Consider the following 44,560-nt stretch of genomic DNA (forward strand, 5'->3'; position numbering starts at 1 on the left):
AACCGCCGTGAAGAAAGTGCTTTTGCGCGCAGAAAGCCGACTGCCCCGTGGCGGTTTTTTCTTTTCTGCCGCCGGACAGATCATGGAGAATATAAAAACAGAGCCGATAACTTACGAGGTTTTACCTCAGCGTTATCGGCTCTGCGTCTTAGCGTCTGGCTCTTTAATAACTGAAATATTTTGTTGTCGTACGCTGATTAGCGTTTCCTGTTTACATTTCGGACAATACAGCGGAAACCGTTCAAGCACCGTGTCATATCGAATACGCAGTCGTGTTTTACTGCCGCACACGGGACACATAATCCATTGAGTTTCACCCATGCCAACCCCTCAAAACAAATCCATACTTGAAAAGATTTTCTTGGATACAAACATCGAGAAAAGCCAAAGTGCGCCCCCTATTACCCAGAGCACGATATACATTACACCAGGAACGGCAGAGAACGATTGGGTAACTGTGGCCGGTACTACGACAGAATTAGCCACGCTCATAAGTACAGGACCAGCAACAACCAGCAGCATCGCTAACAGTTTTGTTTTTTCATATCCGAATCGGTATTGAATGGGAAGAAATATGCCCATACAAATAACCTGAATCCAAAAAACAATGACAGCAGAGCGCACGAAATCGACAGCAGCCAGCTGGGGAATCACTTGCATTTCGATCCGGAATACCACACAGCAATAAAGGTAAATTAAAAAGTAGAGCAGATACTTTTCCTCTACAAGTTTTTCTCTGTTATAAGGGGTGGCACAAAGCAGCGCCGTTGCTTTAGGGTATATATTTTCCTTTTCGGAAACCGCAAGATTGAACGCAACAGAAGAGATAAAGACAGCTCCCGGAAGTGCAAATGCTTCAAGCATTTGAGGTTGTTTCCAGACCAAGAGCACCGGCAGGCCCACCCCAATGAGAATAACCGCAGCCACATAGTTCTTTGCAATAATGCAATCCTTCTTCAACAGTTGTAAAATCATGCGGGTTCACCCTCCTTCATGTGGGAAAGCATGATGTCCTCGACCGTCACTCGTTCAAATACAGCATCCGGGAATATCCTCCTTGCTTCTTCCACTTGGTTGGTAACTCCCGTAAAACCGTATTTCGTTTGCTCCACTTTCAAGAACAGCTTTTCGGTTTCGGCGGGCAACAGGCCCTTTCCTTTTACAAGCCGATGGGTTTCCAACAGCATATCTTTATCTTCTTCGAACAGAATTTTGCCGTTGTCGATCATCACCAGCATATCCGCAGCTTTATCCACATCAGAAGTGTTGTGCGTGGAATAGAATACAGCCTTTCCGCCCTGATCCATGAATTCTTTCAAGATTTCAATGAATTGCTTTCTCACCAGAGGGTCAAGGCCACTTGTGGGTTCGTCCATAATCAGCAGCTCTGCATGGTGGGACAGCGCCAATGCCAATGAGAACTTCATTTTCATGCCACGAGAGAGAGAAGAAATGGTCTGATCGGGCCTAAGAGAAAAAGCATCTAAGTAATGCGTATATGCCCCGTTGTCCCAATGGGAGTAGGAAGAAGCAATCAAGTTCTTCATCTGGGTCAAGGTTAATTCATCATAGAAGAATCCCTCATCAAAGACGACTCCAATAGAATCTTTGAAAGATTTTTCTGTTTTCGATATGTCTTTACCCTTAAATTTTATGGTGCCAGCCTCATGTGAGATTAGGTGAAGAATGGAGCGTATGGTAGTAGTTTTTCCAGCGCCGTTTGCACCGATAAAACCTGTGATACAATCTTCATAAATTGAAAAGGACACTCCATTCAACTGAAAACCGGGATATGTCTTTTTAAGACCTTCCACCTCTAAAAGCGGCTGCATATTAGACCTCCTCATACAAAATATCCATCATCATGTTCAGTTCTTCTTTTGTGATTTTAAGTGATTTCGCTGTTTGAATCATATCCTGCATCTTCTGTTCCACGAGTCGGCGTTTGGAATCCCGCAACAACTCAAGATTGCTTGTTGATATGAAGGTTCCTATACCAACTTGGCTGGTTACAAATCCCTCTTGCTCCAGTTCTTCGTAAACCCGTCGTATTGTTAGAACGCTTACAGACAGGTCATTCGCAAAGGTGCGGATGGACGGAAGAGGATCACCTTCTACCAGTTCCTCTTTCAAAATAGCATCTTTAATCTGATCTTTGATTTGCTGGTATAGGGGGGTATCAGAAGTATTTGAGATTACGATCTTCACAGGACTATCACCTCCTGTTCTTATGTGCTGTTCTATAATACACACTATACACTATCATCACAATAAAGTCAATGCCTCGCCTGCTTCTCTTGCGGCCAAAATAACGAATTATAAAATGTAGAATTATAGCATATAGCAACATTCCACGGACAAAATATGAACTATACAATGTAAGTGGGTGATGCAATATGGCGAATATCAAAGATTGCCCTGGTTTTGAAACTTTCGGTGCCGATGTAAAAGCTGCACGGAGCGCAAAGCATCTATCGCGCAGGACATTGGCGGAGATCGTCAACATCGACTCCCGGTATCTTGCAAATATCGAGAACGAAGGTACGATTCCCAGCTTGCCGGTTATTATACAGCTTATCAAAGTGTGTGGACTTCCCGTGGAACGGTACTTCAATCCCGAGATTTTGCGGGAGGAAAGCGCACAGCGGCAGCGTATCAGCCACAAACTGAAACTCTGTCCGGAGCAGTATTTGACCGTCATCGAGGGTGCGCTTGACGGGGCGCTGAAAACTAAAGAATCAGCGGATGAAACGGAGGGTGTATGAAAATATTCTCTGTTCTCACAATGAAAACCGCCGCAGGTATATACCTGCGGCGGTTTATCACTCAAAATTTTCGTTGAGGATCTGTTTGATTGTACCATTTAGTATGTTGACTTCTACTCCCCAGATTGCATTATTAGTGGCGGTTGGCACAACTCTGAACACTTTTTCGCAACACGAATTATAATATTGTAGCGCCTCATCTCGTGGTAAGTCACTACTACGTTTTGCTGTTGTGACTGCTATGTCAGTTAACCAATCATCACTAAAAAGGTTTATGATGTCTGTTGAATCTTTAGAGCCATGGTGAGGGATTTTCAAAATATTGGGGGTTGGAATCGACATAGACAATTCTTCTAACATAAAACTAACCATTCTGTTTTGAATATCACCTGTAAGAAAAGCAGAAAAATCTCCAACGATTAATTCTAGCACAACAGAATAATCATTTAATGTTGAGTAATTTCCATCAACAGCATTTTTTCGAACTTTTCCACTACAAGGTGCTACTGCAAAAAGTTGAAATGGAACAGTGTATTGCCCTACATAAAGGTATTCATTATATAAGTACATATTTGCTGCCAAACCTTGTACTCGTGGCTGATTTTTACATCGACGGTCATATCCCTTATACTTGTTGATATGTTCTAATACGCTTGCTGATAGACTCCGATTATTTTCAGGTAATCTCTGTAATTCAATAGGGATATAAATGCTCTGAGGAGTAAAGGTCTCAATTAATTCCACCAAGCCATTAGAATGATCGTCGTGGGGATGTGTCCAAAACAAGTCGGTTATTTTATCTACGCCTAAACCATATAATAAATCTTTAGGAACAACTCTATCATTTTGAACAAACGAATCTACTACACATGAATATATAATTCGTTCATCTCCATAAAGAACAAATACGATGCTTTCACCTTGAGATGGATGTCCTAAAATAAAGATTTTGCAAGTCAATTGTTGGTAATATTGATTAAACAATGGATTATTTATCATTGTACTTATATTTTCTTCGGGCATCCATGCAAATAAATACCGAAGTCCCTCTGTGTTTCTCTGTGGTGAAAAATTGACTCTTGGTACTGCCGGACATCCTCTCTTGTGCAACTTTCTGTTTAGATTGCCGTGGTGTAAAAACAGAAAAATAATCCCCATGAGAAGTATATTTTTGCTTTATCATTTAATTCACCTCGGATTAAAAGGGAATAATATTATAGTCTTTTAGTAAATCGCCTGTGTTAATTCTCTCAACGATGTCGGGTTTAAGAGTTTTAATGAAAAATTCACAAATCAAATGGTTCATTTTCTCTAAACCGATTTTTGCATCTTTAGCAAATTCATTTAATTCGTCTAAATCAGTAGTAAACAGGTCGAAGTCAAAAGCAATTAAATGTGCGAGGCGATTTACAATATCTAAACTCTCATTGTTCAGATTGCCACTTGAATAGTTTTTTGGAATTGTAAAGTATACGGTAGATTATTATATATCTGCATTTCCTGAAAACTATCCAAATCAAAGCCTTCACTATCTGTTTGTGACAAATATTGAATGGTAAACAAATCGTTTACTACATCTTTGTGCTCATCTAAAAGGAAGAAAGAATTGAACTTTCTTAACCCGATGCGTGACAATCTAAACATACGATTCTCAAAAAGATGATTAACTATTGCCGACATCCATTCATAATATGGAATTTTCATCGACTGTAGGGTCAGCGTCAACTCTAAAAACAAAAATGTTCTCCCTATTTTTAATTGTCGCCCATCACAATCCGGAGTTTGCGGGCAAGAAAAAACAAAAACAGGTTGAGCTTTCTGATTTAGTCTAGATTGTTCAATTTGGTTAGGGTTTATCTCAATTCCAATAGAATTTTCCATTTCTTGGTCATGGGAGGAAAAAATTCTCCAAATTGTTGCCCAACTAATTCAAATAGATCTTCTTGCATTTTTTCAGTTATTAATTGAAAGTCAATCCGGTATAAAACTTTTCATAGAAACACTCTCTTGGGTGCATTGCCGTCTGCCATTGTGTATCACCTCTAAGCACATTATAACATTTTAAGGAAACTTGTACTACCACGAAAATAATTTATATTCCATATAAGCGCACAAAAATATAATTTGTCGATAATTACAACCAAATATTTTAGATTTATTGAAAGCAATAGATCTTCAAAATATAGACCGACATAGATTATTATACTATGCCGGTCCATTAGTTCTTATTCCGTTCCTTCCTCCAGCCCCTCCGCCTTCAGCCAATCCTCAAAAGACTTCCTGGAGATTCGGATCATGTTGCCGATGCGGATTGTTTTGAATGCTCCAGAGTTGGCGAGTTTATAGGCCGTAGCGCGGCCGATACCGAGAATGGCTGCGATGTCATTCACGGTGTATGTTCTGCTTTGTGGCATCCCTTTTTCATTGGTGCTCATAAAATGATCCTCCCTTGCTAATAGCATTTTGAAATGGCCCCTGGAAGCCCTCTGTCACAAGGGGTTCCTGCTAATACCTTGCTAATACGACATTTGAAAAGCCGTTGTAAGGCAGCATATTTCAGGGGAATTTGTGCAAATTGACCTGCCTCCAGGCAGCACAATTTGTGAAGAAACAACACGGGAAGATATGATATGAACAATTTACGAAATGGTACGCCGTACTCCTAAACGGCAGAACTATTGGGCACTGCCAATCCGTTCCGAGCAATAAATCAGTTCTTTTGGCTCATATCATGCAGAACGCCGGTTCGGAAAAATTTCCGAACCGGCGTTCTGACCCATTCTGCTCCTGTAAGAAACAGAATTATTTCTTTGCTTTATTCTGAATATACGTATCAATCGAGGCTGCAGCTTCTTTGCCTCCGCCCATAGCCAAGATGACCGTTGCGGCACCGCTGACCGCGTCACCAGCCGCATAGACGCCCTCGCGTGTCGTCGCCTTGGTTGCATCATCCACGATGATACATCCCTTCTGGTTGGCTTCCAATCCCTCCGTTGTCGAACGGATCAATGGATTCGGGCTATTGCCGATAGCCATGATAACACAGTCGACCGGCAGCTCAAAGTTGGAGCCTTCCTTCGGCACCGGCTTCCGGCGCCCAGACGCATCCGGCTCACCTAGCTCCATCTCTATACATTCGATGGCGCGCACTTTTCCGTCGTCATCGCCATGGATCGCCACCGGATTGCAAAGTAGACGGAAAAGAATCCCTTCTTCCTTCGCGTGGTGAATTTCTTCTTTTCTCGCCGGCATCTGTTCTTCTGCGCGGCGATATACAATATATACATTTTCCGCGCCCAGACGTTTTGCGGTACGCGCGGCGTCCATCGCCACGTTTCCGCCACCCACGACCGCCACATTCTTCGGCCGGATGATCGGCGTGTCATATTCCGGTTTATACGCCTTCATCAGATTTACACGGGTAAGAAATTCGTTGGCAGAGTATGTACCAACGAGGCTTTCACCCGGAATATTCATGAAGCTCGGCAGCCCTGCTCCGGTACCGATAAATACCGCCTCATACCCCATTTCAAAGAGCTCGTCCACGGAGAGAACTTTTCCCATCACCATATCGGTTTTGATTTCCACACCGCGCTCTTCCAAGCCAGAAATCTCCTTCTGAACAATTTCTTTGGGCAGACGGAACTGTGGAATTCCATACATTAAGACACCACCAGCTGTGTGCAACGCTTCAAAGACCGTCACTTCATAGCCTTTTGCGTTCAAATCACCTGCACAGGTCAGTCCAGCCGGGCCAGCGCCCACCACCGCAACCTTGTGCCCATTCGAGGGGACCTTCTTCACCTGTTCCTTGCTGTGGCGCATATGCCAGTCTGCGACATAGCGCTCCAAACGGCCGATGCCAACCGGCTCGCCCTTGATGCCGCGCACACAGTTGTGCTCGCACTGATTCTCCTGCGGGCAAACACGTCCACAGATAGCTGGGAGGGAATTCATCGTCTTTATGGTTTGATACGCTTCCTCCAGTTCCCCTTTAGCCACATGAGCGATGAAATCTGGAATCGGCACGCCTACAGGGCACCCGTTTACACAGGGCTTGTGCTTACAATTAAGGCAGCGCTGTGCCTCTTCTATAGCCATCTCGTCGGTATATCCCAACGCAACTTCTTCGAAATTCTTATTCCGGACATCCGGCGCCTGTTCTGGCATCGGCGTCTTTTTTGGTGTCATATTAGGCATTTTTTGCACCCTCCATCAAACGGCAATTGAACTCGCGCGTGGCTTCCTGCTCCTGTTCCCGATAGGTGCGCAGACGCTTCATTGCCTCATCAAAATCAACCTCGTGGCCATTGAAGTCCGGGCCATCCACACATGCAAATTTAGTCTTTCCACCTACGGTCAAACGGCAACCGCCGCACATTCCTGTACCGTCGATCATGATCGGGTTCATGCTAATCATCGTTTCAATGTTATATTCCTTAGTCAGATTGCATACAGCGCGCATCATCGGCAGAGGCCCAATGGCAACTACGAAGTCATAATTCGCGCCATTCTTGATATTATCTTCCAATGCAGCGGTCACAAATCCCTTGTGCCCATTGGAGCCATCATCCGTCATCAGATAGAGTTGGTCACACACGGCGCGCATCTCATCCTCTAAAATGATGATGTCCTTGTTGCGGAAGCCTGCAATGACATCCACCTGGGCTCCCATGTTGTGCAACGCTTTTGCCTGCGGATAGGCAATTGCACAGCCTGCACCTCCGCCGACAACCGCCACCTTCTTGTGGCCTTCCAGCTCGGAGGCTTTCCCCAAAGGTCCAATAAAGTCAAGAATCGCATCGCCCACTTCGAGCGTATCCAACAGCAAAGTGGTCTTGCCCACCTTCTGATAAATGATGGTAACGGTTCCCTTTTCGCGGTCATAATCCGCAATCGTCAGAGGGATTCGTTCCCCATATTCGTTTACACGCAAAATGATAAACTGACCCGCCTGCGCCTTTTTCGCGATAAAGGGCGCCTCCACAGACATTAGGGTCATGGAGTCGTTCAGCCTGCGCTTTTCTACAATCGAAAACATGTTACTTCCCTACTTCCTATACAAAGCAATAAATCTACAGGTACATGCACCATTATATCGAATGTATCTCCATTTTTCAAGATTTTTTGCAGTAAAGCGCGAAACAGAACGCAGAAAAAACAGTCCCAGAAATAAAAATTTTATGCAGCCTATCCATGTTTTTCCTGCAAGACCACCTTTTCCCACTGGAAAAGCGCATAGCCGCCGCAGAACGCGAAGTGCCCATGCCCTCCACCTTTTCTGCGGCGGCCCCCGTTGCAGGCCGCGCCACATATTTAAAGAATAATGCAAATCAGCCCATTGCAACCTTCGTTGATGATCCGCTCAATCGTCTCCCGTACCTTGTCACGCGCATCTCCAGGCATCCGATAGAGCTTGTTGTGCAAGCCTTCGTTGACCAGCTCGTGCAGGCTCTTGCCAAAGATGTTTGACTCCCAGATCTTTCCCGGGTTTTCCTGGAACTCTTTGAGTAGATACATCACCAATTCTTGCGACTGCTGCTCCGAACCGACTATCGGCGTCACTTCCGTGGTGATACGCGTCTTCATCATATGAATGGATGGTGCAGCAGCTTTCAAGCGGATACCATACTTACCTCCCTGCTTGATAATCTCCGGTTCCTCCAAAGAAAGTTCTTCGATGCCGGGCATCACGATCCCATACCCGGTACTCTGCACTTCCTCGTAGGCATCCTTGATCTTATCATATTTTTTCTGCATTTCTGCAAAGCGCATCATGCAGTCGAGAAGAGCCCCTTCATCCTCAATGGACAGGCCGGTCTTTTCTCCCAACACTTTATAGAACAAATTGGCCTGCAACCCCACCGTGATACGCGCGTGGCCCGTGCCGAGATCCACCGTGGAGGTCTTTGCAAAAGCCACATATTCGCAGGAGGTTACCTCTTTCACTACATTCTCAATCTCGCGGATTCGTGTGATCTTTCCCGCCGCCTGCTGAATGGTCGTATAAAGCGAAGTGCGTAGCCAGTGATCCTTTTCCAGTGAGGAAACCCAATGCGGCATATCCACCTTGATTTCCTTCACAGGGAACTCAAAGAGAATCTTTGAGAGGATGGTGCGGATCTCCTCCTCCTCCAATTCCAGGCAGTTGACCGGCAGAACTGGCACCTCATATTTCTTCTGCATAGAACGGGCAAGCGAAAGTGTCTCCTCCGAGCTCGGATAGGTGCTGTTCAACAATACAATGAACGGTTTGTTGATCTCCTTGAGTTCAGAGATCACCCGCTCTTCCGCTTCCTCGTATTCCGCACGGGGAATGTCACTGATGCTGCCATCGGTCGTCACCACCAGCCCGATGGTGGAATGCTCCGTGATGACCTTCTTGGTGCCAATCTCCGCCGCCATATTGAACGGAATAGGTTCATCATACCACGGCGTCATCACCATCCGGGGCATGTCGTCCTCCACATACCCCAGCGCGCTCGGCACAATGTATCCCACGCAGTCGATCATGCGGACAGCAAAACTGGCGTTCCCCTCAATGTTGACTGTGACCGCCTGTTCCGGCACGAATTTCGGCTCGGTGGTCATGATGGTGCGCCCCGCAGCAGACTGCGGCATCTCATCGATGGCACGGTCCCGGCGGTAGTTCCCATCTATGTTCGGTATGACAATGGTGTCCATGAAGCGCTTGATAAAGGTGGATTTACCGGTTCTGACCGGACCGACAACCCCAATATAAATATCGCCATTGGTGCGCTCCGAAATGTCATGGTAAATATTGCGTTCTTCCATTTTACCTCCCCCTCAGGCAGAGAATTTGTGGGTTTACTCCGTTGCGGAATCCGGCGGTCACATGGGGATCAACAGCATCCCCCTGCTCTCCACGAACTCCCCGGCGAGATTGTTTTCCTGCCGGATGGCGTCCACAGAGGTGCAGTACGCCCGCGCGATGTCCCACAGGCTCTCGCCCGGGTCTGCGTAATAGATGCTGAGCGCGGCAGAGGTATCCCTAGCGCGCGGCCGGTCTTCGTCCGCGCGAATCTCCGAAATAATCTTCAGACTGCTCTGTGTGATGACCTGGGCCTCTAGGCGCAGTTCGGCCTTGATTTCGATGCCATCTCCGGTGATGCGGTAACTGATCCCCGCCACATAGAGCCATGACGTACATTTGACTCCTTTGGGTTTCTCCGCCCCCCACGGATGGGCGTATTCAAAGTCGATCATGCGCTCGGTGTAAAACGGACGATTCTCCTTATTGGCCGCCAGGATGCACACATTGAATTTTCCTTTGTAAACGATCTGGCCATCCTGCTCTGCAGCGGTTACCGCGGAAAGTTCGTTCCAAACGTCAAATACCTTGGAAATTCCAGCGCCTTCCAGTGCAATACTGCTCTTCTGAATGGCCGAGTCGTTCAACAATTCGACAACCTGTTCCAAGGTCTTTTGCTGATAACCGATCTCCAATTCATAGGCTTTCGAATATGCGTCCGTTACCACCGTGATCTCAGCCGGTTGGAAAGCTACCGCCTCCGCATAGAGGTTCATCTGTACATCAAAAAAAGTCTTATCACCGGAGTAATCGTTCTTCACCTGAATGGTCAGGCCCGCAATCTGAAGCCTTACTTCGCACAGGCAGTCGTCTGTAAAATCACTTCCGTCCAGCATCTGGCTGAATGGAATCGCATATTCCATTGTTTCCAGCATGGTCTCATCAAGGACGGAAGTGTACAAGATTTTCAGCGTGACCTCGCCCTTCACCATCAGTTTACCCGCCACCGTCTTGCTATCCTGAAGGCTGGCAAAGGCGGTGGTCCGTAAGATATTGTCCGCCCCCGGTTTCGACGCCGGCAGCTCCAAAACTTCCTCTAACGGAAACTGCTGACCACAGAATCCAGCCAAGCGGCTGTATGGCATAACCTGCCGTTTTTGCTCGATCTCCTCCCCCTCAATACCGCACACAACTTCACTGTCCGTGCGCCCCACAACCTTTGCGCACACCGAAAACGCCCCATGAATGTCCAGGCGCCTCGGGCTAGTAGCCCGGCAGTTGATGTACTCCACTCGAGTAAACGCAGACACATGTGCACCATCGGCCGGTTGCTTCAATGTAATTGCGGCAAAGAAGGAGCTGCTGTTCTCACAGCAGCGCAACGCCGTTCCGCCCGCGTCCAGGTAAAAGACTTTGACACTGTACGTTCCTTCCAGTTCCAAGCGATCCCCCATGATGTTCCGTCCCGTAATACGGGGATAGACTTGGCATTTCAGGATACGCTGTATGTCCGGGCAGTAATCCGGCAGGCTAATGTCCAGGTCCACCGGCTGTTCCTGGCACCCGTCATAGAGCACCTCGCCGGCGGCCAGCGCCTCGCGGTTAAGCATATAATCCATTCAGGCTCTCTCCTTTTCCTGTTTCTATCCCATAGGTATGAGGTTCCTGTCCATTTTATGCTTGTGCTGAAAGAAACAGGAGAAAAACCTCTGCATGTCTTCCAAGGTTGCCAACAAGCAATCCCTTTTCAGCAAAAAAGCCAGCGGGAATCCCCCGCTGGCTTTTTCTGATAAGTTGCTCAAAATTGCCTGTCACGCTTCTTTTTTGATATGGAACATCTTGCGCAGGACAAAGCCCCAGAATTTCGAACCCTTTACAACGACGACTTTCATAACGAAAACCTCCCAGTTATGTTCCGCTCCGTAGGAGCGCGATTCCCAGTACGACCAGTATGACCGCCACCACAAACATGATTAAACCGACCGGGCAGAAGCAAGAGCAAACAAGGCCCAGGCCAAATGTGACGGCATATTGCCCCACCCGACAGCAGAATTCACCTTTACAGCAGTTTCCTCTGCAACGCATGTTCCATCGCCTCGTTTCCCCTATGTGTTCCAACAGAAACCTTTTGGATTCCCGCTGTAGTACCAGTATATACGGGAAGGGGCGTTTTGGTTCCGGGAAAAATACGACCCAACCACGGTAGAAATAAAACAAAACGTCCCTAAACCGGGTTTCCATTACCACGGTTTAGGGACACAGCGATCAGATATTTAGACCAGCTACAAGTCAGCACACGGTTGGTACAATACACCGAGCATTTCGCCCGTGTGAACCGTCACCGATGCTGTTTCGGTCACAATGCGGTTGCTCACGCCGAGTGGGAAATCCGAACGAAGCGGATACTCCTTTAAGGGATATTGCATCCCTGTATAGCTCACTGTACAGCTTGGGCAACCAAATGGGAATGCAGAAAACATTGCACCGCACATTTGAAGAAGCGGTTGCGTCTCTCCCGCTTGCAGAAGAAACACCCGCGTGCCCTTTTCTGCCATGACCGCACGGCATCCTTCGCGCGCCAAAAATTGCAGCACACAAAGATTGGCATAGGAGTGCTCAAACCGCTCCCCCCCAAGTGCTCCAAGCAAAATAAATTCCCGACACCCGCGGCGAAGGCCTTCTCGAGCAGCGGCCAGCAGATCCGTGTCGTCCTTTTCCGGCTTCAAGCGGATCGTTTCGATGCCTTCCGGCAACTCCCCCTGTACCGAGTCAAAGTCTCCAATTAGCAAGTCCGGTAAGATGCCGTATTTTCGTGCGGTATCCAGACCGCCATCCGCGCAGATCCGATACGCATTCTTCGCGTCAAAAGCATTGAAAACAGCGCCATCCTCTACCGGAGCAGATCCCAACAGGATACAACGCTTTATTTCATTTCCCATTCTTTCAGGTCCTTTACTTCGTTGTACATGGCGACGTAACTGGTATGGCGGGATAAATGAATTTGCCCTTCCTGCACTGCTTGTAACACGGCACAGCCCTTTTCGCATGTGTGCGAGCAGGAGGGAAATTTACACTGATTCCGGTACGGCTCAAATTCCCGGAAACAGAACTGTAGGTTTTCTTTTCGAACTAAGTCGCACTGCTCCAGGGAGATCGAAGAAAACCCCGGAGTATCCGCCACATAGGTATCGTTTCCCAGCTTTAACAACTCCACCTTTCGGGTGGTATGCCTTCCCCGGCCGAGCTTCTGGCTGATCTCTCCCGTTTCCAGTGCCAGACGCGGATCAATGCGGTTCAACAGGGAGGACTTCCCCACACCGGAATTTCCGGTAAACGCGGTAACCTTCCCTTTCAGAAGCGACTTGACCGCCTCTATCCCTTCGTCTGTCACCGAAGACACGGCAAAAAAGGGGATGCCGGCCTTTTCATAAATATCCCGCAACCATTCGCCGCTTTCCAAATCTGTCTTGGATACCACCACTACCGGCTCGATCTCCTTATCCTCGGCCGCTGCAATTGCTTCATCAATCAACAAGGTGTTTGGGGATGGGTCACATACTGACGTAACCACAATCAATTGATCGATGTTTGCCACCGGCGGGCGGGTCAAAAAGTTCTTACGAGGGAGGATTTCCTCCACATATCCAGTCCCATCCTCTCCGAGGCGAATCTCCACCAGATCACCCGCAAGGGGCGTGATCCCCTTTTTGCGGAACACGCCCCTCGCTTTACAGGAATATAACTGTTCTTCTGTCTCTACGTAGTAGAAACCGCCAATCCCCTTGATAATTCGTCCGTTTCGTATCTCTTTCATATGCTCATTCCGTCGGGGTAATGGGAAGATCCGTCGGAATATCTCCCCAAGTTTCCTCTGTGTCGGTCCCGGAAGGTTCCGAAGTCGTCCCTGGGTCGACATACGGATAACTTTCCACCTGGCTCGGCTTCCCAGTGTCAAAGTCCATAATGAACACCGCGTACTTGCTGCCGTCCAACTCAATGACCAGTGTCTTCTGGCCTGAGGTCCCCGTGACTTTGATGGTGCAAAGGTTGTTATACGCCGGATTCACAGTCCGAACACCGTCCTCCATGACCGTGCCATCCAAGTATGCCTTGAGTTGAATATCGTGTGAGACGTTCAGCGGCAGATGGATATTGGCTTCCAGGGTCTTTTCGGACTGTTTTCCAGAGCTGACCACAATATTAACCTTGCTGTCCTTATCTACCGGCACGCCCGGCAACGGATTTGTCTCTATGACGGTGTTTTCCGGCTTGTCGCTATCATCCTGAAGCGTGACATCGCCTACCTGGAGCCCCGCAGCCACAAGCTCGGATTTCGCTGCTTCAATATTCTTGTCAATGACGTTCGGCACTGGGATCTGCTCGTTTTCCGGACCAGTGCTGACCAAGATCTTGATCGTACTGCCCTGCGGTGCGGTTGCATTCCCCTTGGGCTCTGTGCTGGTGACATAACCAGCGGCAATCTCATCATCGGGAATCTCGATCACGGTGGTCTCAAAGCCTGCATTTTTCAGCGTCTGCTCTGCATCCGCTTGGAGATAATTGGTCACATCGGGCACCGTTATCGCCTGTGCGCCGCTGTTAACCACCAACAACACCTCACCGTCCTTCTTAACCGGCATACCAGCGGTTGGTTTCTGATCCAGGATCATACCCGTCTCCTTCGTGGAATCCTCTTTTGTCTCCACGGAGAATTTAAATTCGTATTCCTCGTTGTTTTGGACATCGGTGTACAATTGTCCAACCAAGTTCGGCATATCGATGGTATCATCCGGTTGTGCATTGCAACTGCGGAAAATGGCCGCAATTCCGATGCTCAATGCAACGATCAAAAAGGCCGCCAAAATTCCCAGAACCACCATCATGGTTTTTTTGTTGTTTCCTCCTCCGCCATTCTGACGGCGGCGCGGAGGCTCCTCTTCGTAATCGTCGTAGTCGTATCCATCGTTATAAGACGGGGCACGGCCGTTTCGCACAGCACTGATTGCATTTACGTATTTGGTTGGCTTTTCATCGATAAAATATTTATACTGGAAACTGATGCTGGGATTGCGTTGAAACGCCTCAATATCTTCCAGCATTTCCGCCGCGGATTGATACCGCTGGTCCGGGTTCTTTTGCATGGCCCGCATCGTGATCTCTTCCAATCCCTCAGGAATGGCAGGGTTGATGTCGCGCGGCGGCTTGGGATCTGCCTGCAACTGCATAATGGCTACAGAAACCGCATTGTCCGCTTCAAAAGGCAGCGCACCGGTCAGCATCTCGTACAACATTACGCCCACAGAATAAATGTCTGCACGCTCGTCGGCTACCTCGCCGCGCGCCTGCTCCGGAGCAATATAGTGTACAGAACCGATCGCCTTATCGGTCATTGTGCGCGTTTCACTGCGGGAGAAACGGGCAATGCCGAAATCCGTCACCTTAATCGTGCCATCCTGCAACAGCATGATATTTTGCGGCTTAATATCCCGGTGAACAATACCTTTGCTATGGGCATGGTGCAGCGCACGCAGAATTTGCAGGGTAAAATGAACGGCTTCTTTCCATTTGAGTTCGCGTTGCTGGTCCAGATATTCCTTCAAGGTGATACCGTCGATGTATTCTTCCACAATGTACTGGATGCGGTCGCCAAAACTAACATCGTATACCTTCACAATATTGGGATGGGAAAGGACCGCAATGGCCTTGGACTCGTTCTTAAAGCGGCGGATAAAGTCCTGATTCCCCAGAAATTCATCCTTGAGTATTTTGATCGCTACCGTTCGGTCATCGATAATGTCGTAAGCGCGGTACACATACGCCATGCCTCCCACGCCGATCAGCTCGTGAATCTCATAGCGCCCGTCAAGCCGTTTTCCTGTATACTTATCCATGAAACATCAACTCCAATACCGTTAGTGTCTGATAACAGCGACTGTGACATTGTCCCCGCCGCCACCGCTTTTTGCCAAAGCGATCAGCCGGTCCGGCAAAAGCCGGACTTCCAGTTCCCGGGCGAGCCGCTCAATCTGTTCTTCTTCCACATAGTTGGTTAGACCATCCGTGCAGAGAAGCAACAGGTCATCGCCGGAAAATTTACATTCGCAGTAGTCGATCTCGATGCCGGATTCCACGCCCAGCGCGCGGGTGATGATATTCTTTTGCGGATGGCGCCTGGCCTGCTGTGAGGTCAGGTCCCCGCTGTTTACCAGTTCCTGCACCATCGAATGGTCTGTCGTGATCTGCCGCAGTCCATCCCGCGTAAGTAGATAGGCGCGGCTGTCCCCTGCATGGGCAATATGTGCGACCCCACCGGAAACAATCGCCGCCACCACCGTCGTCCCCATCCCCGTTAGAGATTCATCCGCAACCGCGCGGTCATAGATCGCCACATTGGCGTTGTAGATTGCAGAAATCATCAAGTTCTTGATGGATTGGTCCGTGATGTGCTCGCTTCCAGAGCTGAGAATCTGCTCCGAGATCAAGTCAACCGCCAACGCACTGGCGATGTTTCCACCGTTTGCGCCGCCCATTCCATCGCATACAACCGCCCACGCGGTATTTCCGGAGAGCACGCCTGCCTTTACCGCATCCTGGTTGGAATGGCGCACAAGGCCAATATCAGTTTTCATGTAAATCTGCAACATTGGCCACCTCCTCTTGATACCTGCGCCGCAGCTGCCCGCAGGAAGCATTGATGTCCGAACCGAGCGTCCGGCGCACGGTTGCAGTGATTCCCTTTTCCGAGAGAATCCGGATAAACTTCTGAATTTGTTCATTGGTACTCTTCCGATAGGAATTCCCCTTGACCTCGTTCACAGGGATCAAATTGACATGGCAAAGCATCCCATGCAGCCGCATCGCCAATTCTTTCGCGCAAGCGGCAGTATCGTTAACGCCGCTGATCATCGCGTACTCAAAGGAGATTCTTCGGCCGGTTGCCTGTGCATATGCGCGGCATGCGGTCAAAAGCTCGTCTACTCCCCACCGGTGATTGACCGGCATAGTTTGGGAGCGAATTGCATCGTTCGGCGCATGCAACGAAACCGACAGCGTCAGTTGGAGCTTCCTCTCTGCCAAGTCGTAAATTTTGTCCACAATCCCACAGGTGGAAAGAGAAATATGCCGCATTCCAATATTCATCCCCTCGTCCGAGGAAACCAATTCCAAAAAACGGAGCACATTTTGGTAATTGTCAAGCGGCTCCCCCATCCCCATCAACACCACATTCGAAATGCGAATGCCTTGGTCCTGTTGGACCGTCTGGATTTGCGCCAACATTTCGGAGGCGGTTAGATTCCGTGAAAACCCGCTCTTGCCCGTGGCACAAAAAGAACAATTCATTTTGCAGCCCACTTGGCTGGAAATACAGATGGAATAGCCGTGGTGGTACTCCATCAGCACGCATTCCACATGTTCGCCGTCCGGCAAACGCAGCAGGTACTTGGCCGTGCCGTCCAACTTGGAAACCAGCCGCTGTTCGATTTCCGCCACAGCTATGTAATACCGCTCGGAAAGCGTTTGGCGGAAAGCTTTCGATTGATCCGACATCTCCGCAAAGGAACGTACCCCCCGGTGAAGCCAGCGGTACACCTGCAGTGCATGGAAGGGCTTTTGTCCCTGCGCAATAAAGTCCGCACGCAGTTCTTCCAGCGTCATCGATTTTATGTCCTGTAAAGTCAAATTTACACTCTCCCAGCCATCCGGAAAATCGGGCAGGCCCCCAACTTCCAAATGCTTTTTCCCTCTGTCCGATTGTTGCTTTCTTCCGAATTATCGCCGCTGAAAGGATGCGACGAAAAATCCGTCCGTCCCATGTGCATGCGGCAGGAACGTCCATTCGTTCTCCGGTTCCTCAATTGCATGCTGCAACCCCAATGGCGCAGACAATGCCCTCGGCACAAACTCCGCATGTTCTTTCAAAAAGCGTCTTGCCACCTCCCCATTTTCTGCCGGATTCAGCGTGCAGGTGGAGTACAACAAAACGCCCCCGCTTTTTACCAATTCGGAGGTTTTACTCAGAATACCGTACTGCAAATCCGGCAAACTGTCAAGGGTACAAGGCAATTTATATCGAATTTCCGGTTTACGCCGAAGAATTCCCAGACCGGAACACGGTGCATCGCAGAGGACCCGATCTGCGGGTTCTAACGGCTTTGTGGGCTTTTGCGCGTCACGCAGATCCGCGCGTACACATGTCAAACCCAACCGGCTGGCTCCGTCGCGAATCAAGCGCACTTTTCCTTTATATTGGTCAAAAGCCAGGACCTCGCCGGTGTTCTGCATCTGTTCTGCAATGGTAAAGGTCTTTCCACCGGGCGCAGCACAGACATCCACCACACGTTCCCCCGGCTTCGCCCCCAAAAACGCCGCGCACAACTGCGACGAAAGGTCCTGTACATGGAACAGCCCCTCTTGAAAAGCCCCCAACGACGATATCGAACCGGCTACCTCCACTTTTGCAGCCCACGGAACCCATGTAATGGCTTCTGCCTTTACATTTTCTTCCATCAGCCGACGCAGTAAGTATTCCTCATCGCCCTTCGTATTATTCAGACGAACATAGATTGGAGGATGCTCGGACAAGGAATCCAGCAGATCCGCTGTACACTGCTGCCCATATGCCTTCTGCCATAGCAAAATCAGCCATTCAGGGCAGGAGTATTTCAAGCTAAGGAAGTGCACCGGATCTGCCTCCTGCTCCGGAAGATGCAACTTTTCCAGGTTTCGGAGCAAATTCCGCAGCACCGCATTGATAAAGCCCGAAGCCTTTACAGCTCTATTCTGCTTTGCCAGCTCAACAGCTACATTTACGGCAGCGCTGGGAGGAACTTTTTCCAAATATAGAATCTGATAAGCGCCAATACGCAGGATCTCCCGCACCTGCGGCGACATCTTACGGATGGGGATACTCGCAAATTGTCCAATATAATAGTCCAGGGTCAGGCGGCGTTCCAAAACCCCATAAAAAATGGCGGATGCCAAGGCCGCATCGCGCGGCTCCAAGGCAAATTGGGCAAGGGTTTTATCCAACACCAAATTGGAAAAGCCCTCGTTTTCATCCACATGTAGCAAAGCCGCCAATGCGGCTGCTCTCGCATCCGCCATCAATGATCATTCCTCCGATTTCCAAAGATCAGTAGCAGACGTAGAAGGGACATCAACGCCGTGAACGTCGCCGCCACATAGGTCATTGCAGCAGCCCGCAAAACCTTCTTGGCCCCTTCCAATTCCTCCGGATATAAAATTCCAGTTGCATCCAACGCCTGCAAAGCCCGTGCACTCGCATTGAACTCCACTGGCAAAGTAACCAGCTGAAACAATACGCACAGGCTGTACAGCCCAATTCCAATATTTACGACAAAGTCGTATTGTACCGGCAAAATCAGGCCAATCAAAATCAAAGGCATCGCCAGATTGGAGCCGAGCCGTGTCACAGGCACCAACGCCGCTCGAATTTTGTTTGGAAAATACCCCTGTGCATGCTGAACCGCATGGCCCGCTTCATGTGCAGCCACACCGACTGCCGAAATAGACGTCGCGGCATACACTGGGTCAGACAGGCTAATGATTCCAGTGGAGGGGTTGAAATTGTCGGTCAGATTCCCACCGATGTGACGAATTTGTACACCCTGTGCGCCGCCATACTGCATCACGCGCATGGCCGCATCCGCTCCTGTCATGTTGCGGTAGGTGTTCACACGCGAATACTTTTGAAACGTGGAATTTACCTGAAATTGCGCATACATCGTAATGAGCAGCGCTGGCAACATAAAAAGGAAATACGAGTAATCAAAATAATACAATCCCATAAATTGTTACTCCTTTGCCTCACCGAGCACTGCGCCCTGGTCGAGCCGGTGCCCACAGAGGAACTCTTTTCCACCCATACGTTTTCCGCCCTCATATTGGACAATCTCCAATTCCAAAGCGGTGTTGTCCCCACAGGCCACCACAAAACGATCTTTCCTGCGGGCAACTTCGCCTGGTGCACCGCCAAACCCCGGTACAACCGTTGCCCGGTGCACCTTTAGGCGTTTTTGACGGTAAACGGTTTCGGCAACCGGCCAGGGGGAAAGCCCACGCACTAAGTTGTGCAGCTCTCTTGCCGGGCGATTCCAATCGATTTTTCCAAGCTCTTTGGTCAACATGGAGGCATAACAGGTTTCTGCATCCCCCTGCGGTGTACGTTGAATCGTCCCTTCTGCAACGGCCCTAAGGGTTTCAACAATCAATTCGGCCCCCATCTTTGCGAGGCGGTCGTGCAATTCCCCGGCTGTCTCCTCAGGCCCAATGGCTGTACGGGCCTTCAAAAGCATGTCGCCTGTGTCCAACCCTTCTGCCATATACATTGTGGTGACACCGGTCTCTGCGTCGCCGTTGAGCACCGACCATTGGATGGGGGCTGCTCCGCGATACTTTGGGAGCAGAGAAGCATGCACATTGATGCAGCCATACGGCGGGATCTCTAAAATTTCTTTCGGGAGAATTTTCCCATAAGCTACCACTACAATGCACGCTGGCTGCATTTCTCGAATCTGCTGCGCTGCCTCCTGCGTGCGCAATGTTGTTGGCTGATAAACCGGCAGATTGTGCGCAAGCGCCAGCACCTTGACCGGCGGCGGCGTCATGGCATATCCTCTTCCTTTTGGCTTATCCGGCTGGGTAAACACAGCGCACACCTCGTGCCCTGCATCCAATAGACTTTGCAAGCATGGAACGGCAAAGTCCGGCGTTCCCATAAATAGAATCCGCAATTTTCATCATCCTATCCGTGGTGAGATTACTGAAGCTTTTGCAGCTCCTCTGGGGAAAGCATCCGCACAACGTGGGATTTAAAGACCACGCCATTGAGATGATCGATCTCGTGGCAACATGCGGTCGCCAGCAGTTCTTCCCCTTCCAGTTCAAACGTTTTTCCCTCGCGATTTTGGGCGCGCACCAAAACACGCATGGGGCGCTTTGTGATCCCATATTGTCCTGGGAAGGACAGGCATCCTTCGACGCACTCCTGTTCGCCGCTCTGTTCGACGATCTCCGGATTGACCATCTCAATCGGCCCGCTCCCCACGTCGATCACCACTATGCGGCGGCGGATGCCCACCTGGGGCGCTGCAAGGCCGACTCCATCCGCGGACTTCATGGTCTCGATCATGTCGTCCAACAGAATGCCCAATTTTTCGTCGAATTTATCGACGGGCCGGCAAACTTTTGTCAAGATTTCGTCCCCGTCTTTTACAATATTACGAATTGCCATTTTTATTCCTCCAATATCATACTCTTGCTTTTGAGCCGTCGTTTATAAGATCCTATCCGGATTGATGTCCGCAAAGGCGGTCACATCCCGATACGTCCGGTCTTTTGCAAAGGCAATCAACAGCCGGGAAATCATCTGGCGGAAACTCCGGCTGTTCCGGCATTTCACGATTAATTTATACCTATATTTATTGCTGACCTTGCCGATTAATGCGGGAGAAGGATTTAAAACCCGCATCGGCTCCTGCGGATATTCTGCTTGGGCCAAAGAACGCAACATTTGCAAAAAAGCTTCGCTTGCGCGTGCCACTTTTTCCTCATGTATACCGACAAATCCCACCACACACAGGTCGGCGAACGGCGGATACAGCATCCCCTTGCGTACGGCAATTTCCCCCTCGTAAAAGGCAGGGTAATCCTGCCGGGCGGCTAAGGCGAGCACGGAATTTTCCGGTGTGAATGTTTGGATGATGGCTTCCCCTGCATATTGACCGCGCCCGGCCCGCCCGGCCACTTGGGTCAGTAGATCAAACGCGCGCTCATAGCTGCGAAAATCATCCCCATAAAGGGCCTGGTCTGCGGAGAGAACGCCCACCAGTGTCACATTTTCAAAATCCAATCCTTTTGCTACCATCTGTGTGCCAACAATCACATCGTATTCCCCACGGGCAAAGCTCTGCAACTTTTCCTCATAGGCAAAGCGCGTCATCGCCACATCGGTATCAAGCCGCAAAACACGCGCCTCCGGAAGAAGTTCCAACAATTGCTGTTCCGCCCTCTGCGTCCCGAATCCCGCGTAATGAACTTTGTCCGCATGGCAGGTTGGACACTCTGTGGAAAACGGCACCGAGTACCCGCAGTAATGGCACATCAAGCGCTGATTAGCCGCATGATAAGTCAAGGATATGCTGCAATTGGGACAGGTAACTACATTTCCACATGATTTGCAGGACACAAACGTATTGTAACCACGCCGGTTTAACAAAATAATGGACTGCTTATGAATTTTTATATTTTTTTCCAATTCTGCCAACAGAGCACGGCTATAGATACTCTCATTTCCAGCCTCAAGCTCCCGGTTCATATCCACAAAACGAACCTGAGGAAGCCTTGCACCGCCATAGCGGCTGGGCAACCGGTTAAATGTATAACGCCCTACCTGCGCAAAGTAATAGCTCTCAATCGATGGCGTCGCAGAAGCCAGCACCAAAAGCGCCTTATGGTATGCACATCGAAATTTTGCAACATCCCGTGCATGGTAACGAGGCGAAGATTCCGATTTATAAGTGTGCTCCTGCTCTTCATCCATAACGACCAAACCCAGGTGATCAAATGGTGCAAAAACCGCGGACCGCGTTCCAACCGCGATGGAAACCTCTCCGCGGCGCACGCGTTTCCACTCGTCCAGCCGCTCAGAGAGCGATAGACCGCTGTGAAACACCGCTACACGCCGTCCATATCGCTGATGAAACCGCGCTAGACTTTGTGGAGTCAAAGAAATCTCCGGCACCATCACGATGGTCTGTTTTCCATCAGCAAGCACCTCATCGATCAACCGCATAAAGACCGAGGTCTTACCGCTTCCAGTCACCCCAAACAGCAGAGAAACACCGCCCATCCCTGAACGGTACTGCGCCAACAGGTGTTGATAAGCACTCTGTTGCTCATCTGAGAGAAGAAGCTCCTGCTGCACCACTGGATTTTGTACTTGGTCATATGGATTGCGGTAAATCTCCGTCTCGTAATAACAGGCTACGCCTTTTGTCACCAGGGTATTCACCACAGCAGGCGTGACCCCTGCAAAATAACAGACTTCCTTCAAAGACGCACTGCCGGCCTCCTGTAAAATCCGGCAGACTGCTCTTTGCTTGGGCGTCAATTTAGAAAGAGGCTCTTCATCGGTAAGGCGCACCATCTTCTGTGCCGCATCTTTAATCTGCCGTACAGCAGCACCTGTCTTTTGCAAAAAACCACGTTTAAAGAGCTTTTCAGGAGCGGTGCTGTCCACCGGAAGTCCCGTCGCTTTCAATAGTTTTTCCCGCTCAACCGGCCTGGAACACCCTGCCAGATATTGCAGAACGGTTCGCTCTTCTACAGAAAACGTCTCCATTTCCTGCGCTTTTCCTTGCACCAAGGTGTACTCGGTCTTTAAGCGAACATTGATTCCCGCAGGAAGCAGTAGCTTCACCGCCTCAAATAACGTACAAAAACAACGATCCTTTAGCCAATAGACCAACGAAATCGCTTCACTAGTAAGAAGCGGCGCTTCATCCAGCACCGCCACCACTTGTTTCATCTCGTTTTGGGTTTTCTTTTCCGGGGAAATCTCTAAAATCATCGCCAGCCGTTGGGAATTTCCCGCGCCAAACGGCACCAACGCCCGACACCCTGGCTTCGCCTGCTCCAAAAGTGCTTCTGGAACGAGATAGTCAAACGTTCTGTCAAAGTGATAAGCGGTATTCTCTACCGCCACCCGTGCAAAAAGAATGGACATTACATTTCCAGATCATCATCGTTGGGTTCCGGGGTCTCGACGATCTTAAATTTGTGTTCCGCATACTCTTCCAGAGCAAGGTCCACGGGTTTTTCGATTAAAATATCCCCCTTCTCTTCTGCTTCGCCAGCGATTTCGCGGGCGCGCTTTGCAATCCCCACTACAAAGGAATAGCGGCTCTGATTTGGGCCAAGGCTGGAATCTTCAATCGGTTTAATCATGGTTCAGGACTCCTTCTATTGTATCGAAATTTCTGCGTTTGCTGTATTTCTCCGCACGGAGAATCTGCTGAATCGCCTCAACGGCGTTTTCAACCGTGTCGTTAATGACCACATAGTCATACTCTTTCGCGTGTAAGATCTCCCCACGCGCTGCATCCAGACGCTTTTGAATCGCCTCTTCACTCTCTGTTCCGCGATCGCGCAAGCGGCGTTCCAATTCCCGAATCGAAGGTGGTAGAATAAAAATCCCCACACAATCCGGACACTTCTGTTTGATCTGTGCGCCACCCTGAACCTCAATTTCCAGGATCACGTCGTTTCCTGCTTCCATCCAGTCGCGGATCGGCTTCTCCGGTGTACCGTAAAAATTCCCACAGTACTCAGCGCTTTCCAGCACTTCACCGCGCTCTCGCATACCAAGGAACTGTTCCCGCGTAACAAAATAGTAGTGTTGCCCATCCACTTCCCCTTCACGCGGTTTGCGTGTTGTGGCGGAGATGGAGAGCTTAATACTCGGGTCCCGCTGCAAAAGCGTATGGAGAATCGTGTCCTTTCCTGCACCCGAAGGGCCGGAAAGTACAACCATCAATCCCTTAGTCATCTTCGTCGAGCTCCTCCTCGTCCTCAAGGTCCTCATCGCGGTCATTCAGGCGGTTTGCAACCGTCTCCGGCTGCACCGCAGAAAGAATCACATGGTCACTATCGGTCACAATCACCGCACGGGTGCGGCGTCCATAGGTTGCGTCAATCAAAGAGCCGCGCTCTTTGGCATCCTGAATGATACGCTTGATTGGCGCAGACTCAGGGCTGACGATGGCAACCAGCCGGTTTGCAGAAACCATATTGCCAAAGCCGATGTTGATGAGCTTCATGTTGAAAATGCCTCCTATCGCCAATCTTTATTCAATATTTTGAATCTGTTCCCGGATTTTTTCGATCTCTGCCTTGATATCCACCACCAGATAGGCGATCTGTGAATCCACCGCCTTAGACCCAATGGTGTTTGCCTCTCGGTTCATCTCCTGCACCAGGAAATCCAGCTTACGGCCCACCGGCTCGGCAGATTCCAACATCTGGTGCATTTGATCGAAATGGCTGCGCAGCCGGACAGTCTCTTCTGCTACTGCAACTTTATCCGCAAAAATCGCCGCCTCGGTTAAAATCCGCTGCTCGTCAATCTTGGCATCCGCCAACATCTCCTCCAACCGGGCCTGGAGTTTTTGCTGGTATTCCAGCACCGTCTGTGGAGAGCGTTCTTCGATCTGGTCGACCAACTGAAGGATTCGCTCTGCATGGGAGATCACGTCTTCTTTCATGCGTTGGCCTTCCCGCTCGCGCATGGCAAGGAAGGACTCCATCGCACAATCCGCCCCCTTTTGGACCACTGCCCATATCGCATCCTCGTCCTCCGGCGCTTTATGCACGGAAAAAATCTCTGAATATCGGGATACTGTACTCACCGAGAGATCATCCCGCAAGTTATAGCGCTCCGCCAGTTCATGCAGCGCATGGACATACCCCGCCGCTAGGGAATGATTCACCTGCACCTGAGCATCTGCATCCTCCAAGGTCTCGATGGATACATACACATCCACCTTCCCACGCGAAACCCGTTCCTGCAAATACCCCTTGAGCCGCTCTTCCAGAAACCCATATCCACGGGTAATTCGGGAAGAGAATTCGAAATAACGGTGGTTCACCGATTTGATCTCCACCGTAATCTGCCGCCCCTCAACGACCCCTTCGAACCGGCCGTAGCCGGTCATGCTTTTGATCACATTATCATCTCAATTCAACTGGCAATTCTCTGCCGTTTTCTTGTTTTTTCGGCCTCGGAAGGCCTTTTTTCATAAGTATTCTTATTTTAACAGTTTCCCTATCAGCTTGTCAAGGAAAACACTGGGAATCTTCTTGCCATGCCATAATCTCAAGATAAAAACAGCCTGTTCGGGGAAGGGATGACTACTATTTCTTCTTTTGCATATATCCTGTGGGAACAGATTTTTCCCTCTTTTTTTATGGGCAATATAAGTTTACATATGGCAAAAGACGCATAAACACAGAAAAAGCGGGACTTCCTCTGTAGAAAGAAGATTCCCGCTTTTACTCTCCATATCGAACTCTTACACCATCTCTAGGATCGATGGCGCGCCCATTCCTTAGCCTCTCTACAAGAGTTCTTCAAAGCTACGGATATAAACGTCCGCCAACTTTTTCAATTCCCCTTGCGTACTTCCAGAACAAGCATCGTATACGCCAACCGTATGCATGCCGGCTGTGCGTGCCCCCTGAATTCCGGGGAGTATATCCTCAAATACCACACAGCTTTCTGGCAAAACATCCAATTTTTTCGCTGCCAATAAGTAGACATCGGGGAATCCCTTTCCCCTGCTGGTTTCCTCCGTCGATGCTATTGCACCAAACCATCCTTCAACTCCATGGTGGCACAAAGCGGGCCAATAAAGCTCTTTTGGCAGCGCCGTCGCTATTGCCAGCACAATCCCCTGCCCGCGCAACTTCTCTAAGTAGTCCCGTGCGCCAGGTTTCATCTGGATAATATTTCCATACCGATAGATCGCCATTCTGTTCCACTCTGCCACAATTTCCTCTGGAGTCTCCGGAAAGTGAAACCGCTCCTTGGCATAAGCCGCTGCATCGAGAAACCCCATCGAAGCGATGCACTCACAATATCCATCCGGTACGGTTAAGCCGCGCTTCTGCAAGAACTCCTCGTCGATTTCCTCCCAGACATGCAGCGAATCGAGCAAAGTCCCGTCCAGATCGAAAATGGCTGCCTGTACGTTTTCAATCCCCATCATTTCTTAATCTCGCTTTGCAGAATCTCAACGCTCTCCCCGCTGAGAATGCGGTTGGTTGTGCGGACTGCACACATCTTGCCGCACATCGAGCAGCTGTGCTTATCGGAGGCCGGAACACTCTCATAATAGGCTTTGGCTTTCTCCCCATCGATTGCCAGTCGGAACTGCTCCTCCCAATTAAAGCGCTGGCGGGCTTCTGCCATAGCGTCGTCTTGCTTGCGCGCCCCGCGTACCCCTTTCGCGATATCCGCCGCATGAGCCGCAATCTTAGATGCGACAATTCCCTCGCGCACGTCTGAGAGATCCGGCAAACGCAGATGTTCCGCCGGGGTCACATAACACAGGAAATCCGCCCCATTTGCTGCTGCAATCGCGCCGCCGATCGCCGATGTAATGTGATCGTATCCCGGAGCAATGTCGGTCACCAGCGGCCCCAACACATAGAACGGGGCTCCGTGGCAAAGGCGTTTTTCCATCTTCATATTGGCTGCAATCTCATCCATGGCCATATGGCCTGGCCCCTCCACCATCACCTGTACGTCTTTCTCCCAAGCGCGCTGGGTCAGATTTCCCAATTCGATCAGTTCGCCAATCTGCCCCGCATCGGTCGCATCGTCCAGGCAACCGGGGCGAAGCGCATCCCCCAAACTGATGGTCACGTCGTATTCCCGCAGGATATCCATCACTTCGTCGTAGTATTCATAGAAGGGGTTTTCGTTTCCAGTCATCTTCATCCAGGCAAACAACAAGGAACCGCCGCGAGACACGATATTCATCTTCCGTTTGGAACGCTCAAAACCTTCCACTGCACGGCGATTGATGCCTGCGTGGATGGTCATAAAGTCCACTCCCTCTTCCGCATGGGCGCGCACAACCTTGAGAAAATCTTGTGCTGTCATATCCATCAGGTCCTTTTCCAGGTAGCCAATGGCATCGTAAACCGGGACGGTCCCAATCATTGCAGGGGAATATTCGATCAGTTTTTCGCGGAATTCATGCGTCTTCCCATAGTTACTCAAATCCATGATGGCTTCCGCACCGAATTGCACCGCCAGCTGAACTTTCTGCATTTCTGCACAATAGTCGGCGCAATCGCCGGAAATCCCCAAATTCACATTGATTTTTGTCCGCAACCCCTCGCCCACTCCATTCGGGTTCAGAGACTTGTGCCGTACATTTGCGGGAATGATTACCCGCCCTGCCGCCACCAGAGGAAGAAGTTCTTCCTCCGTATACCCTTCTTTTTGTGCTACAACAGAAAGTTCTTTGGTAACAATTCCTTTTTTCGCTGCTTCCATTTGCGTCTTATATTCCATGTTCCTGTCTCCTTTATTCAATCTCCGCGCCATTGGTCAAACCGTTCCTATAGACATCGTAAAAATGGTTGGTGGGGCCATATCCCTTTCCCATAGACAACGCGTGGCGAATCGCCATGGTGACATAAGCTTTTGCACGTTCTACCGCGACCGGCATCTCCAATCCCAACGCTAGATTTGCGGCAATTGCGGAGGAATAGGTACATCCGGTGCCATGGGTGTTCTTGGTTGGAATTCGTTCCGCGGTATAGTGGTGTATCTGTTTTCCATCAAATAGCACGTCCACCGCGTCCCCCTGTGCATGGCCGCCCTTGACCAATACCCCTTTCGGCCCCATCGCCTGAATTCGCCGGGCAGCCTCTTCCATCTCTTCGATAGAGCGGATGGAACATCCTGCGATTTTTTCTGCTTCCGGAATGTTCGGCGTCAGAAGTGTAGCCAACGGGAGGACTGTTTGAATCAGCCGATCTACCGAACAAGGGTCCATGAGCGGACATCCGTTTTTGGCATACATCACAGGATCAATCACCACATGTTCGGGCCGATACTCCCGTAGCTTTTCTGCCACCGCTTCCATGCACGGCGGCTGGGAAAGCATTCCCACCTTGACTGCATCCGGCCGGATATCCTCAAACACCGCATCGATCTGCTGGCGAATCACATCCGGGGACACATCCTCAATGGCAATGACACGGCTGGTATTCTCCGCTACAACGGAGACGATCACACTCATCCCATAGACACCGTGCGCGGAAAAAGTCTTTAAGTCCGCCTGAATTCCTGCGCCGCCACTGCAATCCGAGCCGGCGATTGTCAATGCTTTTTTCAACAGACATCCTTCCTTTCTTTCGGCCGTTCGCCCCCTGTTCGTGAAAACAGGCACAAAAAAACGCCTGCCTCCCGGCAAGCGCTCCCATTCCAATCTTCATTGGCTTTGCTTCCCTACGACAGTATTAACCGACAGGTTCTAAGGGTCAGGTTTTACCTTCTCAACCGCAAAAGCAGTTCCCCCGCAAACGTCCATATTTCATTTTCTTTTGATAAAGATTATAGCACCACTGACAGTTTCTGTCAATGAAAGGCGGTCTTTCTTTAGGACAAGTTTCATGCTATAATAACTATGTATATTTCATTTGAAAGGATTGATGAATCAGGGGGAATTTATGCTTTTTTACGGAATCCCTCTGTCCTTTCTTGCAGCCCGCGTCCTAGGCGCGGAAGCCTCAACTCAAGTTCCAATCCTTTCACAGAAAGAGGACATTTATGAAACAGGTGACCATCGGCTTAAATGATGCAGGCCAACGGCTTGATAAATTTCTAACAAAAACATATCCTAATTTGCCGCAATCCATGATGTACAAAAGTATCCGAAAAAAGGACATCAAGTGCAACGGAAAACGCTGCGAAATATCCACCCGGCTGTCTGCGGGGGATGTGCTAACTATGTATCTAAAAGACGAATTTTTCCAACAAGCACCAAAAGAATACGATTTTCTGAAAGCGCCCAATCAGTTAAACATTCTATATGAGGATGAAAATCTGATGCTGTTGGATAAAAAACCCGGTCTGATTGTGCATCCAGATGAGCACTATCATTTCGATTCTTTGATTGCGCGGGTGCAACATTATCTCTATGAGAAAGGGGAATTTAAGCCGGAAAATGAAGCGTCTTTTGCCCCTGCATTGATTAATCGAATCGACCGCAACACCGGCGGTATTGTGATGGCGGCTAAAAATGCAGAAACTTTGCGCATTATGAACGAAAAGGTCAAACAACGGGAACTCACAAAACTGTACCTCTGCATTGTCCATGGGCATATGCCTAAGCGTGAGGAAACCTTAGAAGGTTTTTTAGAAAAAAACGAGAGCCAAAACCGAGTCTATATATCCCGGCGTCCTACCAGCGATACCAAAAGCATTCGGACACGCTACCGTGTATTGGCCGAACGTGCGCGGTATAGCCTGCTGGAGGTTGAGCTTTTGACTGGACGTACGCACCAAATCCGGGCGCATCTTGCTTCTATTGGGCATCCCCTTGCCGGCGATGGGAAATATGGAACCAATGCCATCAACGCCATCAACAAAGACTGTGGTTTTAAATACCAAGCATTGTATTCCTATAAACTACGTTTTCATTTTTCAACCCCTGCCGGTATTCTGGAATATTTGAATGGGCAAACCTTCGAAGCAAAACAGATTTGGTTCCTTGATGATTTCTATCGCTGGCCAGACTAGGCGGCTTTCTCTTAGTAAAGCATTTCGTCCGGTTTAACCGGATATTTTGAGGAGTAGGTTGTAGCTTCTTTATATTGTTGTGAGGAGAATGGGATATGGCGGATAAATCAGAGGACTTCACGGGTCTTCTCAATTCAATTGACGAGATTACAGAGCTGATCTATGTATCCGATCTGGAGACATACGATCTTTTATATATGAATAAAGCGGGAAGAAAAGCATTCTCTTCTAATGCGGCTGCCGGCGGAAAATGTTATCAGGTTCTCCAAAAGCGTGATTCTCCCTGCCCATTTTGTACAAATCAAGTGTTACATACCGATAAAAGTTATGGCTGGGAATTTACAAACCCGGTTACAGGCCGGCATTATTTTCTAAAAGACCGCTTGATCGAATGGCAGGGACGTCTTGCCCGTTTGGAAATTGCTTTTGATGTAACCAACTATGAAAAGGAAAAGAACGAGCTTCGCTATGCGTTGGACTCGCAACAGATTGTCTTGGACTGTATCAAAATTCTTTATCAGGAGCGAGATTTAGACAAAGCGATCAACTGTGTCCTGCAAATGATTGGACAATATCTTTCAGCCGACCGCGCTTACATCTTTCAAATTCGTGGTGACAAAATGGACAATACCTACGAATGGTGTCGTGAGGGCGTCCTCCCGCAAATCGATTTCTTGCAGGGGCTGGACCCGTCCATTGTTGTTCCATGGCAAAATGAATTGGACAATCACCAGTGCATCATCATGAAAGATATTGAAGATATTAAAGGAGAACGGGTCTATGATGTTCTCTCCCCGCAGGACATCCAAAACATGGTGATTGCTCCTCTGGAGGAAAACGGACGGATCAATGGATACTTTGGGGTGGACAACCCGCCGCATGAAAAAATTCGAAACATCGTCTCCCTGCTGGAGACGCTTCGGTATTTCATCATGGTTACTTTTCAGCGACATGCCGATGAACAACGGCTACAGCATTTAAGTCTCCATGATACATTGACCGGGGTTTATAACCGCAATAAATATACACTGGATATTCCAGAGATCACAAAGTCCAGGGGGCCGATCGGTGTGGTTTATTTGGATTTCAATGGACTTAAGGAGACCAATGATTGCTACGGCCACTATTATGGCGACCAGGCTCTAAAACGTTGTTCCGAGTGTATGCGTTTGGTTTTCGAGGAAGCAAACCTCTACCGAACCGGCGGGGATGAGTTTGTAATTATCTCCTCACAGAAATCCCAAGAGGAATTTTTAAAGCTGGTCCGTACCCTAAAAGATTCTCTTGCGAAAGAACAGCTTCCTGTAGCCGTAGGTGCTCAGTGGCAGGAAAGCGCCGAAAACCTAAGAAATTTAATCACATTAGCTGATCGTGCCATGTACGAGGACAAGCAGCGCTTTTATGAAACAACACCTACACCAAATCCATTGACCCGTCGCCCACGGGATTCCTCCTTGAGCCAGGAACCAAAGGCGTAGGAAATTGGCCCGTGTGGCGTTCATCCAGTAAAGCCTTTGTGGTGAAACTCCCTATCCGGCGCAATCTGTCCTTCATATTTCTATCACCGACAGATGTATAAATTCCGCATGTCCGTATTTTCCCGTGTTTTCTTCTCTTTTTCCGCGTATACTAACTCTATCCCATTCTGCATGCGAGAGGAGGAGATAAATGCCACGCGGAAGAAAAAAAGAAACGCTTGAGAATCTCACGGAGGAGCTTACGAAAGTGGATGACCGTATTGCATATTATAAGCAACAGTTATCCAATCTAAAAGTGCATCGAAAGAAACTTTGCGCTGCCATTGAAAAGACCGAAATGGAATCCCTCTATGCAGCGGTCAAGGCTTCTGGAAAAACGCCAAAGGAATGGCTAACGCAATTCCACTCTGAAGGCCAATAAACTTGCAAAATAGGGCTGGGTTCTTTTTGTAAAAAAGAACCCAGCCCTATTCATGCTTGCATTCCGTATCATTTGTTGGGGAATACCCCACAGAAAATTTCATCGATATAAAACAACGCCGTTGAATCTACGTTCAACGGCGTTGTTTTAGGGAACCCTGACGGACTCCTCAAACCAACTCAATTGTTCTCGACAGAAGCCGCCGGAGCGCTCTTCTTTTCCTTGCGCTCCTCCCACGCTACATAAAGCGGTCCTGCGATGCAAACGGAAGAATAGCATCCAGCTACAATACCCACCATCATCGGAAGGGCAAACGTTGTAACAGAAGTCAAGCCATAAATGCTTCCCACCACAAATACAGCCGCGATCGCCACAAAAGTCGTCAGAGATGTATAAATGGAGCGGGTCAACGTCTGATTAATGCTGGTATCTACCAGATCCGCATAGGATGTCTTCGGTCCCATAAGGCGGCGATTTTCACGAATACGGTCATAGATGATGATCGTATTGTTCAACGAATATCCCAAAATTGTCAATACAACCGCCATAAAGCTGTCGTTAATCGGCATTTGGAAGGCGACGAAAACAAAGTAAACAATCAATACGTCGTGCAACAGCGCAACGATCGACATCAGGCCCGCAGTGACACCGCCAATCTTTCTGAAACGGAAACCAACATAGATCAGCAAGAGTACAAATGCGATTAACACGGCAATCGCGCACTTCAGCAAGAAGCTCTGACCCATCGTCGGGTTCACCGAGTTCGACTCGACCACTTCAAAATTTGCATCCGGATACTTTTCATCCAGCGCGGTTGCAATGCTCTGCTGCTGATCCAGGGAAATCGAATCCGTTCCCGCAAAGGAGATGGATACACTGTTGTTCGCTTGGGTTGGATCATTTACCGTCGACATATCCTCATGAATACGGACAGAGACATCCTTCCCACTGGCATCCTTAACAATCTGCTCCACGTCCTCCTGCTGGATGGTGCCATTATAAGAATAACGGATTACCGCACCACCGGTGAACTGGATGTCCAACTTGGTACCGAGGAAAATGTTGCAGATCACGCCAATCACTAGAATGGCCAGCGAAATTCCGAAGAAAATCTTTTTCTTTTCGCAGAATTTGATGTGAAACGTTCTCATTTCGCGGCACCTCCATATAACCATTTATTGCGGAAGCACTTGAACCCGGAGATGGATTTCAACATCAAGCGGGAAGCACCGACGCCCATGATGAAGTTGCCGATGTTGCCAACCAGCAACGTGTAACCAAAGGAATAAACAGAACCCGTCGTAGACGGTCCAAAAATCCAAGACAGGATATTGGTCGGTCCAAAGACCATCATCAGAATAAGCGCCACCATGATCGTGGTGATATTGCCATCAAAAATTGCCCAGAAGCTGTTGGCATTACCCTTTTGAATGGCGCCGTCCAACGTCTTACCGGAGTTCACTTCTTCTTTAATACGGGTCGCCGTAATGACGTTCGCGTCAACGCCCATACCAATCGATAGAATAATACCTGCGATGCCGGGCAGGGTCATCGTAAAGCTGTTGAGGAATGGGAAATAGCCGGACACAGCCGCAAAGCAGAGGCCGATCTGTCCGAGCAATGCGATGATTGCTACAAAGCCGGGCAGGCGGTAGACAATCAACATAATCAGGCACACCAGAATAAATCCAATGATGCCAGCAATTTCCATTGCGTTCAGAGCCGAAGCACCCAGCGTGGGGCTGACCGTGCTGAAATTGGTTGTAACAAGCTTAAAGGGCAACGCACCGGCATTGATCTTATTCGCCAGATCGGAGGCTTCCGCAGCAGTAAAGCCGCCCGTAATGGAACACTTACCATCCGAAATCACGGCATTGACGGTCGGATACGAAATCATCACGTCGTCCATCCAAATGGAGATGATCTGTCCCTGTAGGCGTTCCGTCGCTTCTGCAAACTTCTGTGCGCCTTCATCGCTCAACTCCAAGCCTACCTCATACTCGGTTGCGCCAGTAGTCGGGTCTTGAATCATCTGCGCCTCTGCCTTTTTGACGTCGCTGCCTTCCAAGATAACCGTGTCGGCCGTTGTACCCGTCGGCGTCTTATAGACCGGATTGCCATCCGCATCCGTCTCCTGCGTCGCATACTCGTTGCCTTCACGGAACGTCAGCATAGCGGTTGCAGAGAGCTCTTCAATAGCGGCTTCCGGATCAAAGGTCGTCTCATCGTTTTTCCACGGGAAACGAACGATGATATGATCCTGATTATAGTCCACATACAACTCGTAGTCCGTGATATTCTGGTTGACCATGCGAAGCTCAATGATCGCCTTTGCGGAATTCAGCTGGTCCTCCGTGGCTTTCACGCCCTCGGTATCCGGACTGAACGTGGCCTCTACGCCACCGTTGATGTCGATTCCCCATCGAATGTCGCTCGCACCTTTTATGTAGGTGATGGTGTTATCTCCGTTTTGACCGTGTACCCCAAATAAAGAGGTATAGGTAAAAACCAAGATAAGGAGGGCGACGATGAAAAATACTGGTTTTCCTACTCGCTTCATGCGTAAATCCTCCAATGTCTTATGGTTTCTGCGCTGCCCCGCAGACGTAACAAAGACTATTATAGATTTCTTATTCTAAAAAGTCAACGAATTTGGTGCAAATCGGCCAATAAAATTATTTTTTGTCCATTTTTTTGCCTAAAGCAACCAGAAAACATGAACAGAATATGTCGGTCCTCCCCTTTATGAATAAAAAACGAAAAAAAGCAGCAGATGTGTTCAACAACACCTCCGCTGCTTTTTCATACATTTCTTTATGCCCTTTCCGAAAGAAGCTTTTCTACCGCAGCAAGCTGTACTGCAATGCAGAATAGGTCCATCGCCAGTTCCAACTCAGAAACGGGCGGATAGGTGGGCGCCACACGGATATTACGATCCCTTGGGTCTTTCTGATAGGGGAAGGTCGCACCCGCTCCTGTCAAGGTAACACCAGCTTCCTTACACAGCGAAACCACACGCTTTGCGCAACCATCCAATACATCTACGCTGACAAAATAACCTCCATTCGGTTGGGTCCATTCTGCAACATTTTTTCCACCGAGCTCTGTCTCCAACTTCTCCTGCACCACCTGGAACTTCGGTTCCAAGATCGCTCGATGTTTTTCCATTTGCAACTTTACGCCGTCCAAATTGCCAAAGAAGTAGATATGGCGCAGTTGGTTCAACTTATCCGGGCCGATCGTCTGATAGGAGTAATGCTCGCGGAACACAGTCAAATTATGTTCACTGGCTCCCATCGCTGCAACGCCGGCGCCGGGGAAGGTAATTTTGCTGGTGGATGCAAAAAAGATGGGCATATCGATGCTGTGTTGTTTGCGGCATTCATGCCATAAGTTTAGCAGGGTGTCGGGCGTATCGGTCAGATCATGTACGCAATACGCATTGTCCCAGAAGATTTTAAAATCCGGAGCTGCGGGTTTCAACGCTGCAAACCGGCGAACCGTCTCATCGGAGTATGTGATACCGGTCGGGTTGGAGTACTTTGGCACACACCATATTCCTTTGATTGTGGGGTCATTTTGAACAAGTTCCTCCACGACATCCATATCCGGGCCTTCCGATGTCATGGGAACCGTGACCAGTTCAAAACCAAAATACTCTGTAATGGCAAAGTGCCGGTCATATCCTGGGGACGGGCACAAGAACTTCAAGTGACCCTGTTGGCTCCACGGCTTGCTACCTGGAAAACCGTGTGTCATGGCACAGGAGATCGCATCGAACATCATGTTCAAACTCGAATTTCCGCCTACAATGATATTGTGATCGTCAAGCCCCAACATCTCAGCAAACAACTCCCGCATTTCTGGAAGTCCGTCGCCCAAGCCATAGTTCCGGCAATCGTCCCCCGTCGAGGCATAAATATTTGCAGTCGAATTTAAAATGTCCAACATCGGCATCGAGAGATCCAATTGATCTACGCCCGGCTTTCCACGCGCCATATTCAGCTTAAGTCCTCTCGCTTTAAAGTCCGCATAGCGCTTCTCCAAATCCGCTTTTTCCGCGCAAAGCGCCTCATTTGACATTGAACGGTAATCCAAAATCAGCATCTCCTTTAATAAAATGCATTATGATCGTTTGGTCTTGCATCCCACTCCAAAATTCCTTTTCAAGGGCTTCCTTAAACTATATGGGGATACAAGGGTATTTGTGCTTTCCAACGCTCTTCCTATTGTAATCGATCGTCTTTTAAAACGCAAGATAAAAAAGTAAATCCTGCATTTTTTGTGATAAGGCAGATTCTAGCAACACTTTTCTACAAAATCTTGTCCATATCGACGACGGGAGCAGTCCCTTTTCCCTGCAAAAGAAACCACGTGTCGTCCTTAAAAGGGCAGTCCCGATGAACGAGACCTCCAAAAAGGAAAACACGCGGCCATTTTGCAGGATTGTTTTCAAATTCAAGCAGAACGCTCGGCTTAGAACTCCGCCGTACCCGTTGTACGCGGGAAGGGCAACACATCACGGATATTGGCGATACCGGTGAGATACATCACCAGACGTTCAAAACCAAGGCCAAAGCCTGCGTGCTTTGTGCCGCCATACTTGCGCAAATCCAAATACCACCAATAGTTCTCCTCTTCCAACTGGAAATCCTTCATGCGCTGCTGAAGGACGTCCATACGCTCTTCGCGCTGGCTTCCGCCGATAATCTCCCCAATCCCTGGAACCAACAGGTCGACCGCTGCAACCGTCTTTCCATCGTCGTTCAGGCGCATATAGAACGCCTTGATTTCCTTGGGATAATCGGTTACAAACACCGGCTTTCCAAAGACCTGCTCCGTGAGGTACTTTTCATGCTCAGTCTGTAAGTCGGTGCCCCACTCCACCTTATATTCAAATTGATCGTTATTCTTTTTCAAAATATCCACAGCTTCTGTATAGGTCACATGGGCAAAGTCAGAGTTTACCACATTGTTCAGACGGTCCACCAGTCCCTTATCGACAAATTGATTGAAAAACGCGATGTCCTGAGGGCAGGTATCCATCACATAACGGATGACGAATTTCATCATATCCTCTGCCAAGCGCATATCGTCCTGCAAGTCGGCAAATGCAATTTCTGGTTCGATCATCCAAAACTCTGCCGCATGGCGTTGTGTGTAAGACTTTTCTGCACGGAAGGTCGGCCCAAATGTATAGACTTTTCCAAAGGCCATCGCCATGCACTCCGCTTCCAACTGCCCAGAAACAGTCAGGGACGTATGCTTCTGGAAGAAGTCCTGGGTATAATCCACTGTGCCCGCCTCCGTGCGGGGGGGATTCTCGGGGTCCAGGGTGGTGACGGTAAACATCTCGCCCGCGCCCTCGCAGTCGCTCCCCGTGATGAGCGGCGTATGGGCATATACAAATCCATTCTCATTGAAGAATTTATGGATCGCATAGGCCGCCACACTGCGCACACGAAATGCAGCGCTAAACATATTGGTGCGTGGACGCAGGTGTGCAATTGTACGCAGGTATTCCATCGTGTGGCGCTTCTTCTGCAAAGGATAATCCGGCGTAGAAGCACCTTCTACCGTAATCTCAGACGCATGAATTTCAAATGGCTGCTTTGCCTCGGGGGTCAAAAGCAATTCCCCTGTAACGACGATCGCAGAACCGACATTCAACTTTGCAATGTCCTTATAATTGGAAAGCTTATCCGCTTCGAATACGATCTGTACCCCTTTAAAGCAGCTTCCATCATTCAAATCAATGAAGCCAAGCGCTTTGGAATCCCGAACGGTTCGCGCCCAACCGCATACGGTGACAATCTTTCCGCCGAACTCTTCCATTCCGGCATAGAGCTCCTTAATCTCTGTTCGCTTCAAAATTCTGATCCTCCTGTTTTCCGCGCGCAAAAAGCATCGTCGTCTGCGCGTTTCATTCATATGTTTCTATATTATAACACGTCACCCATCGGCGCAAGTAAAATATTTGCACTAATTTTAAAAAATATTGTAAAACCCCCTTGATTTTTTCAAAAGAATCCGCTATAATGATCAAGCTGTCAGCGATAAGTGATCAGCAAAGCCATTTGGAGAGGTATTCTAATTGGTAAGGAGCCACATTGGAAATGTGGTGTGCCGCAAGGCATTGTGCGTTCGAGTCGCATCCTCTCCGCCATCAAAATCCAAGCAATTCGGAAGAGTTGCTTGGATTTTTCTTTTTCTTCTTACGCATCTCAGGAATGAATTTGGGAATAGAACCTCGATGTGTGTGAAATACCTCTGCAATAAGTCCTTTAAAAACGAGAAGAATCGATGGATTCCTCCAAAAGGATGTTGCTTCCTTTAAAAGAAGCTCTTTCAAACGTTAGTTCTACTCAGTAAAGTATCGTGATGGTCGTTGCTTCAGAAGCACACAGATTCTTATTTCCAAGAATCGTCCCGAACCATCAGGAGTTTCTCTGAAAGCCAAGCACTGCTGTTACAACGCTATTTGAGAATCCATATCATGCATAAGATATAGATCGCCTTTATAAAAATGCTACAACTCCGCATGGCTTCCTCTATTCTTTCGAATATCAAAGGGCGCCCAAAGCATAATTGAATCTTTTCATGGAACCTCTCTCAACCGTTGGACCCATCATTTCTTGATTCAGAATACAATGGAATGCAATGAGGGTCCCTGGAACGGTTGGATAAGACGAATACTTTTTCAGAGGGTAACCGATTCCCCTCCCCTGCTTTTGGGCTCGCCATTCAGAATCCTTAGCTATTCAATGATCGTTCCCGATGTATGGAAAATACTTGGGGAATGCGTGAAAATGTCCTAAGCATATCCGTTCATTTTACGGTTGAATGAGCCCCGGGCAGAACCCCATCCAGAAAAGTCAGATGTCATTTTTGTAGGTCCATCAAATGCAAAGGGATTGCTACAAATGTTGCTTATTGGATTCATATCGAAAATATTTCACGGAGAAACGCGTAAAATCCGGTCAAACCCGTATAAGCTGGGTACTTTTTCTGTTGTTCATCTAATTAAAATAAGCCCCCGGCTAGGCCGGGGGCTTATTTTATACTTTTCTACTTAAAATGACAGCTGCCTTCGCTTTTATTCCAAACCTTTTTCAATCCTGTGGTTTGTTTATTCCAATGTCACCTTGTGGAAAACCTTTTTCCCCTTTTTAATGATGACATACTTTTTCTCAAAGTCCTTCTCCAAGGAGAGCTTTGCAGAAATCGACGGAACTTTTTCGTCATCCACAGCGACACCGCCCTGTTCAATCAGCCGGCGGCCCTCTGCGCGAGACGGAGCCAACTTTGTCTTGACCATCAGATCGAGCACACCAATCTCTCCATCGACGAAGTCCTCCTCAGTAATCGCTGTGGAAGGCATATTGTCGGTATTTACTCCTTTTCCAAACAAAGCGCGTGCACCTTCCTGTGCCTTTTGGGCCTCTTCCTCCCCATGGATCAACTTCGTGACCTCGTAAGCAAGTATTTCCTTCGCCTTGTTGAGTTCGCCGCCTTCCAGTTTTTCCAGCTCGTTGATCTCTTCTAGCGGCAGGAACGTCAATATCTTCAAGCAGCGGATGACGTCCGCATCATCCACATTGCGCCAATACTGGTAGAATTCGAAGGGCGAGGTCTTTTCCGGATCAAGCCATACAGCGCCCTTTTCCGTCTTACCCATCTTCTTTCCTTCGCTGGTTGTGAGCAATGTGAAGGTCATTCCGTAGACCTCTTTTGCCTCTTTGCGGCGAAGCAATTCCACACCGCCGATGATATTGCTCCACTGATCGTCGCCACCTAGCTCCATTGTACATCCAAAGCGATGGTTAAGCTCCAAAAAGTCATAGCTTTGCATCAACATATAGTTCAGCTCAAAGAAAGAGAGGCCGCGCTCCAAGCGTTGCTTGTAACATTCCGCCGCCAACATACGGTTGACAGAGAAATGTACCCCCACTTCACGCAAAAACTCGATATAATTCAAGTCGAGCAGCCAATCGCCATTGTTGGCCATAATCGCCTTTCCATCTGAAAAATCGATCAGACGGGACATTTGTTTTTGGAAACAAGCGATATTGTGGTCGATGGTTTCCTTGGTGAGCATTTTGCGCATGTCGCTCTTGCCGGATGGGTCGCCGATCATGCCTGTGCCGCCACCAAACAGCGCAACCGGCACGTGCCCAGCTTTCTGCATCCAGGACATCACCATGATTTGGACAAAATGGCCTACATGCAGGCTGTCTGCGGTTGGATCGAAACCGATGTAGAACGTAATCTTGTCATTATTCAGCAAATCTCGAATTTTTTCCTCATTTGTCGTCTGCGCGATCAGACCACGCGCTTTCAGTTCGTCGTATACGCCCATGTCTCTTCCTCCATTTTTTGTATTGGGGGCAAAAGAAAACGCCCCCTGCGATTTTTTGCAGAGGGCGGAGAAATCCCGCGGTACCACCTCAGTTTACCGCACCCTCACGAATGCGGCCTCATGGGTACAAACATACCCGTGCGCGATAACGTGCGCCAATCCGACCGGATCTACTGACCTCAAGGCGTTCTACCCGGCAGCTCCAGGATGTATTTCCGCCGACCGCTGCTCCCGCTTCCACCGACCGCGGGCTCTCTTTGCCAGCCGCATTCTGCGTACTTCTTCCCTTCAAGGCTATTGTCCCCATTATATCCAACCACCTTGGAACTGTCAAGGCGTTTTTTTCGCCAATTGTAACATTTCCTCCGCATTTTGCAAAAGCAACTCCGTGATCTCCGTTCCACCCATAATGCGGGCCAGCTCTTGTTTGCGGCCCTCATGGTTGAGAGCCACCACTTCGGTATAAGTGCGATCGTGTTCCACATGCTTCTTGATCTGGAAATGCATATCTGCCAGAGACGCAATCTGCGCCAAATGTGTCACGCAGATCACCTGACGCATATGGGACACCTCCCGCAACTTCAACCCCACCTTTTGCGCGGCGCTGCCGCTGATTCCGGTGTCAATCTCATCAAAAATCAAGGTACCAATGCGGTCTGTTCCCGCGAGTACCGTTTTAATCGCCAGCATCATTCGGGATAGTTCTCCCCCCGAAGCAACCTTGGCCAGTGGCTTTGCCGGTTCACCGGGATTGGTGGAAACCAAAAACTGGATTCTATCACACCCGCTGGAGTTGAGCGGACCCTTTTCGCACTGCACCAAAAAAGCTACATGGGGCATGTCTAAGAATGCCAATTCCTCCTGAACACGTTTGGCAAACTGTTTTGCGACTTCCTGCCGTTTTGCAGAAAGTTCCCCAGCCAATCGCTGTGCTTCGGCTTCAGCCGCCTGGTATTCTTTAGTCAATCGAGCGATGTGCTCATCGGACAGTTCGATGTCGGATAGCTGTTTTTTACAGGTCTCCAAAAAGGCGAGCATCTCTTCGACAGTCCCGCCATACTTTAAGCCGAGGCGATAGAGCTGATCCAATCGGGTCTCGATCTGCGCCAACTCTTCCGGATCATATTCCATCCCCTCGGCAAGGCCGCCGATCTCTGCCCCACAGTCCTCCAACTCATACTGTACACTGTGCAACCGCTCTGCCAACGCCGCCGCCGCAGGCAGATACCGCCCGGCTTCTGCCAATGCTTCCGCCGCTCCGGTCACAGCCGAAAGCGCTCCTTCGGCTTCAGCTTCTCCATCCAACGCCAATTTCGCCGCCTGCAAAGCGCTTGCAACTCTCTCACTGTTGCGATAGAGATCTCGCCGCTCGGTCCATTCCTCCTGTTCTCCCGGGCGCAACTGGGCTGACTCCAGTTCATCGATCTGGTAGGTCAGAAGATCTATTTTCCGCGCTTTCTGCGCTTCATCCATTTGAAAGCTATCCAATTCTTTTTTCACCCGGCACATATGCCGGTATGCATCCTGGTAAGACCGCAGGAGCGCTTCTGGAACACCCATTCGGTCCAAATATCCCATGTGGGACTCCGGCGATAGCAACCCATAACTCTCATGCTGGCCGTGAATGTGGATCAGCAGGGAACCGATTTCGCGCAATGCCGAGACAGTTGCCGGCCGGTTGTTAATCCGGCAAGAGGATTTTCCCTCCGCATTGATTTCGCGCTGTAACAATAACGTGCCATCCTCTTCGAGCGTATAACCAAGTGCGCGAAGCGCTTCGTCCGTCCCCTTTCCCACATCGCAAAAAGCTGCACTGACAAAGGCAGAGCGCGCTCCAGTTCGGATCAGATCGCGTGAAGTACGCTCCCCCAGCACCGCATGCAGGGAGTCGATCAGAATCGATTTACCGGCGCCTGTTTCGCCCGTAAGAACATTGAACCCCGGTTGAAAATCAATGGCAGCCCGTTCGATTACTGCGATATTTTCAATGTAAAGCTGGGTCAACATATTGTATCACCCGACAATCTTTTTCAGTTCCGCCATCAAGCGTTCTGCGGATTCATCATCCCGCGTCACAACAAAGATGGTGTCATCCCCCGCCAATGTTCCCACAACCGACTCCCAATGGAGCCCGTCCATGGCGGCACAGATCGCCTGAGCCATACCGGTCAGCGCCTTAATAACGACGATGTTTCTGGCACAGTCGATCGAGAGGGAAGAATCCGCCAGTAAAGAGAAAAATTTTGAGGACAGATCCTTTCCCGTCTCCTTACCGGTCGAATAACGGTATTTGCCATCGTTGGAGAGCGTTTTTACCAACCGCAATTCCTTAATATCGCGGGAAACAGTCGCCTGTGTCACATCGAATCCATCTTCCCGAAGGCGCCGCAACAGTTCTTCCTGCGTGTCAATGCTGTATTCGTTGATTAGCTCTAAAATTTTGGCATGCCGCCTCGTTTTCATTTCAGGATCTCCTCTCCGCGAGTTTTTGATTGAGTACTTCATAGAAATTGTTCTGTTTTAATTTTATAATTTGCGCCCGATAACCTGAGCGCTTGATATAGATGGAGCAACAGTCCGGCACAGGAACAGCGCGCTCCCCATCCACAGTCAAAAAGATTTCGCTGTCTGCATCCCGCACGGCATGGACCTCTAGCACCGCATCACCGCCAAAGACCACGGTCCTTGCAAACAACGAGTGCGGGCAAATGGGTGTCAACAAAATACATTCCATGCTGGGATCGATCACCGGCCCGCCCGCGGACAGGGAATACGCAGTAGACCCGGTGGGCGTTGAAAAGATCAAGCCGTCTGCACGGTAGTCACACATATTGGAGCTATTGAACAGCACCTTGAAATCCAGGATACGAGAGAGCGACCCGCGGGCAATCACCGCATCATTTAATGCATAGTAGGTCTGATGTAAACCGCCCAGGACCGAATCCACCTGTAAAAGAATGCGGTTTTCCACCGCATACCGGCCGGACACCAGCTGTTCGAGCTGTTCGAGCTCATCCACCTCCAGGCCCGCTACAAATCCCAAACGGCCTACGTTGATCCCCAGGACAGGTTTTCCGGCCATCGCTGCATGTTTTGCTGCATGGATGATCGTCCCATCTCCTCCGACGGCGACAACCACATCGCAGGCGTCCAGTCCTTGATAAAAATCCTCACAGAATTGGACCCCCCTCGCTGGAAACGCCTCTTGATAACGCTGATCCATCGAGACGGCTGTGCCAAACCGGTGCAGCTGGTCAATGATACGCTCCGTGTGGAATTGTGCATCCTTTTTGGTCAGATTTGGCATGACAAAGACAATCAATGCGACTCACCACCATTTAACACTGTGTGTGATTCCGACACCAGCGCTGGAATGTCCAATGGGACACAGTGCGGCTGTTCTGCCTTGGATAGAAATACCAGATACTCGATGTTCCCCTCCGGGCCTTTTACCGGGGAATAGGTCAGTCCTTCCACTGAGTAGCCGTGCTCCAACACAAATTGAACAATTTTATCCACCACTTCGACGTGGATGGATGGCTCACGCACCACGCCCTTTTTCCCAACCTTGCCACGTCCAGCCTCAAATTGAGGTTTTATGAGACAAACCGCCTGTGCGCCATCCGCCATAAATTGTCTTGCCACGGGCAAAACCAAACATAGCGAAATAAAGGAAACATCCACACTGAAAAAGTCCACTGGTTCGGGGACTTGCTCTGCAGTCAAATAACGCACATTGGTGCGCTCCAAATTCACCACACGCGCATCCGTACGCAGTTTCCAAGCCAGTTGGCCATACCCAACATCGATGGAATACACCTTACGCGCGCCATTCTGCAACATACAATCTGTAAAACCGCCGGTGGAAGCGCCGATGTCCATGCAGACCTTGTTTTCCAGGGAAATGGGAAATTGTTCCATGGCCTTTTCCAGTTTTAAACCACCCCGACTGACGTAAGGCAGCGTTGCCCCGCGCACTTCGATCTTTGCCGAAGCCGGCAGCATGGTGCCTGGCTTGTCGGATTTTTGATTGTCCACGTAGACATTGCCTGCCATAATCATCGCGCGCGCTTTTTCCCGGCTCTGCGCGAACCCCTGCTCAAAAAGCAGGCAGTCCAACCTCTTCTTTTCTGCCACTTTTTAACTCCTAATCAAGATGTTCTACCCTCTATGGGAGAATCCATCCTTATCTCTATTTCAAATTATGTCCAATTTTGGACTGCATCGATCACGATGCGATACATTCCATCCGCATCCAACCGCAAATCGTGTAGCGATTCCTTCATGGTCGCATGCCGCACAAATCCACGGATCGCATGCAGCATATAAACGCCCTGAAAACCGGCCTGATGTAGCAAATGCTCAAAATGCTCACCCACACCGCCCTGTTCGATTCCTTCCTCAAAGAAGAAAACACGCTTTGCTCC

General features: G+C 49.2%; 41 protein-coding genes, 1 tRNA gene, 1 pseudogene, 1 riboswitch and 1 other annotated feature. Of the genes and pseudogenes, 5 read left to right on the plus strand and 38 right to left on the minus strand.

What is annotated here, in order from left to right; all coding sequences use genetic code 11:
- Positions 1–132: 132 nt before the first annotated feature.
- From B9Y59_RS08040 to B9Y59_RS08055, 4 genes are read right to left on the minus strand one after another with little or no spacing between them, the layout of a single operon-like run.
- Positions 133–321: a cysteine-rich KTR domain-containing protein gene (locus B9Y59_RS08040; protein ID WP_082402094.1), complete on the minus strand. Its 189-nt coding sequence runs from the start codon at positions 319–321 to the stop codon at positions 133–135.
- Positions 322–330: 9 nt separating this feature from the next.
- A complete protein-coding gene (locus tag B9Y59_RS08045) occupies positions 331–975 on the minus strand; it encodes an ABC-2 transporter permease (RefSeq protein ID WP_085532838.1) in 645 nt (214 codons plus the stop codon).
- A complete protein-coding gene (locus B9Y59_RS08050; protein ID WP_198945605.1) occupies positions 972–1,832 on the minus strand; it encodes an ABC transporter ATP-binding protein in 861 nt (286 codons plus the stop codon). Before B9Y59_RS08050 ends, B9Y59_RS08045 begins: the two co-directional genes overlap by 4 nt.
- 1 nt (position 1,833) lies before the next feature.
- On the minus strand, positions 1,834–2,208 hold the full coding sequence (locus tag B9Y59_RS08055; RefSeq protein WP_054323360.1) for a GntR family transcriptional regulator: 375 nt from the start codon (positions 2,206–2,208) through the stop codon (positions 1,834–1,836).
- A gap of 188 nt (positions 2,209–2,396) precedes the next feature.
- Here B9Y59_RS08055 and B9Y59_RS08060 point away from each other — a divergent pair, with 188 nt between their 5' ends.
- Positions 2,397–2,765 carry a helix-turn-helix transcriptional regulator gene (locus tag B9Y59_RS08060; protein WP_085532843.1) on the plus strand — a complete coding sequence of 123 codons (369 nt, stop codon included), beginning with the start codon at positions 2,397–2,399 and terminating at the stop codon, positions 2,763–2,765.
- 57 nt (positions 2,766–2,822) lie between these two features.
- On the opposite strand, the gene B9Y59_RS08065 is transcribed toward B9Y59_RS08060, so the two are convergent.
- From B9Y59_RS08065 to thiD, 24 genes are all read right to left on the minus strand, one after another.
- Entirely contained in the window at positions 2,823–3,764 is a 942-nt protein-coding gene (locus B9Y59_RS08065; protein WP_158088982.1) for a ComEC/Rec2 family competence protein, read from the minus strand.
- A gap of 432 nt (positions 3,765–4,196) precedes the next feature.
- On the minus strand, positions 4,197–4,646 hold the full coding sequence (locus B9Y59_RS08070) for a hypothetical protein (RefSeq protein WP_085532847.1): 450 nt from the start codon (positions 4,644–4,646) through the stop codon (positions 4,197–4,199).
- 344 nt (positions 4,647–4,990) lie between these two features.
- Complete coding sequence (locus B9Y59_RS08075) at positions 4,991–5,200, minus strand: helix-turn-helix domain-containing protein (protein WP_085532849.1); 210 nt, start codon at positions 5,198–5,200, stop codon at positions 4,991–4,993.
- A 367-nt stretch (positions 5,201–5,567) separates the two neighbouring features.
- Positions 5,568–6,965, minus strand: coding sequence for an NADPH-dependent glutamate synthase (gene gltA, locus B9Y59_RS08080; RefSeq protein ID WP_085532851.1), 1,398 nt, complete (start codon positions 6,963–6,965; stop codon positions 5,568–5,570).
- A complete protein-coding gene (locus B9Y59_RS08085; protein ID WP_085532853.1) occupies positions 6,958–7,806 on the minus strand; it encodes a sulfide/dihydroorotate dehydrogenase-like FAD/NAD-binding protein in 849 nt (282 codons plus the stop codon). Before B9Y59_RS08085 ends, gltA begins: the two co-directional genes overlap by 8 nt.
- A gap of 275 nt (positions 7,807–8,081) precedes the next feature.
- Positions 8,082–9,560, minus strand: coding sequence for a stage IV sporulation protein A (gene spoIVA / locus B9Y59_RS08090; RefSeq protein WP_085532855.1), 1,479 nt, complete (start codon positions 9,558–9,560; stop codon positions 8,082–8,084).
- A gap of 57 nt (positions 9,561–9,617) precedes the next feature.
- Entirely contained in the window at positions 9,618–11,156 is a 1,539-nt protein-coding gene (locus B9Y59_RS08095) for a DUF3794 and LysM peptidoglycan-binding domain-containing protein (protein WP_054323379.1), read from the minus strand.
- Positions 11,157–11,819: 663 nt separating this feature from the next.
- Positions 11,820–12,476 (minus strand): thiamine diphosphokinase, encoded by a 657-nt coding sequence (locus B9Y59_RS08100; RefSeq protein WP_143255273.1) that lies wholly within the window; start codon positions 12,474–12,476, stop codon positions 11,820–11,822.
- Entirely contained in the window at positions 12,461–13,351 is an 891-nt protein-coding gene (gene rsgA, locus B9Y59_RS08105) for a ribosome small subunit-dependent GTPase A (protein WP_085532857.1), read from the minus strand. Before rsgA ends, B9Y59_RS08100 begins: the two co-directional genes overlap by 16 nt.
- Before the next feature lie 4 nt (positions 13,352–13,355).
- The gene (pknB, locus tag B9Y59_RS08110; RefSeq protein WP_085532859.1) at positions 13,356–15,428 is read right to left on the minus strand and encodes a Stk1 family PASTA domain-containing Ser/Thr kinase; all 2,073 of its coding nucleotides are present in this window, start codon (positions 15,426–15,428) and stop codon (positions 13,356–13,358) included.
- A gap of 21 nt (positions 15,429–15,449) precedes the next feature.
- Positions 15,450–16,181 (minus strand): Stp1/IreP family PP2C-type Ser/Thr phosphatase, encoded by a 732-nt coding sequence (locus B9Y59_RS08115; protein ID WP_242967276.1) that lies wholly within the window; start codon positions 16,179–16,181, stop codon positions 15,450–15,452.
- Complete coding sequence (gene rlmN / locus B9Y59_RS08120) at positions 16,156–17,193, minus strand: dual-specificity RNA methyltransferase RlmN (protein WP_054323457.1); 1,038 nt, start codon at positions 17,191–17,193, stop codon at positions 16,156–16,158. Before rlmN ends, B9Y59_RS08115 begins: the two co-directional genes overlap by 26 nt.
- A 114-nt stretch (positions 17,194–17,307) precedes the next feature.
- Positions 17,308–18,642, minus strand: a complete 1,335-nt coding sequence (rsmB, locus tag B9Y59_RS08125) for a 16S rRNA (cytosine(967)-C(5))-methyltransferase RsmB (RefSeq protein ID WP_085532861.1) — start codon at positions 18,640–18,642, stop codon at positions 17,308–17,310.
- A complete protein-coding gene (locus tag B9Y59_RS08130; RefSeq protein ID WP_054323383.1) occupies positions 18,642–19,346 on the minus strand; it encodes a zinc metallopeptidase in 705 nt (234 codons plus the stop codon). Before B9Y59_RS08130 ends, rsmB begins: the two co-directional genes overlap by 1 nt.
- A gap of 6 nt (positions 19,347–19,352) precedes the next feature.
- Complete coding sequence (gene fmt / locus B9Y59_RS08135; RefSeq protein ID WP_085532863.1) at positions 19,353–20,291, minus strand: methionyl-tRNA formyltransferase; 939 nt, start codon at positions 20,289–20,291, stop codon at positions 19,353–19,355.
- A gap of 26 nt (positions 20,292–20,317) precedes the next feature.
- Positions 20,318–20,791 (minus strand): peptide deformylase, encoded by a 474-nt coding sequence (gene def, locus B9Y59_RS08140; RefSeq protein ID WP_054323385.1) that lies wholly within the window; start codon positions 20,789–20,791, stop codon positions 20,318–20,320.
- A 42-nt stretch (positions 20,792–20,833) separates the two neighbouring features.
- Positions 20,834–23,284: a primosomal protein N' gene (priA, locus tag B9Y59_RS08145; protein ID WP_085532865.1), complete on the minus strand. Its 2,451-nt coding sequence runs from the start codon at positions 23,282–23,284 to the stop codon at positions 20,834–20,836.
- Entirely contained in the window at positions 23,284–23,505 is a 222-nt protein-coding gene (locus B9Y59_RS08150; RefSeq protein WP_054323386.1) for a DNA-directed RNA polymerase subunit omega, read from the minus strand. The genes priA and B9Y59_RS08150 overlap by 1 nt, the downstream gene beginning before the upstream one ends.
- Complete coding sequence (gene gmk / locus B9Y59_RS08155) at positions 23,498–24,106, minus strand: guanylate kinase (protein WP_085532867.1); 609 nt, start codon at positions 24,104–24,106, stop codon at positions 23,498–23,500. The genes B9Y59_RS08150 and gmk overlap by 8 nt, the downstream gene beginning before the upstream one ends.
- Positions 24,099–24,377: an extracellular matrix/biofilm regulator RemA gene (gene remA, locus B9Y59_RS08160; protein ID WP_054323388.1), complete on the minus strand. Its 279-nt coding sequence runs from the start codon at positions 24,375–24,377 to the stop codon at positions 24,099–24,101. The genes gmk and remA overlap by 8 nt, the downstream gene beginning before the upstream one ends.
- A 27-nt stretch (positions 24,378–24,404) precedes the next feature.
- The gene (locus B9Y59_RS08165) at positions 24,405–25,283 is read right to left on the minus strand and encodes a YicC/YloC family endoribonuclease (RefSeq protein ID WP_085532869.1); all 879 of its coding nucleotides are present in this window, start codon (positions 25,281–25,283) and stop codon (positions 24,405–24,407) included.
- A 390-nt stretch (positions 25,284–25,673) separates the two neighbouring features.
- Positions 25,674–26,324 carry an HAD family hydrolase gene (locus B9Y59_RS08170; protein WP_242967277.1) on the minus strand — a complete coding sequence of 217 codons (651 nt, stop codon included), beginning with the start codon at positions 26,322–26,324 and terminating at the stop codon, positions 25,674–25,676.
- Positions 26,321–27,640 (minus strand): phosphomethylpyrimidine synthase ThiC, encoded by a 1,320-nt coding sequence (gene thiC, locus B9Y59_RS08175; RefSeq protein WP_085532871.1) that lies wholly within the window; start codon positions 27,638–27,640, stop codon positions 26,321–26,323. The genes B9Y59_RS08170 and thiC overlap by 4 nt, the downstream gene beginning before the upstream one ends.
- A 13-nt stretch (positions 27,641–27,653) precedes the next feature.
- Positions 27,654–28,469 (minus strand): bifunctional hydroxymethylpyrimidine kinase/phosphomethylpyrimidine kinase, encoded by an 816-nt coding sequence (gene thiD, locus B9Y59_RS08180; protein WP_085532873.1) that lies wholly within the window; start codon positions 28,467–28,469, stop codon positions 27,654–27,656.
- Between the two features lie 92 nt (positions 28,470–28,561).
- Positions 28,562–28,662, minus strand: a riboswitch (TPP riboswitch).
- 241 nt (positions 28,663–28,903) lie between these two features.
- Between thiD and B9Y59_RS08185 the strand changes: the two genes are divergently transcribed.
- The 3 genes from B9Y59_RS08185 to B9Y59_RS08195 all read left to right on the plus strand — a co-directional run bounded on the left by B9Y59_RS08185 (position 28,904) and on the right by B9Y59_RS08195 (position 31,774).
- Positions 28,904–29,875: an RluA family pseudouridine synthase gene (locus B9Y59_RS08185; protein WP_085532875.1), complete on the plus strand. Its 972-nt coding sequence runs from the start codon at positions 28,904–28,906 to the stop codon at positions 29,873–29,875.
- A gap of 95 nt (positions 29,876–29,970) precedes the next feature.
- A complete protein-coding gene (locus B9Y59_RS08190) occupies positions 29,971–31,353 on the plus strand; it encodes a sensor domain-containing diguanylate cyclase (RefSeq protein ID WP_085532877.1) in 1,383 nt (460 codons plus the stop codon).
- Between the two features lie 190 nt (positions 31,354–31,543).
- Positions 31,544–31,774: a hypothetical protein gene (locus tag B9Y59_RS08195; protein WP_054323392.1), complete on the plus strand. Its 231-nt coding sequence runs from the start codon at positions 31,544–31,546 to the stop codon at positions 31,772–31,774.
- A 179-nt stretch (positions 31,775–31,953) separates the two neighbouring features.
- On the opposite strand, the gene secF is transcribed toward B9Y59_RS08195, so the two are convergent.
- From secF to asnS, 4 genes are all read right to left on the minus strand, one after another.
- Positions 31,954–32,925, minus strand: a complete 972-nt coding sequence (secF, locus tag B9Y59_RS08200; protein WP_054323393.1) for a protein translocase subunit SecF — start codon at positions 32,923–32,925, stop codon at positions 31,954–31,956.
- Positions 32,922–34,334: a protein translocase subunit SecD gene (gene secD, locus B9Y59_RS08205; protein ID WP_085532879.1), complete on the minus strand. Its 1,413-nt coding sequence runs from the start codon at positions 34,332–34,334 to the stop codon at positions 32,922–32,924. Before secD ends, secF begins: the two co-directional genes overlap by 4 nt.
- 254 nt (positions 34,335–34,588) lie before the next feature.
- On the minus strand, positions 34,589–35,875 hold the full coding sequence (locus B9Y59_RS08210; RefSeq protein WP_442856180.1) for an aspartate aminotransferase type Ic: 1,287 nt from the start codon (positions 35,873–35,875) through the stop codon (positions 34,589–34,591).
- 375 nt (positions 35,876–36,250) lie between these two features.
- The gene (gene asnS / locus B9Y59_RS08215; RefSeq protein ID WP_054323395.1) at positions 36,251–37,645 is read right to left on the minus strand and encodes an asparagine--tRNA ligase; all 1,395 of its coding nucleotides are present in this window, start codon (positions 37,643–37,645) and stop codon (positions 36,251–36,253) included.
- Between the two features lie 208 nt (positions 37,646–37,853).
- Here asnS and B9Y59_RS08220 point away from each other — a divergent pair.
- Positions 37,854–37,940 (plus strand) — tRNA-Ser (locus B9Y59_RS08220).
- A gap of 963 nt (positions 37,941–38,903) precedes the next feature.
- Here B9Y59_RS08220 and tyrS read toward each other — a convergent pair.
- From tyrS to B9Y59_RS15755, 6 genes and pseudogenes are all read right to left on the minus strand, one after another.
- On the minus strand, positions 38,904–40,133 hold the full coding sequence (gene tyrS, locus B9Y59_RS08225; protein ID WP_085532882.1) for a tyrosine--tRNA ligase: 1,230 nt from the start codon (positions 40,131–40,133) through the stop codon (positions 38,904–38,906).
- A 57-nt stretch (positions 40,134–40,190) separates the two neighbouring features.
- Positions 40,191–40,434: a binding site (T-box leader), on the minus strand.
- A gap of 29 nt (positions 40,435–40,463) precedes the next feature.
- Entirely contained in the window at positions 40,464–42,140 is a 1,677-nt protein-coding gene (gene recN / locus B9Y59_RS08235; RefSeq protein WP_085532887.1) for a DNA repair protein RecN, read from the minus strand.
- Positions 42,141–42,146: 6 nt separating this feature from the next.
- On the minus strand, positions 42,147–42,596 hold the full coding sequence (locus B9Y59_RS08240) for an arginine repressor (protein ID WP_054323399.1): 450 nt from the start codon (positions 42,594–42,596) through the stop codon (positions 42,147–42,149).
- Position 42,597: 1 nt separating this feature from the next.
- Complete coding sequence (locus B9Y59_RS08245; protein WP_054323400.1) at positions 42,598–43,455, minus strand: NAD(+)/NADH kinase; 858 nt, start codon at positions 43,453–43,455, stop codon at positions 42,598–42,600.
- Entirely contained in the window at positions 43,452–44,270 is an 819-nt protein-coding gene (locus B9Y59_RS08250) for a TlyA family RNA methyltransferase (RefSeq protein ID WP_054323401.1), read from the minus strand. Before B9Y59_RS08250 ends, B9Y59_RS08245 begins: the two co-directional genes overlap by 4 nt.
- A 65-nt stretch (positions 44,271–44,335) precedes the next feature.
- A pseudogene (locus tag B9Y59_RS15755) lies at positions 44,336–44,560 on the minus strand (hypothetical protein); the annotation flags it as partial.

Origin of the sequence: Anaeromassilibacillus sp. Marseille-P3371, from assembly GCF_900169665.1 — a bacterium.
Classification (GTDB): Bacteria; Bacillota; Clostridia; order Oscillospirales; family Acutalibacteraceae; genus Anaeromassilibacillus.

What these genes read in the sequence shown, in the direction of transcription:
- B9Y59_RS08040 (WP_082402094.1), bottom strand. Translation starts at nt 321, where the DNA reads ATGGGTGAAACTCAATGGATTATGTGTCCCGTGTGCGGCAGTAAAACA.
- B9Y59_RS08045 (WP_085532838.1), bottom strand. Translation starts at nt 975, where the DNA reads ATGATTTTACAACTGTTGAAGAAGGATTGCATTATTGCAAAGAACTAT.
- B9Y59_RS08050 (WP_198945605.1), bottom strand. Translation starts at nt 1,832, where the DNA reads ATGCAGCCGCTTTTAGAGGTGGAAGGTCTTAAAAAGACATATCCCGGT.
- B9Y59_RS08060 (WP_085532843.1), top strand. Translation starts at nt 2,397, where the DNA reads ATGGCGAATATCAAAGATTGCCCTGGTTTTGAAACTTTCGGTGCCGAT.
- B9Y59_RS08065 (WP_158088982.1), bottom strand. Translation starts at nt 3,764, where the DNA reads ATGATAAATAATCCATTGTTTAATCAATATTACCAACAATTGACTTGC.
- B9Y59_RS08070 (WP_085532847.1), bottom strand. Translation starts at nt 4,646, where the DNA reads ATGGAAAATTCTATTGGAATTGAGATAAACCCTAACCAAATTGAACAA.
- B9Y59_RS08075 (WP_085532849.1), bottom strand. Translation starts at nt 5,200, where the DNA reads ATGAGCACCAATGAAAAAGGGATGCCACAAAGCAGAACATACACCGTG.
- gltA (WP_085532851.1), bottom strand. Translation starts at nt 6,965, where the DNA reads ATGCCTAATATGACACCAAAAAAGACGCCGATGCCAGAACAGGCGCCG.
- B9Y59_RS08085 (WP_085532853.1), bottom strand. Translation starts at nt 7,806, where the DNA reads ATGTTTTCGATTGTAGAAAAGCGCAGGCTGAACGACTCCATGACCCTA.
- spoIVA (WP_085532855.1), bottom strand. Translation starts at nt 9,560, where the DNA reads ATGGAAGAACGCAATATTTACCATGACATTTCGGAGCGCACCAATGGC.
- B9Y59_RS08095 (WP_054323379.1), bottom strand. Translation starts at nt 11,156, where the DNA reads ATGGATTATATGCTTAACCGCGAGGCGCTGGCCGCCGGCGAGGTGCTC.
- B9Y59_RS08100 (WP_143255273.1), bottom strand. Translation starts at nt 12,476, where the DNA reads ATGGGAAATGAAATAAAGCGTTGTATCCTGTTGGGATCTGCTCCGGTA.
- rsgA (WP_085532857.1), bottom strand. Translation starts at nt 13,351, where the DNA reads ATGAAAGAGATACGAAACGGACGAATTATCAAGGGGATTGGCGGTTTC.
- pknB (WP_085532859.1), bottom strand. Translation starts at nt 15,428, where the DNA reads ATGGATAAGTATACAGGAAAACGGCTTGACGGGCGCTATGAGATTCAC.
- B9Y59_RS08115 (WP_242967276.1), bottom strand. Translation starts at nt 16,181, where the DNA reads ATGTTGCAGATTTACATGAAAACTGATATTGGCCTTGTGCGCCATTCC.
- rlmN (WP_054323457.1), bottom strand. Translation starts at nt 17,193, where the DNA reads ATGACGCTGGAAGAACTGCGTGCGGACTTTATTGCGCAGGGACAAAAG.
- rsmB (WP_085532861.1), bottom strand. Translation starts at nt 18,642, where the DNA reads ATGGCGGATGCGAGAGCAGCCGCATTGGCGGCTTTGCTACATGTGGAT.
- B9Y59_RS08130 (WP_054323383.1), bottom strand. Translation starts at nt 19,346, where the DNA reads ATGGGATTGTATTATTTTGATTACTCGTATTTCCTTTTTATGTTGCCA.
- def (WP_054323385.1), bottom strand. Translation starts at nt 20,791, where the DNA reads ATGGCAATTCGTAATATTGTAAAAGACGGGGACGAAATCTTGACAAAA.
- priA (WP_085532865.1), bottom strand. Translation starts at nt 23,284, where the DNA reads ATGTCCATTCTTTTTGCACGGGTGGCGGTAGAGAATACCGCTTATCAC.
- B9Y59_RS08150 (WP_054323386.1), bottom strand. Translation starts at nt 23,505, where the DNA reads ATGATTAAACCGATTGAAGATTCCAGCCTTGGCCCAAATCAGAGCCGC.
- gmk (WP_085532867.1), bottom strand. Translation starts at nt 24,106, where the DNA reads ATGACTAAGGGATTGATGGTTGTACTTTCCGGCCCTTCGGGTGCAGGA.
- remA (WP_054323388.1), bottom strand. Translation starts at nt 24,377, where the DNA reads ATGAAGCTCATCAACATCGGCTTTGGCAATATGGTTTCTGCAAACCGG.
- B9Y59_RS08170 (WP_242967277.1), bottom strand. Translation starts at nt 26,324, where the DNA reads ATGATGGGGATTGAAAACGTACAGGCAGCCATTTTCGATCTGGACGGG.
- thiC (WP_085532871.1), bottom strand. Translation starts at nt 27,640, where the DNA reads ATGGAATATAAGACGCAAATGGAAGCAGCGAAAAAAGGAATTGTTACC.
- B9Y59_RS08185 (WP_085532875.1), top strand. Translation starts at nt 28,904, where the DNA reads ATGAAACAGGTGACCATCGGCTTAAATGATGCAGGCCAACGGCTTGAT.
- B9Y59_RS08190 (WP_085532877.1), top strand. Translation starts at nt 29,971, where the DNA reads ATGGCGGATAAATCAGAGGACTTCACGGGTCTTCTCAATTCAATTGAC.
- B9Y59_RS08195 (WP_054323392.1), top strand. Translation starts at nt 31,544, where the DNA reads ATGCCACGCGGAAGAAAAAAAGAAACGCTTGAGAATCTCACGGAGGAG.
- secF (WP_054323393.1), bottom strand. Translation starts at nt 32,925, where the DNA reads ATGAGAACGTTTCACATCAAATTCTGCGAAAAGAAAAAGATTTTCTTC.
- secD (WP_085532879.1), bottom strand. Translation starts at nt 34,334, where the DNA reads ATGAAGCGAGTAGGAAAACCAGTATTTTTCATCGTCGCCCTCCTTATC.
- tyrS (WP_085532882.1), bottom strand. Translation starts at nt 40,133, where the DNA reads ATGGGCGTATACGACGAACTGAAAGCGCGTGGTCTGATCGCGCAGACG.
- recN (WP_085532887.1), bottom strand. Translation starts at nt 42,140, where the DNA reads ATGTTGACCCAGCTTTACATTGAAAATATCGCAGTAATCGAACGGGCT.
- B9Y59_RS08240 (WP_054323399.1), bottom strand. Translation starts at nt 42,596, where the DNA reads ATGAAAACGAGGCGGCATGCCAAAATTTTAGAGCTAATCAACGAATAC.